Origin of the sequence: Bacillus sp. 03113 (assembly GCF_006546985.1) — a bacterium.
GTDB lineage: Bacteria > Bacillota > Bacilli > Bacillales > Cytobacillaceae > VATK01.
This window is the reverse complement of sequence record NZ_VATK01000024.1, coordinates 1-57,671: the sequence shown is the minus strand read 5'-3', so window position 1 is coordinate 57,671 and position 57,671 is coordinate 1. Positions and strand designations below refer to the sequence as shown.

57 protein-coding genes, 1 tRNA gene and 1 rRNA gene are annotated in these 57,671 nt (G+C 36.3%); 3 read left to right on the top strand and 56 right to left on the bottom strand.

Going from position 1 to position 57,671, the window contains the following annotated elements:
• Positions 1-279 precede the first annotated feature (279 nt).
• The 19 genes from lysS to spoIIE form a co-directional block, all read right to left on the bottom strand.
• Complete coding sequence (gene lysS / locus FDO66_RS18845) at positions 280-1,773, bottom strand: lysine--tRNA ligase (RefSeq protein ID WP_181444653.1); 1,494 nt, start codon at positions 1,771-1,773, stop codon at positions 280-282.
• 342 nt (positions 1,774-2,115) lie between these two features.
• Positions 2,116-3,117, bottom strand: coding sequence for a tRNA dihydrouridine synthase DusB (dusB, locus tag FDO66_RS18840; RefSeq protein WP_141434207.1), 1,002 nt, complete (start codon positions 3,115-3,117; stop codon positions 2,116-2,118).
• A gap of 69 nt (positions 3,118-3,186) precedes the next feature.
• A complete protein-coding gene (locus tag FDO66_RS18835) occupies positions 3,187-3,405 on the bottom strand; it encodes a helix-turn-helix domain-containing protein (protein ID WP_141434206.1) in 219 nt (72 codons plus the stop codon).
• Positions 3,357-3,884, bottom strand: coding sequence for a 2-amino-4-hydroxy-6-hydroxymethyldihydropteridine diphosphokinase (gene folK / locus FDO66_RS18830; protein WP_141434205.1), 528 nt, complete (start codon positions 3,882-3,884; stop codon positions 3,357-3,359). The genes FDO66_RS18835 and folK overlap by 49 nt, the downstream gene beginning before the upstream one ends.
• A complete protein-coding gene (gene folB / locus FDO66_RS18825) occupies positions 3,874-4,245 on the bottom strand; it encodes a dihydroneopterin aldolase (protein WP_141434204.1) in 372 nt (123 codons plus the stop codon). Before folB ends, folK begins: the two co-directional genes overlap by 11 nt.
• Positions 4,238-5,059, bottom strand: a complete 822-nt coding sequence (gene folP, locus FDO66_RS18820) for a dihydropteroate synthase (protein ID WP_141434203.1) — start codon at positions 5,057-5,059, stop codon at positions 4,238-4,240. The genes folB and folP overlap by 8 nt, the downstream gene beginning before the upstream one ends.
• A gap of 17 nt (positions 5,060-5,076) precedes the next feature.
• Positions 5,077-5,934: an aminodeoxychorismate lyase gene (gene pabC / locus FDO66_RS18815; protein ID WP_141434202.1), complete on the bottom strand. Its 858-nt coding sequence runs from the start codon at positions 5,932-5,934 to the stop codon at positions 5,077-5,079.
• Positions 5,935-5,947: 13 nt separating this feature from the next.
• Positions 5,948-6,529 carry an aminodeoxychorismate/anthranilate synthase component II gene (gene pabA / locus FDO66_RS18810; RefSeq protein WP_141434201.1) on the bottom strand — a complete coding sequence of 194 codons (582 nt, stop codon included), beginning with the start codon at positions 6,527-6,529 and terminating at the stop codon, positions 5,948-5,950.
• Complete coding sequence (locus FDO66_RS18805; protein ID WP_141434200.1) at positions 6,526-7,938, bottom strand: anthranilate synthase component I family protein; 1,413 nt, start codon at positions 7,936-7,938, stop codon at positions 6,526-6,528. The genes pabA and FDO66_RS18805 overlap by 4 nt, the downstream gene beginning before the upstream one ends.
• Positions 7,939-8,125: 187 nt before the next feature.
• On the bottom strand, positions 8,126-9,052 hold the full coding sequence (gene cysK / locus FDO66_RS18800; RefSeq protein ID WP_141434199.1) for a cysteine synthase A: 927 nt from the start codon (positions 9,050-9,052) through the stop codon (positions 8,126-8,128).
• A gap of 182 nt (positions 9,053-9,234) precedes the next feature.
• Positions 9,235-10,131 carry a peptidyl-prolyl cis-trans isomerase gene (locus tag FDO66_RS18795; protein WP_258535790.1) on the bottom strand — a complete coding sequence of 299 codons (897 nt, stop codon included), beginning with the start codon at positions 10,129-10,131 and terminating at the stop codon, positions 9,235-9,237.
• 1 nt (position 10,132) lies between these two features.
• Entirely contained in the window at positions 10,133-11,014 is an 882-nt protein-coding gene (gene hslO / locus FDO66_RS18790; RefSeq protein WP_141434198.1) for an Hsp33 family molecular chaperone HslO, read from the bottom strand.
• 19 nt (positions 11,015-11,033) lie between these two features.
• Positions 11,034-11,816, bottom strand: coding sequence for a type III pantothenate kinase (locus tag FDO66_RS18785; protein ID WP_141434197.1), 783 nt, complete (start codon positions 11,814-11,816; stop codon positions 11,034-11,036).
• A 132-nt stretch (positions 11,817-11,948) separates the two neighbouring features.
• Entirely contained in the window at positions 11,949-13,901 is a 1,953-nt protein-coding gene (gene ftsH, locus FDO66_RS18780; protein ID WP_141434196.1) for an ATP-dependent zinc metalloprotease FtsH, read from the bottom strand.
• A gap of 135 nt (positions 13,902-14,036) precedes the next feature.
• Entirely contained in the window at positions 14,037-14,576 is a 540-nt protein-coding gene (gene hpt / locus FDO66_RS18775; protein WP_141434195.1) for a hypoxanthine phosphoribosyltransferase, read from the bottom strand.
• A gap of 22 nt (positions 14,577-14,598) precedes the next feature.
• Positions 14,599-15,987: a tRNA lysidine(34) synthetase TilS gene (gene tilS, locus FDO66_RS18770; protein WP_141434194.1), complete on the bottom strand. Its 1,389-nt coding sequence runs from the start codon at positions 15,985-15,987 to the stop codon at positions 14,599-14,601.
• 204 nt (positions 15,988-16,191) lie between these two features.
• On the bottom strand, positions 16,192-17,169 hold the full coding sequence (locus FDO66_RS18765; RefSeq protein WP_141434193.1) for a serine/threonine protein kinase: 978 nt from the start codon (positions 17,167-17,169) through the stop codon (positions 16,192-16,194).
• The gene (locus FDO66_RS18760; RefSeq protein ID WP_141434192.1) at positions 17,138-17,875 is read right to left on the bottom strand and encodes a VWA domain-containing protein; all 738 of its coding nucleotides are present in this window, start codon (positions 17,873-17,875) and stop codon (positions 17,138-17,140) included. Before FDO66_RS18760 ends, FDO66_RS18765 begins: the two co-directional genes overlap by 32 nt.
• Positions 17,876-18,354: 479 nt before the next feature.
• Complete coding sequence (spoIIE, locus tag FDO66_RS18755) at positions 18,355-20,838, bottom strand: stage II sporulation protein E (protein WP_141434211.1); 2,484 nt, start codon at positions 20,836-20,838, stop codon at positions 18,355-18,357.
• Between the two features lie 254 nt (positions 20,839-21,092).
• Here spoIIE and FDO66_RS18750 point away from each other — a divergent pair.
• Positions 21,093-21,166, top strand: a tRNA-Met gene (locus tag FDO66_RS18750).
• Positions 21,167-21,596: 430 nt separating this feature from the next.
• Here FDO66_RS18750 and FDO66_RS18745 read toward each other — a convergent pair.
• From FDO66_RS18745 to metG, 26 genes are all read right to left on the bottom strand, one after another.
• Complete coding sequence (locus FDO66_RS18745; protein ID WP_141434191.1) at positions 21,597-22,037, bottom strand: S1 domain-containing RNA-binding protein; 441 nt, start codon at positions 22,035-22,037, stop codon at positions 21,597-21,599.
• Between the two features lie 317 nt (positions 22,038-22,354).
• Positions 22,355-22,741: an FtsB family cell division protein gene (locus FDO66_RS18740; protein ID WP_141434190.1), complete on the bottom strand. Its 387-nt coding sequence runs from the start codon at positions 22,739-22,741 to the stop codon at positions 22,355-22,357.
• Positions 22,742-22,765: 24 nt separating this feature from the next.
• Entirely contained in the window at positions 22,766-23,392 is a 627-nt protein-coding gene (gene yabQ, locus FDO66_RS18735) for a spore cortex biosynthesis protein YabQ (RefSeq protein ID WP_141434189.1), read from the bottom strand.
• On the bottom strand, positions 23,389-23,688 hold the full coding sequence (gene yabP, locus FDO66_RS18730) for a sporulation protein YabP (protein WP_141434210.1): 300 nt from the start codon (positions 23,686-23,688) through the stop codon (positions 23,389-23,391). Before yabP ends, yabQ begins: the two co-directional genes overlap by 4 nt.
• A 99-nt stretch (positions 23,689-23,787) precedes the next feature.
• Positions 23,788-24,048 (bottom strand): RNA-binding S4 domain-containing protein, encoded by a 261-nt coding sequence (locus tag FDO66_RS18725; RefSeq protein WP_141434188.1) that lies wholly within the window; start codon positions 24,046-24,048, stop codon positions 23,788-23,790.
• 19 nt (positions 24,049-24,067) lie between these two features.
• On the bottom strand, positions 24,068-25,525 hold the full coding sequence (yabN, locus tag FDO66_RS18720; RefSeq protein ID WP_395939818.1) for a bifunctional methyltransferase/pyrophosphohydrolase YabN: 1,458 nt from the start codon (positions 25,523-25,525) through the stop codon (positions 24,068-24,070).
• A gap of 5 nt (positions 25,526-25,530) precedes the next feature.
• The gene (locus FDO66_RS18715; RefSeq protein WP_141434186.1) at positions 25,531-27,144 is read right to left on the bottom strand and encodes a putative polysaccharide biosynthesis protein; all 1,614 of its coding nucleotides are present in this window, start codon (positions 27,142-27,144) and stop codon (positions 25,531-25,533) included.
• Between the two features lie 126 nt (positions 27,145-27,270).
• Positions 27,271-27,807, bottom strand: a complete 537-nt coding sequence (spoVT, locus tag FDO66_RS18710) for a stage V sporulation protein T (RefSeq protein WP_141434185.1) — start codon at positions 27,805-27,807, stop codon at positions 27,271-27,273.
• A 260-nt stretch (positions 27,808-28,067) separates the two neighbouring features.
• On the bottom strand, positions 28,068-31,598 hold the full coding sequence (gene mfd / locus FDO66_RS18705) for a transcription-repair coupling factor (RefSeq protein ID WP_141434184.1): 3,531 nt from the start codon (positions 31,596-31,598) through the stop codon (positions 28,068-28,070).
• Positions 31,599-31,879: 281 nt separating this feature from the next.
• A complete protein-coding gene (fin, locus tag FDO66_RS18700) occupies positions 31,880-32,110 on the bottom strand; it encodes an anti-sigma-F factor Fin (protein ID WP_141434183.1) in 231 nt (76 codons plus the stop codon).
• 179 nt (positions 32,111-32,289) lie between these two features.
• Entirely contained in the window at positions 32,290-32,850 is a 561-nt protein-coding gene (gene pth / locus FDO66_RS18695; RefSeq protein WP_141434182.1) for an aminoacyl-tRNA hydrolase, read from the bottom strand.
• A gap of 354 nt (positions 32,851-33,204) precedes the next feature.
• Entirely contained in the window at positions 33,205-33,837 is a 633-nt protein-coding gene (locus FDO66_RS18690) for a 50S ribosomal protein L25/general stress protein Ctc (protein WP_141434181.1), read from the bottom strand.
• Between the two features lie 215 nt (positions 33,838-34,052).
• Entirely contained in the window at positions 34,053-35,009 is a 957-nt protein-coding gene (locus tag FDO66_RS18685) for a ribose-phosphate diphosphokinase (protein WP_141434180.1), read from the bottom strand.
• 117 nt (positions 35,010-35,126) lie between these two features.
• Positions 35,127-36,500, bottom strand: a complete 1,374-nt coding sequence (gene glmU, locus FDO66_RS18680) for a bifunctional UDP-N-acetylglucosamine diphosphorylase/glucosamine-1-phosphate N-acetyltransferase GlmU (protein WP_141434179.1) — start codon at positions 36,498-36,500, stop codon at positions 35,127-35,129.
• Positions 36,501-36,816: 316 nt separating this feature from the next.
• Positions 36,817-37,107, bottom strand: coding sequence for a septation regulator SpoVG (gene spoVG, locus FDO66_RS18675; protein WP_141434178.1), 291 nt, complete (start codon positions 37,105-37,107; stop codon positions 36,817-36,819).
• A 281-nt stretch (positions 37,108-37,388) separates the two neighbouring features.
• Positions 37,389-37,763 carry a RidA family protein gene (locus FDO66_RS18670; protein WP_141434177.1) on the bottom strand — a complete coding sequence of 125 codons (375 nt, stop codon included), beginning with the start codon at positions 37,761-37,763 and terminating at the stop codon, positions 37,389-37,391.
• Between the two features lie 14 nt (positions 37,764-37,777).
• Entirely contained in the window at positions 37,778-38,605 is an 828-nt protein-coding gene (gene purR, locus FDO66_RS18665; protein ID WP_141434176.1) for a pur operon repressor, read from the bottom strand.
• Between the two features lie 58 nt (positions 38,606-38,663).
• On the bottom strand, positions 38,664-39,533 hold the full coding sequence (gene ispE, locus FDO66_RS18660) for a 4-(cytidine 5'-diphospho)-2-C-methyl-D-erythritol kinase (RefSeq protein WP_141434175.1): 870 nt from the start codon (positions 39,531-39,533) through the stop codon (positions 38,664-38,666).
• 289 nt (positions 39,534-39,822) lie between these two features.
• Positions 39,823-39,999 carry a small, acid-soluble spore protein, alpha/beta type gene (locus FDO66_RS18655; RefSeq protein ID WP_141434174.1) on the bottom strand — a complete coding sequence of 59 codons (177 nt, stop codon included), beginning with the start codon at positions 39,997-39,999 and terminating at the stop codon, positions 39,823-39,825.
• 181 nt (positions 40,000-40,180) lie between these two features.
• Positions 40,181-40,444, bottom strand: a complete 264-nt coding sequence (gene veg, locus FDO66_RS18650) for a biofilm formation stimulator Veg (RefSeq protein ID WP_141434173.1) — start codon at positions 40,442-40,444, stop codon at positions 40,181-40,183.
• Positions 40,445-40,742: 298 nt separating this feature from the next.
• Positions 40,743-41,633 (bottom strand): sporulation peptidase YabG, encoded by an 891-nt coding sequence (gene yabG / locus FDO66_RS18645; RefSeq protein WP_395939817.1) that lies wholly within the window; start codon positions 41,631-41,633, stop codon positions 40,743-40,745.
• Between the two features lie 297 nt (positions 41,634-41,930).
• Positions 41,931-42,809, bottom strand: coding sequence for a 16S rRNA (adenine(1518)-N(6)/adenine(1519)-N(6))-dimethyltransferase RsmA (rsmA, locus tag FDO66_RS18640; protein ID WP_141434171.1), 879 nt, complete (start codon positions 42,807-42,809; stop codon positions 41,931-41,933).
• The gene (rnmV, locus tag FDO66_RS18635) at positions 42,802-43,365 is read right to left on the bottom strand and encodes a ribonuclease M5 (protein ID WP_141434170.1); all 564 of its coding nucleotides are present in this window, start codon (positions 43,363-43,365) and stop codon (positions 42,802-42,804) included. Before rnmV ends, rsmA begins: the two co-directional genes overlap by 8 nt.
• Positions 43,366-43,535: 170 nt before the next feature.
• Positions 43,536-44,720 (bottom strand): resuscitation-promoting factor, encoded by a 1,185-nt coding sequence (locus FDO66_RS18630; protein ID WP_141434209.1) that lies wholly within the window; start codon positions 44,718-44,720, stop codon positions 43,536-43,538.
• A gap of 237 nt (positions 44,721-44,957) precedes the next feature.
• A complete protein-coding gene (locus FDO66_RS18625; RefSeq protein WP_141434169.1) occupies positions 44,958-45,725 on the bottom strand; it encodes a TatD family hydrolase in 768 nt (255 codons plus the stop codon).
• A gap of 310 nt (positions 45,726-46,035) precedes the next feature.
• On the bottom strand, positions 46,036-48,006 hold the full coding sequence (gene metG / locus FDO66_RS18620; RefSeq protein ID WP_141434168.1) for a methionine--tRNA ligase: 1,971 nt from the start codon (positions 48,004-48,006) through the stop codon (positions 46,036-46,038).
• A gap of 836 nt (positions 48,007-48,842) precedes the next feature.
• Between metG and FDO66_RS18615 the strand changes: the two genes are divergently transcribed.
• Complete coding sequence (locus FDO66_RS18615; RefSeq protein ID WP_181444654.1) at positions 48,843-49,133, top strand: transition state genes transcriptional regulator AbrB; 291 nt, start codon at positions 48,843-48,845, stop codon at positions 49,131-49,133.
• Positions 49,134-49,271: 138 nt separating this feature from the next.
• Here FDO66_RS18615 and rsmI read toward each other — a convergent pair whose 3' ends face one another.
• The 10 genes from rsmI to FDO66_RS18565 form a co-directional block, all read right to left on the bottom strand.
• Complete coding sequence (gene rsmI / locus FDO66_RS18610) at positions 49,272-50,153, bottom strand: 16S rRNA (cytidine(1402)-2'-O)-methyltransferase (protein WP_141434166.1); 882 nt, start codon at positions 50,151-50,153, stop codon at positions 49,272-49,274.
• On the bottom strand, positions 50,128-50,421 hold the full coding sequence (locus FDO66_RS18605) for a GIY-YIG nuclease family protein (RefSeq protein ID WP_141434165.1): 294 nt from the start codon (positions 50,419-50,421) through the stop codon (positions 50,128-50,130). Before FDO66_RS18605 ends, rsmI begins: the two co-directional genes overlap by 26 nt.
• Positions 50,408-51,151 (bottom strand): tRNA1(Val) (adenine(37)-N6)-methyltransferase, encoded by a 744-nt coding sequence (locus FDO66_RS18600; RefSeq protein ID WP_141434164.1) that lies wholly within the window; start codon positions 51,149-51,151, stop codon positions 50,408-50,410. The genes FDO66_RS18605 and FDO66_RS18600 overlap by 14 nt, the downstream gene beginning before the upstream one ends.
• 236 nt (positions 51,152-51,387) lie before the next feature.
• Positions 51,388-51,759 carry a DNA replication initiation control protein YabA gene (yabA, locus tag FDO66_RS18595; protein WP_141434163.1) on the bottom strand — a complete coding sequence of 124 codons (372 nt, stop codon included), beginning with the start codon at positions 51,757-51,759 and terminating at the stop codon, positions 51,388-51,390.
• A 12-nt stretch (positions 51,760-51,771) separates the two neighbouring features.
• Entirely contained in the window at positions 51,772-52,599 is an 828-nt protein-coding gene (locus tag FDO66_RS18590; protein WP_141434162.1) for a PSP1 domain-containing protein, read from the bottom strand.
• Positions 52,592-53,599, bottom strand: coding sequence for a DNA polymerase III subunit delta' (holB, locus tag FDO66_RS18585; protein ID WP_141434161.1), 1,008 nt, complete (start codon positions 53,597-53,599; stop codon positions 52,592-52,594). Before holB ends, FDO66_RS18590 begins: the two co-directional genes overlap by 8 nt.
• 13 nt (positions 53,600-53,612) lie before the next feature.
• On the bottom strand, positions 53,613-54,053 hold the full coding sequence (locus FDO66_RS18580; RefSeq protein WP_141434160.1) for a YaaR family protein: 441 nt from the start codon (positions 54,051-54,053) through the stop codon (positions 53,613-53,615).
• 29 nt (positions 54,054-54,082) lie between these two features.
• Positions 54,083-54,412 (bottom strand): cyclic-di-AMP receptor, encoded by a 330-nt coding sequence (locus tag FDO66_RS18575; RefSeq protein ID WP_141434159.1) that lies wholly within the window; start codon positions 54,410-54,412, stop codon positions 54,083-54,085.
• A 497-nt stretch (positions 54,413-54,909) separates the two neighbouring features.
• Positions 54,910-55,575 (bottom strand): dTMP kinase, encoded by a 666-nt coding sequence (gene tmk, locus FDO66_RS18570; protein WP_141434158.1) that lies wholly within the window; start codon positions 55,573-55,575, stop codon positions 54,910-54,912.
• A 34-nt stretch (positions 55,576-55,609) separates the two neighbouring features.
• Positions 55,610-57,052, bottom strand: a complete 1,443-nt coding sequence (locus tag FDO66_RS18565; RefSeq protein ID WP_141434157.1) for an aminotransferase class I/II-fold pyridoxal phosphate-dependent enzyme — start codon at positions 57,050-57,052, stop codon at positions 55,610-55,612.
• 247 nt (positions 57,053-57,299) lie between these two features.
• Between FDO66_RS18565 and FDO66_RS18560 the strand changes: the two genes are divergently transcribed.
• Positions 57,300-57,512 carry a sigma factor G inhibitor Gin gene (locus FDO66_RS18560; RefSeq protein ID WP_395939814.1) on the top strand — a complete coding sequence of 71 codons (213 nt, stop codon included), beginning with the start codon at positions 57,300-57,302 and terminating at the stop codon, positions 57,510-57,512.
• 83 nt (positions 57,513-57,595) lie between these two features.
• Here FDO66_RS18560 and rrf read toward each other — a convergent pair.
• A 5S ribosomal RNA gene (gene rrf, locus FDO66_RS21590) occupies positions 57,596-57,671 on the bottom strand; the annotation flags it as partial.

Genomic DNA, 57,671 nt, shown 5'->3' with positions numbered 1-57,671 from the left:
GCCACATCTTATGGCAACGCCGGCACTAGTACGTCCTGTACGTCGCAGCTAGACAGTAATCTAACTTCAGATACAATTTCTGATATTATTAAAAAAGAAACAAATTTATCCCCTCCATACAAGCTATTACAGTTTGAAGAAGAAATCTTCTCGGCTAAAATAAGAGAAATAAGAAATAACAAAAGAGGTCACCAAATTATTACACTTGGTAACCTCTCTAGTTATTTCTTATAAAATCCTTGTAGGATCCTTTAAATGCTTTAGGGTTTATAACCTCTATTATTTATTCTTCATAAGCGGGAACAATAATACATCTCTGATCGATGGAGAGTTCGTTAACAACATGACCAATCTGTCGATACCAATTCCCAGACCGCCAGTAGGGGGCATTCCGTATTCTAACGCTTCGACAAAGTCATCATCCATCATGTGCGCTTCATCGTTCCCTTGTTCTCTCTCTTTAATTTGCGCTTCAAAGCGCTGACGTTGATCAATAGGGTCATTTAATTCTGTAAAGGCGTTAGCATGCTCACGCGCAACAATAAATAACTCAAAACGATCTGTGAAACGTGGATCATCATCATTTTTCTTCGCAAGTGGAGAAATTTCAACAGGATGTCCATAAATAAAAGTAGGTTGAATCAAATGCTCCTCTACTTTTTGCTCAAAAAATTCATTCACAATATGACCGTAGAGCATATTATTGTTGATTTCAACATTATGTTCAGCAGCAAGCGCTCTTGCTTCTTCTATGCTTGTTTCCTTCCAGAAGTCTGCACCAGTATATTCCTTAATTGCATCGACCATATGGAGTCTTTTCCATTCAGGCTTTAAGTTAACTTCATACTCACCATATTGAACAGTTGTTGTACCAAGTACTTCTTGTGCAATATGTGCAATCAAATTTTCAGTTAAGTTCATAATATCCTGGTAATCTGCATAAGCTTCATACAACTCAATCATTGTAAATTCAGGATTATGTCTAGTAGAGACACCCTCATTTCGGAAGACTCGACCGATTTCATATACTTTTTCTAAGCCGCCCACAATTAATCGTTTCAAGTGAAGCTCAATAGCGATTCGCATGAATAGTGGAATATCCAAAGCATTATGATGGGTAATAAACGGACGAGCAGAAGCTCCTCCAGCAATAGAGTGCATCATAGGTGTTTCAACTTCCAAATAACCATGATCATCTAAGTAACGGCGCATTGATTGAATGATTCGACTACGAGCAATAAAGGTTTGTTTACTTTCATCACTCATTATTAAATCTAAATAACGCTGGCGATATCGTTGCTCAACATCTTTTAAACCATGAAATTTATCCGGTAGAGGACGAAGGGCTTTTGTTAAAAGCTCAAAATTTTGAACTTTAATTGAAAGCTCTCCAACCTTCGTTTTAAATAACGTACCGCTGATCCCAATAAGATCCCCTAAGTCTGCTGTATTAAATAATTCATACTGTACATCACCAACTGCATCTTTACGAACGTATATTTGAATTTGGCCAGTTAAATCCTGTACATGAGCAAAGCCTGCTTTACCTTTTCCACGTTTTGTCATAATACGACCAGCAATTGTAACAGAAACTGCTTTTTCCTCAATTTCTTCTTTTTCAAACTGACCAAACTCTTCTATTAAATTCGCCGCATGATGAGAGCGACTAAAACGTTTTCCAAATGGATCTAAACCCATTTCTCTTATTTGATTCATTTTTTCTCGTCTTACAAGTAATTGGTCATTTAATTCTTCCTGACTCACTGCAATCATCTCCAATATTTAAATCTTTATATATGACATTCAATAATAGAATCGTTTACTTCCTTGCATCCCTTTTTATTTTACACAAATAAGGAATAACACACATCAACTTTTTGAAATACTCTATTAGTTGTTTCCATAAAGTGACCTTCCGTTATGGTGATATTCTTTCATCCTTACTATAGTTTTGGAAAACAAATGACTTTTACGTCCTTTATATCCCCCACCCATCACTTCTTCCATTCTCTAAATCTTATAGGGGGAAAAATATGATAAAAACTGCCAGTTTGAAAAACTGGCAGTTTTTTGTACCAAAAGTATTATAGATAAAGAATATAATGATGTCAAACCTTACCCGACTTGAATTTGTTCCTTTTCTTTTTCTTCGGCTTCTAATACAAGTCCAGTCAATAGATTGACTAGATCAGCTCTTGTCACACATTCATTAATCGCATTTCTAGCCTTTCCATTTCCTCTAATCCCTTTTAAGTACCAAGCTGCATGCTTTCTCATTTCTCGAATAGCAATACTCTCATTTTTCAATTCGATAAGACGATCTAAATGAAGGATACATACATCTATTTTTTCTCTTACTGATGGCTCACCTATAAGCTCGCCTGTTTCGAGGTATTTTACGGTCCGATAGATCATCCAAGGGTTTCCAAGTGCTGCACGGCCAATCATGACCCCGTCACAGCCAGTTTCTTCTAACATTCTTTTCGCATCTTGAGGTGTTCCTACATCTCCGTTGCCGATGATCGGAATATTGACAGACTGTTTTACTTCTTTAATAATGCCCCAGTTCGCATGTCCTTCGTACATCTGCACTCTTGTTCTTCCGTGCAAAGAAACAGCCTGTCCACCTGCACGTTCAACTGCTCGTGCATTTTCTACCGCAAAAATATGGTCCTCATCCCATCCCATTCTCATTTTTACTGTAACAGGCTTTTGAACAGCATCAACAGTAGCTGCTACCATTTCATAAATTTTATTTGGATCAAGCAGCCACTTTGCTCCTGCATCACATTTTGTAATTTTAGGAACAGGGCAGCCCATATTAATGTCAATAATGTCAGCATTTGTGTTTTGATCAACAAATTTCGCTGCTTCGATAAGCGTTTCTTTTTCTCCTCCAAAAATTTGCAGGCTTAATGGCTTTTCACGTTCATCAATATAAAGCATATTCATTGTTTTTTCGTTTTTAAAGACGATCCCTTTGTCACTTACCATTTCTGCACAAACTAAACCAGCACCAAATTCTTTAACTGTTAAGCGAAATGCTGAATTGCATACACCTGCCATTGGTGCTAATACAACTCGATTTTTCATGACAATATCTCCAATTTGCAGCATTTAGATCCCTCCTATTTTCAAATTTTTATAGATAATCCGAGAACATTCATGACATAAGTTGTGAGAGGTTCAAGATTCGTTTTTATCCAATGGCGATAATTCTTCAATCGATATATTTAACTTTTCCGTAATTTGTTGAATAATTTCTTTCGAGGGGACTCGATTCCCTCTTTCAATTTCACCTATAATAGCAATCGATACTCCGAGTGCGTTAGCAAAGCTTTGCTGTGTATAACCTTTTAATTTTCGAAAAGCTCGAATACGTCTTCCCCATTTTTCTGCTTCCATATCCGTACTCCCTCTCTGTCAGGCAATTCTTCTAACAAAGTTTTTAAAGGGATATCCATCATTGGCAGCGTACTATCTAAATAGATTTCATACAGAGGAACGATAACAAAAGCTCTTTCACACATCCGAGGATGAGGAATAGTAAGCTCTTCTGATTTTATATTTTCTTGATTATACAAGAGAATGTCAAGATCAACTGTACGAGGACCCCAATGAATCTCCCTTTTTCTCCCAAGTGACTTTTCAATACTTTGGCAAGCATCTAATAATTCATAAGGAGATAAAGCTGTTGAAACGTGGATTACCATATTCAAAAACAAATCCTGATCTTCATATCCAACAGGATCGGTTTCATAAATAGATGAAACATTTACCAGTGTAATTTTGTCATTTTTATGAAGCTCAACAATTGCATCCGTTAACATTTGTTCACGATTCCCCATATTGGAACCTAAAGAAAGGTAAACATTATTCTCCATCTTTTCGACCTCTAGTTATTTCTACAGCCACTGATTGATAATGACCTGGAATGGGTGGGTCAGGCTTAATCACTTTTACTGTTGTACTTCTTACAGCTGTATACTGTTGTAGGATTGTTGCTGAAATCTTTTCCGCAACTGCTTCAATTAAATTAAGAGGCTTTCCCTCAACAATTTCCTTACAAACCTGAAAAAGCTCCCCGTAATTAATCGACTCTTCTAGGTTATCTTCTTTTCCCGCTTTTTGCAAATCAGCTTCTACCACTAAATCGATGATAAAACGCTGCCCAAGTCGGTTTTCCTCTGGAAAAACACCATGATACCCGTAAAACTCCATTTTATTTAATAGAATTCTATCCATTTAGAACTCCCTTCCCTATTAGTACATCCATCATTTTAGCCATTCGGCTCATCTCTTTTACATCATGGATACGGACCATCTGACACCCCTTCTGAATACCATAACAAACCGTAGCTCCCGTTCCCTCCATACGTTCACTTACAGGGAGATCAAGAGCCTGTCCGATCATAGATTTCCTTGAAGTACCAAGTAAGACAGGATAGCCAAGCTGAACAATGCTTTCTAATTCTCTCATCATCTCAATATTTTGTTGGAAATCCTTTGCAAATCCGATGCCAGGATCGAGGATAATCTGGTCATCCTCCACCCCTGCTTTTTTCACGTGAAATATACTTTCATATAAATCAGAGATCGCATCTCTTAAAAATGAGGAGTAGTTTCGATCTTGTCGATTATGCATTAAAATAATCGGAACCTTGTACTCAGCAGCAACATCGGCCATTTTTGGATCTGCTTTCGCTCCCCAGACATCATTAATGATATGCGCTCCTGCTTCTATTGCTTGTTTTGCTACTTCCGCCTTATAAGTATCAATAGAAATGGGCACATTTACTTCTCTTGAGATTGCTTTAACCACAGGAATGACTCTTTGTAATTCCTCGTCTAGGGAAACGGACAATGAACCTGGTCGTGTTGATTCCCCACCGATATCAATCACATCAGCCCCTTGCTCTACCATTTCAAGCGCATGCTGAACGGCCCTGTCCAAGTGATGAAATTTTCCTCCATCCGAAAAAGAATCAGGTGTCGCATTTAAAATCCCCATAATAACGGTTTTCTTTTCAAAATCTAACGTATATCTTCCACACTTCATGATCTGTCCGCGCACCTCTATATATCATTTCTCGTCCATAAAACTGAACGGTGTTTTCGAAACTCTTTATGCAAAGCTTGAACAACTTTCCCTTCTTTCCCAGGAAATTGATGCATGTCAACTTCCTTAAAAGGTACAATTTCTTGAATGGAATTTGTCACAAAAACTTCTTCTGCCTCATATAAAGGTTCCTTTTGATAAAAGCCTTCTGCCACTTCAAAGCCAACTTTCTTGGCCATTTTCAGAATGAATTGTCTCGTAATACCATTTAATATCCCCGTCTCAATCGCAGGAGTATAAAGAGTACCCTCTTTCACCCAAAAAAGATTCGATGTAATGCCTTCTGCCAAAAACCCTTCTTTTGTTAAAAATAGCCCTTCGTAATTAGGAGAAGGTCCTAATTCTTTTTTTGCTAATATATTGTTTAAAAAATGATGCGATTTTAGTCTTTCATTGCCTTCAGGTGTATTTCTAGTAATTTTTAATAACTTGGCCATTTTCTCTTGCATTTCACCCGCCTGCGGCAAAGACTTCGAAAAAATGATTAAAAAAGGATATTCATATCCAGTCGCTTGCAGCCCAACCTCTCCCGCTCCTGCTGAAACATTTAATCGAATATAGGCATTTAGTAATTGGTTCTTTTTCAAAAGTTCTTGTAGCAGGGAAAAAATTTGCAGCCTTTCATATGCTGCTTCGAATTGAAGAGCTTTCAAACCATGATTCAGCCTCTTAAGATGATCATCTAATAAAAAGGGATGTCCTTCATATATTCTAAATGTTTCAAACAACCCCAATCCGTATAAGAAGCCATGATCAAATGGGGATATAAGCGCTTTTTCTTGTTCTACAAACTCTCCATTAAGATAAATATACATCTTTTCATCCTTATCATTCATTCTTATCATGATAATAAGTTAGAAAATTTTTCAATAAGTCCTTACCGACTGTTGTCATAATGGATTCAGGATGAAACTGAACACCTTCAATCGGAAGCTCTTTATGACGAATCGCCATAATTTCTCCTTCTTCTGTCCATGCAGATACTTCTAAGCAATCAGGCAAGGTTTCTTTTTTAACAATAAGCGAATGGTATCTCGTTGCAGGAAAAGGATTGGGCAAGTTTTTAAAAATCGTTTTCTGATCGTGAAAAATGGATGAAGTTTTGCCATGCATGAGCCGTTCAGCTTGTACAACATCACCGCCAAAAACTTGTGCAATCGATTGATGGCCAAGACAAACACCAAAGATCGGTGTCGTTTTTGAAAAAGCATCAATCGCTCGCAAACTAATACCCGCCTCATTTGGACTACACGGTCCAGGTGAAATCATAAGCATTTTCGGATTTGCTGCAGAAATTTCTTCGATAGACGTTTCATTATTTCTTTTTATGACTAATTCCTCACCTAATTCTCCTAAATACTGAACAAGGTTGTAAGTAAACGAATCAAAATTATCGATCATATAAATCATGCGTTAGCTCCTTTGACTGTCTCAGCCATTTCTTTTGCTCGCCATAATGCGATCGCCTTTTTTATGGATTCTTTATATTCGTGCTTTGGATTTGAGTCAATGACAACACCGGCTCCTGACTGCACATATGCTTTACCTTCCTTCACAAGCATCGTACGAATAATAATATTAAGCTCAACGTCAAATGAAAAATCAATCCACCCTAAAGAACCTGTGTAGATGCCTCTTTTTACAGGCTCAAGTTCTTCAATAATTTCCATCGTTCTCACTTTAGGAGCACCTGTGATGGTACCTCCAGGAAAAGCAGCATCAATTAAATCAAAAGCATCTTTATTTTCTGCTATTTTTCCTCTTACATTTGATACAATATGCATAACATGTGAATATTTTTCAATAACCATGAATTCATTTACTTCAACCGTGCCATATTGACAAACTCTTCCTAAATCATTACGTTCCAAATCAACAAGCATTACATGCTCAGCTCGCTCTTTTTCATTTTCAATCAGTTCATTTGCTAACTGTAAGTCTTCTTCATCATTCTTTCCTCGTGATCTAGTACCTGCAATAGGTCGTGTACTTACTTCTGAGCCTTTCTTTTTCACAAGAAGCTCTGGTGAACCACAAACAAGCTGGAATTCTTTTGTATGGAAAAAACTCATATAAGGCGAAGGATTTAATCGTCGCAGCTGATCATATACATCTATTGCCGGGATATGGATAGGTCTTGATTGTCTAACTGATAAATTAATTTGAAATACGTCCCCTTGAGAGATATAATGCTGAATTTTTCTAACAGCTTCCTGGAATTCTTGGTCATTCATTGAATACTCAAGTTTATCGCTGCTTGATTTGATTCCGACTGTACCAACTTGATCCGGCTTTTCTTTCCAGTTACTTTCCCATTCTGACGCTCTGTCTTTCACTTTCTCTTTCTCGCTATCCTCATAAAGGAATAGAAGCCACAATTGGTCTTTTTCATGATCATAGATGAACCACTCTTTAAAGATGAAAAAATAAGCATCCGGTGTTTGTAAATCATCTTCCGCAAGCTGGGGCAATTTTTCAATGTATTGATTATAATCATAGCTTAGAAAACCAATCGCTCCTCCTTGAAAATCAGGAAGATCATCACGCTTTTCTATTTGATAGCTTTGCATCCACTTTTTTAAAAGATGGAGCGGATTTCCTTCAAGATATTGACTCTTTTCTTCTTCTACAATTTCAAGGCGATGATTTTTCCCAATAAACTTTGCGATGGGATCAAAAGCAGCAATGCTATATCTTCCTCCTCGCCCACTTTCCAATAAAACATGATCTTCCTTGTCTTTGGAAAGATGTCGATACTGTCTATAAAACTCCTCATATGTATAAGGAATATGGATATCATGTATTTTAAGCTTGTTCAAACAAACTTCACTCCTAAACGATTTTCTCTCCTATTTTTCCTTTATCAAAAACGAAGAGCTACTAAATATTAAAATAGTTGAAAAAGAAGAAAAGCGCAAGCGCCGCTTCTATCTTAGAAAAAAATAAAAGAGCAACAGTCACAAGACCATTGCCCTTATTAAGGGTATATCCCCTATTAATTATTAATTAATCTTCAAATTGGTATAATGGAGTACTTAAATAGCGTTCTCCGTTATCAGGAAGGATTGCTAAAACTTTCTTTCCCTTTCCTAACTCTTTTGCAACTTTAAAGGCAGCAAAAATGGCAGCACCTGCAGAAATTCCTCCAAGTACACCTTCTTCTCTTGCAGCACGTCTTGCATATTCGAAAGCCTCATCAGTTGAAACTTTAACAACATCATCGTAAACCTCTGTATTCAATACAGATGGAACAAATCCAGCACCAATTCCTTGAATTTTATGAGGGCCTGGTTTTCCGCCTGATAATACAGGTGAATCTGCAGGTTCTACTGCATATACTTTAATGTTTTCAAATGTTTCTTTCAGCACTTCGCCAACACCAGTAATTGTACCACCAGTACCAATTCCTGCGACAAAAGCATCTAACTGATCTCCAACTTGTTGGATAATTTCTTTTGCAGTAGTTCTTCTATGAACCTCAGGATTTGCTAAATTTTTAAATTGCTGAGGGATAAAATATCCGTGTTCTTTAGCAAGAGCTTCTGCTTTACGGATCGCCCCACCCATGCCTTCAGGACCTGGAGTTAATACTAATTCAGCTCCATAGGCACGAAGCAAATTACGACGCTCTAAGCTCATTGTTTCAGGCATTGTAAGAATAGCTCTATATCCTTTAGCAGCGGCAATCATTGCAAGTCCGATACCTGTATTACCACTAGTAGGCTCAACTAATGTATCACCAGGTTTTAATTGACCAGATTCCTCTGCTGCTTCGATCATAGCAAGTGCAATTCGGTCTTTTACACTACTACCTGGATTTGTATATTCTAATTTCACATACACATCTGCGCTATTTTCATCACCTAAACGACTAAGTTTTACAATCGGAGTACTACCTACTAATTCTGTAATTGAATTTGCTACACGTACCATTTCTCTTCCACCCCTAATTCCCGAGTAATTATATTGGTTTTATTCAAATTTATCAATGATCGTGCCTCTTGTCAATGAATTAGTGATCAAATTGACATAAAAAATTTTCAATCTTAATGCTTTTTTCGCAGGTTAAAATACCTAGTCTAAAAAATTCATGAAGCCCCATACGATTATCTACTCTATTTATCTTTACCATAAAACCACTCCACATCAGATTCTTTCCAAAGAGATTCTGCGGAAGCGGGTGCATCCATTTGTTCGAGAGCCATTTGTCTGCGAATTTGTTTCTTTACTTCTTTATAGGAATAGTTCTTACCTTTAATCTTATCATGTAGCAAAACAATCACGAAATCTGTATCTTTTTGTATTGGTTCACTCCATGTTCCTGGCTTTAATTTTTTTACTTGTTCGATGAAAGATGGAGAAAAACGTCCGTCCTCTGTATTGATATAGCCAACATCCCCACCTTGCTCGGCAGAAAATTTGTCGATCGATCGCTCCATTGCTAACACTGAAAAATTTGATCCATTTTTCAATTCCTTTAGCGTTTGATCGGCCTCTTCCTTCGTTTTAGAAACAATTTGTGATACATGGTAGGAATCAGGGATATGGTATAGACGAATATTTTCATCGTAATATTTTTTCATTTCACGTTCATCAAAATGAACATCTCTTGTAAGCAATTCCTCAAGCATTAAATTATACTTGATTTGCCTCTTCCAATTTACTTCACCGGAAAAAGCGTCCACTCCATCCGATCCATACATGGTTTTTACCATCAGGAGTTCTCGAGTAATTTCTTGATCGGATATTTTTACTTTATATTTATCAGCCATCTCATCAATCACTTTTTCATTCACTAGCTGCTTTAATGTTTCCTTCCCGTACTTCCCTTCCATTTCTTCCAACCAATCCTGCCTCGTTACTGTTTTTTTCCCGACAGTAGCGACAGTTTCATTATTGCCTTCATTTAAGCTTGGCCAAGTAAGAAAAAGGATAATCGTCAAAACATTTAAAAGAACCAAACCAGCTATGATCATGAGTAAATGATTTTTCTTCAGCATTTCAACCCGCATTTTACGCACTTGCTTCTTGCTTAAAGCTTTCTAGCTCTTCTTTTGAATAATGATACTTTTCATGACAAAAATGACATTGAGCCTCCGCTTCTCCATCCTGCTCGATCATATCCTTGATTTCTTGTTTCCCTAAACTAATGATGGCATTGGCAAAACGTTCTTTGGAGCACGTACATGTAAAGGAAACTGGAAGTTTTTCTAGAAACTGAACCTCATCTTTTCCGAATATTTCTTCTAAAAGCTCTTCAGGAGAAAGCCCTTTTTGGATAAGTTTCGATACAGGAGGAATTTCTGATAACCTTTTTTCAAGCATCGAAATAACCTCTTCATCGGCACCTGGAAGAAGCTGCAAAATAAAGCCGCCAGCCGCTAGAATGGAATTGTCAGGATTTACAAGAACACCTACTCCTACAGAAGAAGGAACTTGTTCAGAGGTAACTAAATAGTAAGTGAAATCTTCTCCTAGCTCGCCAGACACGATCGGTACCTGACCTGTAAAATAGTCCTTCATACCAATATCTTTTACAACGGTAATCATCCCAGTGGTTCCAACAGCTTTTCTCACATCTAGCTTTCCTTGCTCATTTAAATCAAAATGAGTTTGTGGATTTGTTACATATCCACGAACTTCACCTTTCGCATTGCTATCAACTAAGATAGGACCAATGGGGCCGCCTCCTTCAACCTTAATAGTTAAATTTTGCTCACCCTTCATCATAGCTCCCATCATGACTCCAGCTGTCATAGTTCTACCTAACGCAGCAGAAGCAGTCGGCCATGTGTAATGTCTTCTCTGCGCTTCTCCTACCGTATCAGTACTACGAACCGCGTAAGCCCGAACCTTTCCGTCACATGCTAAAGCCTTGACTAAATAATCACTCATGTTAAAGTACCCCTTTCCATTACGCCTTTTTAATCGTCTCCATATTTCTTTTATAAATGAGCTTTAAGCCCTTTAATGTCAGAAAAGGATCAACGATCTCAATCATAGAAGTTTCTTCAGCAATTAGATTCGCTAAGCCACCTGTTGCGATTACTCTTGGTTCCTTTTTACTTTGTTCCTTTATTCTCGTCACGATACCTTCCACTTGACCTACATATCCATATAATATCCCTGCTTGCATAGCAGCAACCGTATTTTTCCCTACCACACCATCTGGCCGTGCAATTTCAATTCTTGGTAATTTTGCTGCTCTTGAATACAGCGCTTCTGTAGATATTCCTATACCAGGCGCAATGGCCCCACCCATGTATTGCTTATGTTCATCTACATAGCAATATGTGGTGGCCGTTCCAAAATCAACAATAATCAGCGGACTCCCATACTCATGAATGGCTGCCACTGCATTTACAATTCGATCTGCCCCAACCTCTCTTGGGTTTTCATATTTAATATTTAATCCTGTTTTTACCCCTGGTCCTACAATAAGAGGTTTGATGTGAAAATACTTATGGCACATTCTCTCTAAGGAAAACATAATAGGAGGGACAACAGAGGAAATAATAATTCCATCAATATGTGCAAAGCTTAATTGAACATTTTCGAACAATACTTTTATGATCATTCCATATTCATCTTCTGTTTTATGTCGATCTGTTTCAATTCTCCAATGATATTTCAATTCTTCACCATCATAAACACCTAAGACAATATTCGTATTTCCAACATCAAAGACAAAAATCATTGTTTTCACCACTTTATATAAAATTCAATAGGAAACATGTTAAACAACGCTGAAAACATCATATCATATATCTAGCCCAATAAGAAAAAAAGAGACACTCTGTAAAGAGTATCTCCATATTAAATACATACATTAATCAATTGTTTTTTTTGGAGTCAAATCTGATGGAGGCTCACTTACATCTTTTTTGGCTTCCACAGCTTCTTTTTCATCCTTTTTAATGTTGATATTCACTTTCACATCTTCAGATTTATCAGGTGCTGGTCGATCTGGAAGCTTGCCGTGATCGATCAAATGCTTAATTTGCTCTGCATCAAGTGTTTCCACTTCTAGCAATGTATTCGCAATTAAGTCAAGCTTATCACGATTCTCAGTTAAAAGTGTTTTTGCTTTTGCATAACACTCTTTAATGATTCTTTGAATTTCTAGATCAATTTCATAAGCAATTGCATCTGAATAGTTTTGATCGTTATTCAAGTCTCTTCCTAAGAACACTTGACCTTGTGTTTGACCAAATTGCAACGGACCAAGCTTATCGCTCATCCCAAATTCTGTTACCATTCTTCGGGCAATTCCAGTCGCTCTTTGGAAATCATTATGGGCTCCTGTACTAACTTCACCAAACACAATTTCTTCTGCTACACGTCCACCTAATAGTCCAACAATTTTATCAAGCAATTCTGGCTTAGTCATGAAGTAACGATCTTCTTTTGGAAGCATGACCGCATATCCACCAGCTTGGCCACGAGGTACGATGGTTACCTTGTGAACCATTTCTGCCTCTTCAAGAACAACACCAATGACCGTATGTCCAGCTTCATGGAATGCAACAATCTTTCTTTCCTTTTGTGAAATAACTCGACTTTTCTTAGCTGGACCCGCAATCACTCGATCTGTGGCTTCGTCAATATCTGTCATATCGACTTTCTTTTTATTTTGACGAGCTGCAACAAGTGCTGCTTCATTCAAAAGATTTTCTAAATCAGCGCCCGAGAAGCCTGGCGTACGCATGGCAATGCTTTTTAAATTGACAGATTCAGCTAAAGGTTTATTACGCGCATGAACCTTTAGAACTGCTTCCCTTCCTTTTACATCCGGTCGATCTACGGTAATTTGTCTGTCAAAACGGCCAGGACGTAAAAGAGCAGGATCTAAAATGTCAGGTCGGTTGGTTGCTGCAATAATGATAATTCCTTCATTTGCACCAAAGCCATCCATTTCAACGAGTAATTGGTTTAATGTTTGCTCGCGCTCATCATGTCCTCCACCTAAACCAGCACCACGCTGGCGACCAACTGCGTCAATCTCATCAATAAAGATGATACAAGGTGAATTTTTCTTCGCTGTTTCAAAGAGGTCACGAACACGTGATGCACCGACACCGACAAACATTTCTACGAAATCAGATCCACTTATGGAGAAGAACGGAACTCCAGCTTCCCCTGCAACCGCTCTTGCAAGCAAGGTTTTCCCTGTTCCAGGTGGTCCAACAAGCAAGACACCTTTTGGAATTCTCGCTCCAAGCTCAGAGAATTTTCTAGGGTCCTTTAAGAACTCAACTACTTCTACAAGCTCTTGCTTCTCCTCATCAGCACCAGCAACATCTTTAAATCGAACTTTTTTCTTATCTTCATTGTAAAGCTTTGCTTTGCTTTTCCCAAAGTTCATGACTCTGCTACCGCCGCCTTGAGCTTGGTTTAGCAAGAAGAAGAACAAGATAAAAATAATAACGAATGGGATAATGGAAGTGAAGAAGGTTACCCAGCCGCTTGTTTCTTTTTCAGGTAATATTTCAACCTTTGCATCTTGAGCAGCTTGTTCAATACGATCAACAGAATTACCAAAAACGTAGGTTAAAAAGTACTTATTCTCATCGTACCCTTTCAGTTGACCTCTTACCTCAACTACACCACGTTCTGGCTTCAAAGAGATGGATTTTACATCCCCTTGTTCCAAACTGTCAACAAACTGACTGTAAGATATATGATCTGTAGGCTCATTGTTGCCATTAAAGAAGCTAACAACGCCGATAATAACTAAAAAGATTAATAAATAAAAGATGGTATTACGGAAGATCCGATTCATCCCTTACCTCCTCCCACGATAAACAAACTATAACGTATAGTATCATAGAAAATTATGCAAATTCAAGGAATAAGGCTCTAAAATAACAAGCAATTCCTTAAGCATTCATGCCTATTTCATCATTAGATGCCATTCTTAATTTGAGTATACTTCAGGTTTCAAAATACCAATATAAGGTAAGTTTCGATATTTTTCAGCATAGTCTAACCCATATCCTACTACAAAAGCATCTGGAACAACAAATCCAACATAATCAGCTTGAATGTCAGCTTTTCGACCTGTAGGTTTGTCAAGCAGTGTCACAATCTTAATAGATTTTGCTTTACGGTAACGGAATAGATCCACTAAATAACTTAAGGTTAAACCGCTATCAATAATATCCTCTATTATAAGTATGTCCCTGCCTTCAACAGAAGTATTTAAATCTTTAATAATTTTCACTTCTCCAGAAGAAACAGTCGAGTTTCCATAGCTGGATACATCCATAAAATCCATTTCAAGGAAAGTATCTACTCGTTTTAATAGATCTGACATAAATGGCATTGCGCCTTTTAATATGCCGATGGCCAAAGGAAATCGATCTTGATATTCCTCTGTCAGATGAGACGCTATCTCATTAATTTTTCCTTGAATTTCTTCCTCCGATATCAATATCTTTTGAATATCTTGCTTCATGTACAGTGTGCCCCCTAGAAGATCATTGCCTTTTATATATTAATTGTATATAGCTTGTTTCCAAAGAAGAGGTTAATCCCTCATTCGACTTCTTAAGTTCTGGTACCCACAAAATCCGATCCTTGCAATCCGTTACAATCGGCCAGCTTTCCCTCTCCTGCAACGGTATTTTATGATCGATAAAAATATCCTTTATCTTTTTTGTTCCTGACATTCCCTTTAAACTCATCCTGTCGCCCGTTTTCCTTGATCGTACAATAATAGGAAAACAGATTTCATGACGATTTAACAAAAGACTCTCATTCGTTTGAACTCCTGTCTTATCTTGTACGTACTTAAATGTAATGCTTGCACCATTCGGCAGCAAGATTTCACCAGGTTCGTACAATTCAAAAGAGAACGGTTGTATTTCCCTCTGATAAAATCGAAAATGACACTCTCGATAGGAACGAATAAAGTTCAACCCATTTGGAAAATCCAGTAATCCCGAAGGACGAGAGCTGTTTATCATTTTGAAAATACTATCAATATGTAAAGCAGATAAAGAAACGTGAGCATCCTTATAAAGATAGTTTAATATTAGTTGAATCCCTCTTCTTTGTAAAGGCATTGGCATTACCTGAAAAGCATCTAGGTCAATCGTTATTTCTGAATCCTCTTTCTGTTTCATTACTTTATTCATTTCTTGAGCAGCTAATTCCATTAAATAAGCTTCATCCTGCTCAATTTCTTCACTAAATCGCTGAAAATGCTCATGAATTTGGTTATTTTCTTTTTTTAAAAACGGAATGACATACTTACGAAAGCGATTTCGACTATAGGCATCCTTCTCATTACTCGGATCTCTTCTCGGGTCTAAATGATGGTCTGCACAGTATTTTTCAATTTCATCTTTTGTCAAACATAAAAAAGGACGAATAAGCTTTCCTTGGCTAAATGGTCTGATAAATGGAATTCCAGCTCTAGCTTTCCCTGTACTGCCTCTTGTTAATCTCATTAAGATGGTTTCTACTTGATCATCTCCGTGATGACCCAAAACAAGAAAATCAAGCCTACGTGTTTCAAGAACTTCCTTAAAAAATTGATATCTACATACCCGAGCTGCTACTTGTGAGTTCTCTCCTGATTGTTTTATGTATTCGGGAACGTTGATTTGTTTAAAAGCAAAGGATATGTTTCTATTTTCACAAAACTGCTGAACAAATCTTGCTTCATTCAAAGACTCCTCCCCTCTAAACATATGATCGACATGTGCAGCTACAATCTGCAAATTCCATTTTTCCTTCTTAGTCCAAAGAAAATGAAGAAGAGCAAGCGAATCAGGTCCTCCAGAAACTCCAATCAAAAGACGGCTGTTCTGAAGTGTGTAGCCACTCTTTTTTAAAAAAGCTTCTACTTTACTTTCCAACATACTGATCTTCCTAACTAATCTGAATATAGCACTATAAAAACATAGGCTATTATGATAAGAATATCATTGTTGCATATATAATCCAAAGTACAAGCCAACGAAAATTGTTTTCGTTAAATGGCAAATTATCTTAGTATATACGATTGACCCTTCAAAAAGTTTCAAATTTTCTTGATAGATAGAAAAAATTTTAGGATCCATTTGTCATTGTAACAACAGATAAAGCACATAAAACATAAACACAATGAAACAAATAAAAAGGGTTTCTATTACCCCTCCTTTTTTTTTCATTTTTCTACGATTTTGCCGGCTTAATGATGGATGATTCTGCTTAGGGCTTTGCTTAGAAGATTGGTTTCGAGATTGTCTGTTTGCACTATCTTGACCCATAAGTTCTAACAGTTCACTCCTCATTTCCTTTGCAGTCCCATATCTTCCTTGCAGCGCTGATAGTAAGACTTTTTCATACTGCTGTAATTCGTTTATTTGGCGAATCATCTTGGTTAATTGAATGATTCCACCTTCTTTTTTTTCAAAACGATTAGGATATGCTAAGTTAATCAAGATCATCGCGACAGCAAATAAATCATAGCCTGGATCCGCTCTTCTCATCCCAAGCCCCCAGTATCCTCTGTCAAAAAATTCAGTGAATTCCTTTATGGTTCTCCCTTTCATGGTTGTACCCCCTACATCAATGCAGCGAATCCTAGTAGGTTGGCTTGTAATGATAAGATTGTCGGGCTTTAAGTCTCCAAACACCCAGCCATTTTGGTGTAAGATATCCAAATCCTTTAGCAACTGGATAATAAGCACCCCAGTCCAAGAGTGGCCTTTTTGCTTAATAAAAGATAGCAAGTCCATTCCCTTAATATATTCCATAACATAAAACGAAATAATCCCCGATCTCGTTATCCAATCATCTACATCGATAAGAGAAGGCCCGAGGGCATACCCGTGGACCTTCTCAAATGATTTTAATACATTTACTTCCGAAGTGATGGATATTCCATTATGACTCATTTTAAGCGCAACTTGCTTATTTAAATATTGTGCTAAATAAACCGTACCATTCGCCCCATACCCCAACTCTTTAATGATGGTATATTTTTGTTTATGCCATTTGCCCTCTATAACAGTTCCTGCGTTTACTCTACATCGATTCTTCAATGTATGGTTGATCATCTTGAGTAAAAAATCTCCTTAATGAACGTTTTTTATTGAAGGTTACGAATGCTTCACGAATAGCCGGACCTGTAGGGGTAGTGCCGCCTGTTGTTAATTTTGAAAAAATACTTGTTAACGATTCAAGCTTAGGTGTCCAATCTAGCAACCTTTCGACATCATTCTTTTTCCCGGGAAATACAAACAATGAAAATTTGTTTTCACCAGAGCGAGAGTTTAAACTTAAAGATAAATCTAACAGGGCTTCTTTTACCGTTGGGAGCTTATGCTTCATACTTGCACTTGTATCAACAAGAATTAAGACCTCCAGCTCCACCCTTTCTCCTAGTTCATCTACAACCTCCATTACTTCTCCTCTTTTTTCTGGGGAAAGATCTTCAATCGTACTAGCTCCACCCAATATTTGTTGCAGCTCTTTATTTACGACACCTTGAAGGGTCTGAGTCATCGCTTTTCTCGTAACCATTTGCACGGTTTGAGACAGCTGTTTGGCATACACCACCTGGCTGACCCCTCCACCCGACATTGCAATGGCTTCAATTTCTTTTATTCCATTTTCATCTATCACATCATGATCCATAACTCCTATAACATTTACAGTAATCCCTTGCTCACGAGCAAGAGCGGCCATCGCAACAGGATCATCTCCTTGATTTGAGCATCCATCCGTTATCAGTAAAATTTGCTTTAATCTTCCTGTACTCATATATACCCTCCTCAAACGAATTAATACCATTCTCGACCTCAAGGAAAGGATTTATACATAGAAAAGCGGCCGATTAAGAACGCCACGTCCTGTGGCAACATCGGCACTAGTACATCCTGTACGTCGGAAGCGCCTTGCTCATGTTAAAGGTAATTATAAAATAGTTGGTTGTTGATAATTATGAACATTATGAATCGACGTCCAGCTCCAGCGCCTATCGACTATCAAACTTCAGGCCTCCTCCCTACGATAAGTCAACATCGATTCGCTGTCGCTCATCGTGTATCCTTTATCACGTTTTAACGGGCAGTAAGATATGACCTAAAAAAATGTACAGTGTATAAAAAACTGCCCGTAAAAACCTGATCGGCTCAAGCTAACCATCAGGGAAAGAACACCCTTATGGAAGGTTCGCCTTATCTCAGTCGAAGTCCCTCCAGTTTGTACGTCGATGATCAAGGCGCTTGCACTTTTGTTTCTTAATTTGCGAGTTTGCGATATTTATTGATCGGGATCGATGCCCATTTCGGTGTGTTATGTTGAATTTTTGCTACTACTACCGTCATATCATCCTCAATACTTCCAGATCTTGATCGAATCACTTCTTCCATTAATAAATCAGCTATTTCCTGCGGATGATCTGTTTTTAGCTCTTGGATTTTTCTTTTCATCCATAAATCATAGTTTTCTACATGCTTCGGTCCTTCAAACACTCCATCACTCATCATAATGAGCAAATCACCTGCTTTTAGCTGCTTACTGACAACATCTACTTCAAACTCTGTTACAATCCCAATTGGTAAATTACTTGCTTGTATCTTCATTATTTTATCTCCCCTCTTAATAAAGCTTGGTGAGGAGCCAATTTTCAAAAACTTTGATGAAGCATTTTGGAGATCGATCATAGCTAAATCTAATGTCGAAAATATCTCATCATTCGTTCTTAAAGATAAAACAGAGTTTACCGACTTTATAGCTACCTTTTCTTCTATCCCAGATTGCAGAATTTTTTTCAATAATTGAAGAGTTTCCATGCTTTCAATATGAGCCCTTTCACCATTTCCCATTCCATCACTGATTGCAATTGCATATTTCCCGCACCCAACATCAATAGTTGAGTAGCTGTCTCCAGAAATAAGCCCTCCATTTTTAGCGGCATGAGCAACCCCTGTATCCACAACAAAGGCTTTAGCAGATCGAAATGTTACATGACAAAATCCATTTGGATACGTTGCACATTCCTCCGAGCTAACTAGAATGGTCTCACCCAATATATCTGAAAGGACAGGAGCAATTAATTTTTCACATTCACCATGCCCTTGGCAATTAGGGATCGTAATATCTAAATCAATATTCCCCTGATCTAGGCTATATATTTCAACGTGTTCGATATGAACACCAAATTCTTGTAATGCCTCTAAAATTAATTCTTCCTGTTTATGGTGATTCTCTCTTTCTCTTTGTATTTCCTTTGCAAAGTCTTCCATTACTTCAGAAACTCCTAGCAATTGATCTGCAACTAGTTTTCTGCTTTCTTTAACTTGCTTTTTTAACTTTTGATTAGCATGATAATGAGTAAGTTCTTGGTAAATAATATCCATTACTTTTTTTGGCTTTACACAATGTTGTTCCCATTCTCTTGATAGCTTTTGCGGCACTTCCCCTTCATTTCTCTCTAATTCGTGCATAATTTCTTTCATATAATCATAGGTTGTATTAAAGTTTCTTGCCCAACAATAATCCTTCTTAAAGCAGTTTTGACAAGTTTTTTCTGTTACATTGCTTAAAAAATAATCCAGTTCTTGCTCCTCTTCATCCGTTTCTATCGAGTGGTCATCAATAGAGGAAAAGCTTTTTGAAAGCGCTTCGAAAACATTTGAAAATTGAGAAACACGCTGTGCCGTCACATCGCGTATTTTTCTCATATACTGCTGTTGTTCAGCTGAATGCTCTGGTGTTCCAGGAATATATTTGGATAATTTCGAGGTGAGCTCCTTTGGAGTAAGAAGAAATAACAGGATGGCAGCCGTCGTCTCTAAAACAGTTAAAGTTAGAATGTCTCCACCTCCCTGATCGTACATCCCAATAAGTAATGTCGCAATAAGTAAACCGATAGAGACGCCTATTTTTCTTCCTTCCTTTAACAAACCTCCAAGCAGTCCTGAAAAGGCTAGTAAACTCATATGATAGAAGCTAGAAACATTTGCGAGGCTAAAAATTAAGCCAGTAACCACTCCAACTGTCGATCCAACGGCTGCTCCAGCAACAAATGCAAAAAGGAGTACTAAATATCTAGACATAATATGTTCAATCGATAAATCGTAGAGCGACCATCCGATCGTACCAGTCATAACAGATGCTAACATTATAATTAAACAAACAATTTCTTCCGTTTTTAAGGATTGTCTTCTTTTATTTAAAGATAAAAGTGGGAGGCTTTGTATAAAGATGAGAGTCAAAATAAATCCTAAACTTGCCTCTACCCCTGCCATCATGGCATCATAAAGCGATATACTTTGCCTTATTAGAAAGCTTTCTGCTAAGCTACTTGCTAGAACAGTAAAACACACATAGTAAGGGAGGGCTCTCATTTCATTACGTAACCATTTCTTTGTCGTTCGCAGGGAAAATAAAAAAATAGCCGAGAGTGCAAATACAGATATCGCCTCTTTCATCGAGAGAGACGCTGCTCCAACAATAATGCCTATTAACGCTATAGGAGCTTTATCTTTTCTAAGTAGATACACTGCAGCAAAAAATGGAAGACTAAATGGAGTAAACTTTGCCAAAATTAAAGCTCTACCTAATAAAAAACCAATTAACAATAAAAGATAGCCTTTTTTGAGAAAGAAGATTTCCATCTTCAATTGAATTTTGTTTAGTCCATTCGCTAGGTTAAGCTTCGGTCTATTAAAATTGATTTCTCTCATAGGTTCGATAAGATTCTTTTCTACCTTTTCCATTAAATCTACACTCCCCATCTTGTTATTGTTGTTGATCATTATAAAAGCCTCCTTTCCAAAAGTTTGTCAAATTAGCAAACAAGCTCTTAATTTTTTCTCGACTCTTTTCTAGTCAATCTTTTATATAGATACAAAATGATGGAAGAATTAATAGTTGTATGTCAGTTAGTAAATATTTTATTTATCTATCAAAAATGTGTTGACAATTCCATTAATTCCTTTGTATTATATTATTTGTTGCTTTAATGAATTTTGGCGGCGTAGCTCAGCTGGCTAGAGCGTACGGTTCATACCCGTGAGGTCGTGGGTTCGATCCCCTCCGCCGCTATACCGAAAAGAAGCGCCTTGATCAGCCCTGAAGAAAAATGTTCTCTTGGCTCAAAAAGCGCTTTTTTGCTTTTAGAGACAAGAGGTTATTTTTCACAAGGGCTAGGCACTGGAACTAGACATCTTGAAATGCCTGTTTATCGGCGACAAGCATAAGCCAAAATGGAAAGACCATAGAGTCGATGACACCTGGAGCTAGACATACAGAAATACGGCCGATTAAAGGCGCCACGGCCTTATGTCTTCATCGGCACTAGTACATCCTGTACGTCGGAAGCGCCCTGTTTAGAGTAAAAAACATCTGTTTTTTACTCTAAACAGGGCGCTTTTTTTATACAAAAAAGACAAGTCATTTGGACTTGTCTTATGAAAAGGGAATTTATCAGCGATAAACCCTGCTATTTATTATCAGTAATCAGCAGCAAGTTCAATTAACCTCGTCTAGCGCCTCTTCCCCCACGTTTGGACTCAGTATTTCGTTTTAAAGATGACAAACGATCTTCGCTATCTTTCAAGAAACGTGCCATTTTGGACTCAAAATTCTCCTTGTTAGAAGAGCGATTGTCATTCGTTCTGCCGTGACGTGGACGTTGAGAATGGGATTGAGAGCTTCCTCTTGACTCGTTTCTTTCCGTTCTCTCTTTTGCTTTCTTAATTGATAGCCCGATCTTCCCGTCTTTTTCAACATTAATGACTTTTACTTCAACCTGATCGCCAACTTTCAAATGCTCATTAATATCCTTGACATAATTGTCTGCGACCTCACTAATGTGTACAAGACCAGTCGAACCCTCCGGCAGCTCCACAAACGCCCCGAAATTAGTTATTCCTGTTACCTTACCTTGTAACTTGCTGCCTACTTCAATTGACATAAAAAGATTTTGCCTCCTTAAAGATATAAAAAATCATACTTACAGTATATTATACCGAATTGGAAAAAAGAGTGTCAATAATACACGATTCCTAACTTGTTCCTTTATTAAAAAAAAAAGAAAGTTTTCGGAACTCCGACTAGTGTCTAGCTCCGACGTACAGGACGTACTAGTGCCGAAGAAGACATGCGGCCGTGGCGTACTTAATCGGCCAGCGCCGCCGCTCGGATCATAAGCCACAATACGCAAGTCAATCAGGATTTCCTGCGTATAGTGGCTTATGATCCGAGCGGCTGACCAAGGCGATTGCGCTTTTCTTATTTATTTTCAGCTTTTTTTTCGGGAATACTAAAAATAATTTCACCTTTCTCAGACAAGAAATAGTCCTTTCTTGCTAGCTTCGCTAAATAGTCATCATCATGGAGTTTCACAACTTCCTCTTTTAGCATTTCTTCTTGTTTTTTTAATCCTGATAATTCGTGACTAAGCTTTTCTTTTTCATTTATCTTTTTTTCAAGTGTAGATGATTGCGAAAGGAGTGTTGAGATCATCATAAATGAAAGGACCGATGCAGCAATAAAAAAAACTGTTAATCTTCTAAACAATAGCTTTTTTCTTCTAGCTGTACTAAGTTGGGCTACCTCCTGCTGCAAAGCATAATTTGTTTCTAATTTCGTTATGATACGTTTCCTAGCTACACTCACAGTTCGCAGTCCTCCTAACCTGGGTTATTTTTTCCTTTTCAATATCCATCTTAATGCAAATTTCTTGATTGAACGTAAATGTCCTGCTATTTTATTATAAAACTTCTCGACGATTTTTTTAATACTTTTTGGAAGAGCATTATAAAAAAAGGAAAGTATCCATTTTAACGGCAATAATAGTATAGTTCTAAATAACACATATACAGCCTTCAAAACAAGGAAAATTAATTTCAATATCCCTATACTTACCTTGTATATAATAAAAATAATTGTCGATATGATCCAGAAAATCGGTCGATAAATGAGTAGAATAATGACTTTTTTTATAAAAAGATAAATCGAGATGCAAATCGAAATAAAACATTCTAATAACCAAAGATAGGCTCGTTTGAACAAGCCCTGATAAGCAGCAAATCCACATAAGATTGCTAAAAATAAATAAAATCTAAGTTCACCGCGATTTACAATAAACAAGACATAAAAAACCAATAACCCATGTAACGCCCAAAATAAAAGATCATTGATAAATACAAGCCAGCTCTTTCTCTTCGCCCTTTTTAAAAAACGTTGGTACGTATCTAACGATGCTCCGTAAAATGTGCCCATGCCCACCATGGCAAGCATAGTCATAAACTGAGTAGAAAGAGTCATCGGAATAACTTGCTAAAGAATCCTTTAGCTTTCTCCCCATGTTGGTCATCAAGATAGACTAGGTCGAAAACTTTTCCCTTAATCGAAACAATCCCTTTATCGACGTCTAAGTTTTTCATCTGTAGATTTTGTCCTCTAACCGCTAAAAAACCCATTACTGTCTCTAATAAAAACTCTTCATTATCAAAGCTTTCAACTTGTTTCACACCTGTAATATCAAGTAACTTTCTTCCTCGCATAATGACATCATGTTCTTGTACTTGACTTTTTTGAGTATTGTCATAGTATTGATTCACCTTGTCATCCCTCACAATCACAATGTACAACCTTTTTGTACATGTGTATGAGATAGAAAAATAAAATAGAACTTGTGAAGTTTTACCTTATCTTTTTCGCTATTCGCCTACTTTTTCTTCTTTTAGGACGGTGTACATATTAGCTGCTTCTTCTTTTTTAGCATTTTCTTGAAGGCTTTCTATTTTGACCGTGACCACCTTTTGACCAAAACGAATCGCTAATTCGTCACCTGCTTTTACTGTTGAGCTTGCCTTTCCTTGCAATCCGTTTATAAGAATTCTTCCTTGATCAGCAACCTCTTTTGCTAATGTTCTACGTTTTATTAATCTTGAAACCTTTAAAAACTTATCTAATCGCATAAAAAATCACTCCCTAGCATTATAAGCCTTTTTCTTTTGCTTCGTCCCAATAACGATCTAATTCCTTTAATGTAAAGTCATGAAATTCTTTTCCACTTTCCTTAACCCGACCTTCAATGTATGAAAAACGATTCTTAAATTTTTCATTCGTCTCGAAAAGGGCAAGCTCTGGATTGATTTTATAAAATCTAGCTACATTCACAAGGGCAAATAGAATGTCTCCAAATTCCTTTACAGCTTCCTCACTTTTTGCATCCTTCTTCACTTCTTCTTGAAATTCTATACATTCTTCTTTTACTTTTTCCCAAGCCTGTTCGACTTCTGGCCAATCAAATCCTACCTCTGCACATTTTTTCTGGATGTCATATGCTCTCATCAAGTTAGGATACTCTTTTCCTATCCCATCAAGTAAAGAAAAGGATTTCTCCCCTTTTTCTTCCTTCTTAATTTCCTGCCATTTTTTCATCACATCTTCTTCATTTTTAGCAATTGAATTGCCGAAGACATGCGGGTGGCGACGAATCATTTTTGAGGATATCCCTTGAATGACATCTTCAATAGAAAAGAATCCATCATCCTCTCCTATTTGCGCATGAAGCAAAACTTGAAGCAGTACATCTCCGAGCTCCTCAATCATATGATCAATATCCTCTTCATTAATCGCTTCAATGTACTCATACGCTTCCTCTATTAAATATTTTTTTAAGGATTGATGTGTTTGCTTAAGATCCCACGGGCATCCATTCGGCCCTCTTAATTCAGCAATAATCTGACGAAGCTTTGTAAATTCCTTGTATAATATTTCTTCCTCTTGAACAGGTGGAATATAAATCGTTGTTAAATTGTTTAATTCTACTTCTCGATCTAATTCCACTAGAGGAACTTTTTTGATCTGCTCTTCTGCACTCCCTGCAGCAATTACAATGAATATTTGATAATCATAAGGAAGCTTTTCCATTAATGTCAGCTTTACATCCGATGCAACGTAGGAATCATACACCTGACCAATAATGACATGCTGGCGAAGCTGAATCTCTTCTCTTCTAAGTGCTGTGCCATCCAAAAGCTGAAACCCGTCGATCGGATCAATTTTTAAAGCCTGAAAAAGGCTATCTAAGAAGCTTTGTCCACCTTTCACTTCTATCTCAATCCCATTTTCAGGTCCTGCTTCAAGTAAGAGCTGTACCGTTTTTTCAGCGACGAGCGGATGCCCTGGTACAGCATAGATAATATTTTCTTGTCCTGCATTCTTTAATAATGACTCAGTGATTGTTTTATACACATCTTCAAATTGATCAAACTGTTCATAGACGGAATCAAAGGATTGAAAAGAAAGTCCTTCTTGTTCAAGCTGACGGACAACAGGATGCTCCTTTGTTCGTAAATAAATATTTGATCCATTTACAAGTGCCTTGTAGACACCTAAAGGTAATTGGTTAAGGTCTCCTGCACCAAGACCTAAAATAGTAATTTTCACATTTCTCATCTCCTGCTTTTTTTAGGGATCAACAAAAGTATTTTTTTCCCAAACGGTAATAAAGAAAGCTCTTCTTCCTTAAAAAGGGCCACCTTAATAACAAAAAATAAAAAAGTATACCCCCCGATAAAAATCGAGCTTAAAGCCTGGAAGCAGGCAAATCGTCGACTCGTTTCTTTTGCTCCATACAAAAGATTGGTTAAAGATAAATACCCTTTTAACACAAGCATCATCATTATTCCTGCAAAACCAATCAGGAAAATAGATCGGAGCGTAAAAATGGATTCTTTTAATTCAATACGAAGCTTTATGAATAATAAGAGCAATATGAAGAGGAGAGAAGCATTAGACGCAATCGCTGCCCCCATAATTCCCCACAGTGGAATAAAGACAATATTGACAGCATACTTCACACAAAAGCCACACAAGATAACAAAAGCAGGATATAACGTAAAACCGAGTCCTTGTAAAATAGCTGTACACGTCATAATTAAAGAGCTAGAAACAATCATCAAACTTAGAACAGATAACACATGGGTGCCACTCCCATTTTCAAACAGCATCTTATTTGTCGGCTCCATAATGGACCATAATCCAATTGAAGCACCTACTCCAATGAACAAACCTATTTGTAAGGCAAAACGTATTTTTCCAATCAGTTGATTCGTTTGCTTTCTTAGCTTAGCGCTTGAGATAAGCGGAACAAGCGATAAAGAAAGAGAGGTCGTAATAACCGTTCCGATTTGGATTAATGGCTGCCCTCGATCATAAATTCCTTTTAGTTCTTTAGCCGCTTCTCCATTGATTCCTGCTGATAAAAGAAGGGAATACAGATTTAGCGAATCAGCTAATTGAATAAAAATAAGAATCATACTGCTAATGGAGATTGCAAAGCCTTGAATGATTAGTGCTTTCGCAATTTTTCTACTTCCTTTCAGATCCTTCCATGTATATACAAGTCGATTCACCTTATCTCTTCTAAAACGAATAAAAGCAAGTAAGATAAGCAAAGAAATCATTCCGCCTGTTATAGATCCAAACATTGCTCCACTCCCAACGACATAAAGAGATTGGCCATGCTTTGTTAGAAAAAAAGCAGCCATTAAGATAGTCATAACTCTAAAAAGCTGTTCGCCTACTTGAGAAACGGCTGTCGGAAACATTTCACCCTTACCTTGAAAGTTGCCGCGTAATAAAGACAACATAGGAAATAATAAAAATACGAATGAAATCGTTTTGAACAAAATTGCCAGCTGAGGATCCTTCATATAAGCAGATAGTGCATTTGCCCCGAAGAAAAGAGTAAAAAACGCAGTAATTCCTAGTAAAGATAAAACGAGAACTGCTAGGAAATATAGTTTTTTTATCCCTTCCGTATCCTGCCGGACTGCACGTTCAACATAAAGCTTTGAAATGACCACTGGGAAACCGTATGTAGATAATACTAGAACAACCCCATAAAAAGGGTAAACTTGCTGATAAATATAAAAACCAACATCGCCCACTATATTTTGAAATGGAACTCGATAAATGGCACTTAATATTTTCGTAAGTAAAGCCGCAACCGTTAGGATAAAGGCTCCTTTATATATTTCTGCCGATGGGTGTTCGGGCTTCATTTTTTGCCCCCTTCCAAATCTCAGTTCGAAAGTATTATAGCATAATGAGCCTGTACAACAAACGAAAGGCAGCCAAAGGCTGCCTTTAAATGTTAGAAAAAGTATAAAGCGCTTTTCTAAATTCTGCTATGATTCCATTTGTCTTGCTAAAAAACCAGCAGCTGTTTCTACTGCTTTTTGTTCTACTTCACCTAATGAGTGTTCTTTTGAATAAATAATGACTGCTCCGATCGGGTCGCCGTTGGCAATGATTGGACCAATTGTATAAGCAGAGACCGTTTCAGGATGCCCTTCTACTAAGGAAATCTCGCTTTCTTGGTTTGAAAGGATGGCATTGCGATCTTCCATTGCTTTTTCTACTTCTTCACTGATGCTTTTATTTAAGTATTCTTTCTTAGAGCCTCCTGCAACTGTGATAAAAGTATCTCTGTCACATATTAATACAGGATTTCCCAAGCTGTCATATAATGCTTCTGCATATTCTTTTGCAAAGTCACTTAATTCACTAATCGGAGAATATTTCTTTAAAATCACTTCTCCATCACGGTCAACAAAGATCTCCAATGGGTCACCTTCACGAATGCGTAAAGTTCTCCGTATTTCCTTTGGGATAACTACGCGACCCAAATCATCGATTCGACGAACTATTCCAGTTGCTTTCATTCAACGTTGCCTCACTTTCATCTGATGATTTTTAATTTGGCAAAGTTTTCTATACCTTTTTGTGAATCCTTCACCATATTTGAACTTAGTATCTTTCATATGGAAAGTTCTATACATATCCAAATATTTTTTCTCCTAAAAGATATCAATTCCATATACGGATAAACTTTCCATTTCGCGTCTATACCCTAGGAAATACCCTAGTCTTATCTTTTTAAACCTATTTTGCATGATCTTTAGACATTATTTTTCTTGTTTTTTTATACAGCGGTGTTCTCCGGTTCCTTTTTTGACTGTAGTAAGGCTTGAATCATTTCAAAAGCAACTTGCAGCCATTTTTCTGTAGCAATTCCTTTTACATAAAGAACGATCTTTAATTTTTTCCCTTCCATTCCTAACCCAACCATTCTACCGTATGGAGCGCTTAGCTTAAATACTTTCGAACCTTCAATCCGCTCACTGCCTTGCTCAGAAGTAAGAATTAAGATTTCATTCTTTGTTTGCTTGATCTGCTCAATACCTGCTTTTAAAGCATAAACCTTCATCTCTGTTAACTTAAATAAATTAGTAACCTCGTCAGGATAATCTCCAAAACGATCAATCATTTCTTCCTGCAGCTCATCTATATCTTCAAGCGTTGATATTCCTCTAAAACGTTTATACATTTCAATTTTTTGCTGGCCATCCGAAATATATAAATCAGGAATATAAGCATCCACTTCAAGATCCAACTCAATGGATTGCTTTTTCTCTATATCAAATACTCCTTTTCTTTGTTCAATTGCTTCTTTTAGCATTTGAGAATATAAATCGAATCCAACTGAATCGATAAAGCCGTGTTGCTCTGCACCAAGAAGGTTACCTGCCCCTCTAATTGTTAAATCTCGCATAGCGATTTTAAAGCCTGAACCTAACTCGGTAAACTCTTTAATGGCTTGAAGTCGCTTTTCAGCTACCTCAGTGAGCACCTTATCCTTTCGATAAGTAAAATAGGAATAGGCTACCCGGTTTGAACGACCTACCCTTCCTCGTAGCTGATACAGCTGTGAAAGTCCCATTTTATCTGCATCATATACGATTAACGTATTAACGTTAGGAATATCTACCCCTGTTTCGATAATGGTTGTACTGACTAAAACATCACTTTCACCTTCAAGAAAATTAAGCATCACTGTTTCAAGCTCATTCTCTGTCATTCGACCATGAGCATAAGAAACTCTAGCATCTGGTACGAGCATAGAGATCTCCTCTGCTTTTCTCTCGATATCTTCTACACGGTTATATAAGAAATAAATTTGTCCCTCACGTGCTAACTCTCTCTCAATCGCTTCTCTGACGATCCCTTCACTATACTCCATCACGTAGGTCTGTACAGGGAATCGATTTTCTGGAGGTGTTTCAATAACAGACAAATCTCTAACTCCTAGCATAGACATGTGTAACGTTCTTGGAATCGGTGTTGCCGTTAAAGTTAACACATCAACATTTGTTTTTAACTGCTTAATTTTTTCTTTATGTGTAACTCCAAATCGCTGTTCCTCGTCAATAATTAACAATCCTAAATCCTTATAAGTAATATCCTTTGAGAGGATTCTATGGGTGCCAATTACGACATCGATCATTCCGGCTTTTATGTCTTTAATCGTTTGTGTCTGTTCTTTCCTTGTTCTAAACCTGCTTAATAAACCTAGCTTGATCGGATAGTCTTGAAAGCGTTCTCTCATTGTTTCATAATGCTGCTGCGCTAAAATTGTCGTTGGAACTAAAAACGCAACCTGCTTTCCATCTGCAATCGCTTTAAAAGCAGCTCTTAAAGCTACTTCTGTTTTTCCATATCCGACATCTCCACAAAGAAGTCGATCCATAGGCCTTTCTTTTTCCATATCCTTTTTTATTTCATGTATAGAACGAAGCTGATCTTCCGTTTCTTCATAAGGAAAAGCGGTTTCAAATTCTCTTTGCATGTCGCCATCTGGAGAAAAAGAATGACCCTTAGAGGCTTCTCTCTCTGCATAAAGCTTAATTAAATCTTCTGCAATATCTTGGACAGACGATTCTACCTTCTTCTTTACTCTCTTCCAATCATTCCCACCTAACTTGTAAACCTTAGGTTCCTTGCTTTCCGATCCTACATATTTTTGAATTAGGTCAATCTGATCGACTGGAACGTATAGCTTATCACTACCTTGATAGCGAATATGCAAATAATCCTTATGGACGCCATTAATTTCAAGTGTTTCAAGTCCTAAATACTTTCCTATTCCATGGTTAACATGAACAACATAATCGCCGATCCTTAATTCTGAATAGCTTTTAATTCTTTCAGCATTTGAAAGCTTTTGCCTTCTTGAAGACTTTTTGGTTCGTTTATTGAAAAGCTCTCCTTCTGTAATGATCGCTACTTTTTGTATCGGCAATTCAAATCCTGTGAGTAAGCTCCCTTGTAAAATCTGGATTTTGCCTTTTTGGATTTTTTGATCATAGCTTATCGATACATCAATATCATAATCAGCAAGAACGCTTTCTAGTTTTTTTACTCTCTCTTCATCCGTTGCAAGAAATACAACAGAGAAACGACTTTTTTTCCAGCGCTCAATTTCACTCTTTAATACATTTATTTGGCCATGAAAGCTCTGCATTTGTTTGCAAGAAACATTTACGATATTTTGTGGATTTGTATTTGGTACATGTCTTAAAAATAAGGACATATAAAGAAGCGGACGATTCGATCCATGCATCAGCTCGTGTATATCATGAGAGACTTTTACATTATGAATAATTTCTCCCTCGGCTAATAGGCCTGTATACCACTCTAGCTCTTCTTTTTCGAGCGAATCATTCATTTCAAAAATTCTGCTTATTTCATCCAGCACAATCAGGCCATTTTTCGGTAAATAATCTATTAAACTACTAGGATGCTTATATGAGATAGACAGATACTTGACCAGCTGCTCAGGCTTTTGGCCGTTTTTAAGCTGCTCTAATTCATAGCCTATATTTTGTGTTAATTGTGCTTTCGTTTTTTCATCCTTCAATTTTTTCAAGCTAGCAGAAAGTCCTGCTTCAAGATTGGCACTTAATTGTTCGAATTGCTCTTTTTCAAACGGCATTTCTGATGCCGGTCCAATGATGACGTCCTTTAATTTTGTTTTAGACCTTTGATCATCTAGAGAAAATGATCGAATGGAGTCTATTTCTGTGTCAAACAATTCAATTCGAATCGGATTTTCTTCTGTAAGGGTATAAATATCAATGATCCCGCCTCGAACACTAAACTCACCTGGAGAAGATACCATATCTGTACGGACATAGCCCATTCGTATTAATTTTTCTAAGGTCTCTTCAACCTGAATATCAGCACCCTCTTGAATAACCAGTTGATTTTGCTTCCATAGCTCTACAGGCGGTAATATCTTTCTAAGCCCAGCCATTGGAACAATCGTAATTCCATTCTTCTTTTGTATCCAATGATTTAACACTTCTATTCTTTGTGCTTTTAATTCTGGGCTAGCAACACTAACTTCTGCTGCAATTAATTCGTTTGCAGGATACAAATAAACATCCTCATTTAACATATTAGAAAAATCTTCATACAGCTTTTGTGCTTGAAGAAGATTATGTGTAATCACTATCATTGGTTTTTTCGTTTTTTCATAAATCGAAGCCAAAAATATCGTTCTAGCTGATCCAGATAGACCAGCAACTAATTGTTCCTTTAAGCCCCCATCAATTCCTGAAATAACCGCACTCGTATCATCTTGCTCATAAAAAAGTTCGTTTAATCCTGACATTCGAACCCCTCCCTCCAAAAAAACATAATTGTCTTACGATCATTATAAGTAAAGCGCAGCGTGCCGTGATTAGCTTTAGACACGGAAGACACAATACGCAGGAAATCCTAATTTCTGATAAAAGTTTCTATATCAACCTATATTTATTCTTTATATGTTTAACATATGAACCTCTAACATGCTTTAGATCCAACACTTTAATACTGTTTTACAAAGAGTATACTACAAAAAATAGATCGATATACAAATAGAAAAACGCTTTGGATAAGCTGTCCAAAGCTTTAGTGAATAAAATAATCATTTTGATAATATTCTGGATTTTTTTGTAAAGATTCTTGACAATTTTCACAAATTGATTTGATGTAAATATTTCCGCTTCCATCATATGATATCATATCTTTACGTTCTTCATCACTTAGTTTATGAAATCCAAGTCGTTCAATTTCAACATACGATGAATCAATCATCCCAATTTTCACACCGCAATGCCGACAATGGTAATAAATTGCCATGCATAAACCTCCCTTAATACAATGAACTAGCAATAGTATTGGCGACTAAGGAAGAATTTATACATAAAAACCATGAGTAGTCTTAACAAACTTAACAGATAATAATCTGGTTTTGTTAGAACATCTGATCTTATCTTTTATCGACGGGCTGTTTGCCCAGTAAAGATTCTTATATCGATTTATTGATTATATTTATTCATAACCTGTAAGAACGGTTCATCCAGCCATTGGTTACAAGCTTCTGTACTTTTTATTACAGCATTAGCCATAACATTCTGCTCTTCCTTGGTAAAACGGCCTAATACATAATCTGGTACTTTTATGCCCGTCAAAGGTCGATCAATGCCAATTCGAATTCTATTAAACTGTTGACTTCCTAAGTGAGCAATGGTTGATTTAATCCCGTTATGTCCACCAGCACTTCCTTTTTGACGAAGCCTGATCTTTCCTACTGGTAAATCAAGATCATCATAAATCACCAGAAGATCTTCTTGCTCTAAATCGTAATAGTCTATAACCGCCCGAATAGACTCACCAGAAAGATTCATATAGGTAAGTGGTTTTAGCAAAATGACCTTCTCCCCGTTTACTAAACCCATCCCGATAATTCCTTTAAATTTCCCCTGGTTAAGAGGAATTCTCCAATTTTCAGAAAGAGCATCAACCACTTCAAAACCAATATTATGTCTTGTTTTTTCGTATTGCTTTCCTGGATTTCCTAAACCAACAATTAATTTCATTGTTCTCACCCTAACTTGTTTCTCTTATGTAAGAAAAGTGCAAGCGCCTTGTTCAGCATGTAAAAAAATGCTGTTTTATTTATCTATAGGCTTTGTTAAACGATAATGTTGATTTTGGAAGGAAATTTGCGAGACTCCTGCGGAAAAACGGGCTGGAAAGACCCCGCAGTGAGGTACGAGCGAGGAGGCTTGCCAGTTCGTCCGCGGAAAGCGAGTAAATTTCCTGACGATTATAAATCAACACTGAAATTTAACAGAGCCTATCTATAAAAAAAGAGTTTGACCAAATAAGATCCTACCTGAGTCAAACCCTTATTATTTATGTTAGCAACCCTTTTATCTTTTCATTCGTGCTTACTCAGTCACTTCTGTTTCTCTTCCTTCTAAATTGTCAGGTGCAGCTTCTTCTTGTTTTTCACCTGTACTAATTTCTTCTTCCTGTCTTGGTGGGAGAATGGAAGCAATAACCTCTTCCTCTTCATGGTTTAAATGAACATTGCCATCTATCTTAACAGAAGCAATCGTTAAGGTTTCCCCAACCTGTAGATTTGTTATATCCACGTCAATAGAAGAAGGAATATCATTTGGTCTTGCTGTAACTGATACTTCATGTAATGATTGCTGCAAGACACCGCCATCCTTCACACCGCTCGCTTCCCCAACTAATACAACTTTTACATCTGCTGTAATGTCTTTGTTCATATCCACCGCTAGAAAATCAACATGAATAATTTTGTGGCTTAACGGGTCAGATTGATATTCACTTAATATGACCGACTGTTGTTTTCCTTCTACGTCTAATGAAATAACTCCATTTCTTCCAACAGATTTCATTGTTTTCAATAATTCAGGTCCGTTTAAATAGATTGGCTTACTATCAAGCTTACTTCCGTAGACAACAGCTGGGATATTTCCTCCCTCACGGAGTTTTGTTAAATTAGAATGCTGAAATTTCCTACGTACTTTTGCTTGCAGCAACGTGCTCATAGCAATCCCCTTCCATTTTATAAAATAAGGCTCTTTATAAAAATGCCCTAAAACGAATGGGGATAAACATTTAAATTGATATTCACAAAAAATAACAATAAGAAAATCGGCACTAGTACGTCCTGTACGTCGGAGCTAGACACCCATCGGACTTGAGAAAATTTAAACTTACATTCTAAAAAAGCACAAGCTTATGCTTAATCTACTATTTTGGATTAATCAAACAAAGTACTTACAGATAGATCCTCATGGACACGAACAATCGCCTCACCAATTAGCTCTGCAACAGACAACTGAATAATTTTTTTGCTCATTTTCTTCTCGCCAAGAGCAATCGAGTTCGTAACGACGAGCTCTTTTATCTGTGAGTTTTCAATTCTTTCCATTGCTGGCCCAGATAACACAGGGTGTGTACAGCATGCATATACTTCTGCAGCACCATTTTCCGCTAACGCATTTGCTCCAAGTGTAATCGTACCAGCTGTATCAATAATATCATCAATTAAAATGGCAATCTTTCCTTCAACATTACCGACAATATTCATAACTTCCGCAACATTAGGTTTTGGTCTACGTTTATCAATAATAGCAATAGGAGCTTTTAAACGTTCTGCCAGCTTTCTAGCACGTGTCACTCCGCCATGATCTGGAGACACAATCACAATTTCACCGTTAAAATTACAGTTTTGGAAATGTTCTGCTAATATTGGTACACCCATTAAATGGTCGATTGGAATATCAAAAAAGCCTTGAAGCTGTGGTGCATGGAGGTCTAAAGTAATTAGTCGGGTTGCACCTGCTGTTTCAAGCAGATTTGCAACTAATTTTGCTGTGATTGGTTCACGAGCACGAGCCTTACGATCTTGTCGAGCGTAACCATAATAAGGCATTACGATACTAATCGTTTTTGCTGATGCACGCTTTAAAGCATCAATTAAGATTAATAATTCCATTAGATGCTCATTTACTGGATTGCTTGTAGATTGTACGATAAAAACATCACAGCCACGAATACTTTCTTCGATATTAATTTGAATTTCTCCATCAGCAAATCGATGAACCGAACATTTACCAAGCTTTACGCCAATGGATTCCGATATTTCCTCTGCTAGCTCTGGATTCGAGCTTAATGTAAACAATTTCAAATTTGGATCTAAATACTGATTAGACATGTTGACCTCCGCTTTGGTTTATTATCAAGGGAATGGATATACCCCCAAGGTTAATCATTACTTAAGGTGAGATACTCATTAAGTAAAACTAAATTCCCTACTTTATATTTTACATCATTACTTTTTATAATTAAGCTTCTCTACGTAATTCTCTTTATTTACTTGGCGAGCTCTTGCGATCGATAATGCTTCACCTGGAACATCATCTGTAATGGTAGATCCTGCAGCAACATATGCATCCTTGCCAATTGTTACCGGTGCAATTAAATTTGAATTACATCCGATAAATACTCCATCTTCGATCGTAGTTAAGAATTTATTTTTCCCATCATAATTAACCGTGATCGATCCGCAGCCTATATTGACATCACTTCCTACGTTGGCGTCGCCTATGTAGCTTAAATGCGAGGCCTTACTTCCTGCTCCAAAAATAGCTTTTTTTATTTCGACAAAATTACCTATTTTTACATCATTATGGATACTTGATTGTGGACGTATATGAGCGAATGGTCCGATATGCACATCACTACCAATGCTGCTGTCGTGTGCAACAGACTGCTTTATAACTGTATGTTCTCCAATTTTACAGTCTTTTACCTCAGTATTTGGACCAATAGAACAATTTGAAGCAATAACTGTTTGTCCGGATAATGTTGTACCTGGATAGATTACAGTATCGAACCCAATTTCAACATCAGTGCCAATATACGTATGAACTGGGTCTATAATTGTCACACCATTCAGCATATGTCGTTCATTGATTCTCTTTTGTAAAATGCGCTCTGCCTGTGAAAGAGCAATTCGATCATTCACACCAATTGTTTCTTCGTAGTCATTTGTGTGAAAAGCTGATACGATTTCACCTTGTTGTTGTAATATTTCAACCACATCTGGCAAATAATATTCACCTTGAGCATTTTCATTTTTCACAGATTTCAAAGCTTTAAATAACAGCTTATTATCAAAACAATAGGTTCCTGTGTTAATTTCCTTGATTTGTATTTCCTCTTCTGTTGCATCTTTATGCTCTACAATTTTCTTCACAAGACCTTGTTCGTTTCGAATAATCCTTCCATAGCCTGTTGGATTATCAATAAAAGTCGTTAATATTGTAGCTTTAGCATTCATTTTTTCATGATGTTCAAATAAAGCTTCTATCGTTTCAGATGTGATTAGAGGTGTATCACCGCAAACAATAATCGTTGTACCTTCTTTATCATTAAGTAATTCTTCCGCCTGCATTACAGCATGAGCAGTTCCTAACTGCTTTTCTTGAAGCACAAAATCACTTTGAGTATCAAGCTGTGCTTTTACTTGCTCCGCACCATGTCCTACGATGGTTATGATACGGTCTATATCAAGTGTTGATATTTGATCAACGACGTGCTGTACCATTGGTTTTCCACATACAGGGTGAAGAACCTTGTATAGCTTTGATTTCATTCTTGTTCCTTGTCCCGCGGCTAATATTACTGCATAACGAGTAAGCATCAACAGGCCTCCAATATACCTTTTTATCCATTAAGAATATATCTTAATTACACGTTCATTTCAAGGAGAGAACACAAATTCTATTTCATTTCGTTTACGGGTGAAGTGATTTTGTTGATTATTGATAAAAAGAGTTATTTCAACCCTATAAAAATTAGAGAAGATGTACAAAGAAGAATATTTTTTGAGGTTTTTATCTCGGGGTTAACAACCATGACAAGATCGGAGGCAGACACCTATCTATATCAAAAAATTCACAAATTTACACAATAAAAAAGAGCCTTACTATGAAGTAGGCCCTAGTTGTTTAAAAACCTTAGGAAGCACCGGCTTCTTCAAATTCTACTTCTAATTCTCCTAAACGGTGGTACTCTGCCAAAACAGCTTCTTGAATCTTGCTTCTTGTTCCTGAGTTAATGGGATGAGCAATATCTCTAAATTCGCCATCTGGTGTTCGTTTACTTGGCATTGCTACAAATAAGCCGTTGTTCCCATCGATCACCCTAATGTCATGAACAACAAATTCATTATCCAATGTAATGGATGCGATTGCTCTCATCCGTCCATCTGTATTGACTCTACGTAACCTTACATCAGTTACTTCCATTCTGTTCACCACCTTTACTAGTTGATAACATCTAGATTAATAAATTCAACAGAATTTCTGTAACTCCTGCATAATTGGAAAAAATTTTCGAATCATTAAGGTAAAATTATACAACCAATACAGATAAAGATCAGAATTTTAACTTTGAAGGTAGACAGTAGTCTTGCTAAAGCGCCTAGCCCTTGTGAAAAATAACCCTTTGCCTCTAAAAGTAAAAAACACTTTTTTAGCCAAATGAACATTTTTCTTCAGGGCTGTTCGAGGCGCTTACGCTTTTCTTTTTAGTTTATTAGTGCAATGACCTCTATTTCAAGTTTTACATCTTTAGGAAGTCTTGCTACTTCTACACATGAGCGTGCTGGTTTATGAGCTTTGAAATATTCGCCATATACTTCGTTTATTGCACCAAAATCGTTCATATCTTTAATAAATACAGTTGCTTTTACAACCGATTCAAATGATGACCCTGCTTCTTCTAGAACCGCTTTTAAGTTTTGAAAAACTTGGTGAGCTTGATCTTTTACGTCACCTTCAATTAAATCGCCGTTTTTTGTTAAAGGAATTTGACCAGAGCTAAAAAATAAGTTGTTCACAACAATCCCTTGTGAGTATGGTCCTATTGCTGCTGGTGCTAAATCTGTTTGTATCGTTTTCATTTTCTGTGCTCCTCCTAGATATTTATGTATTTATTAAAATAATTTCCTTTAGTTACACTAATCTTTTTTTCCTTTACGTCTACTCCTGAAAGTCGGATAAGCGACACATATTCATCGACTAACCTTTCCGCTTTCTCAGCTTCAACAAGCACAGCAATACCTGCTACATATGCTTTAAACTCATCTACTAAACTAATCATACCATTAATAGTCCCTCCTGCCTTCATAAAATCATCAACGATTAACACTTTTGACCCTTCTGAAAGGCTTCGTTTGGAGAGAACCATCGTTTGTATTCTTTTGGATGAACCAGAAACATAATTAATGCTTACTGTTGACCCTTCTGTTACCTTGCTATCCCTTCTGACAATTACAACTGGAACATTCAAGTAGCTAGCAACAGCATATGCTAATGGAATTCCTTTTGTTGCAACAGTCATGACAACATCTATCTTTGTATCAGTAAATGCAGCAGCAAACAAACTGCCTACCTCTTTCACAATTGAAGGATTCCCAAGAATATCAGTCATGTAAAGATAACCGCCAGGCAGCAGCCTTTCTGGACTAGAAATCCACTTACATAATTTATCAATTAATCTTTTTGCTTCGTCATTTTTCACCTTTACTTGAAATTTAACTCCGCCAGACGCTCCTGGTATTGTATGTAAAGTACCGATCCCTCTTTGTTCAAATGTCTCTTTAATGATGGCTAAATCTTCACTGATAGACGATTTCGCTGAGCCGTATCTTTCTGAAAAAAAAGAAAGAGAAACTAATTGTCTTGGATGCTCGACTAAATAATTCGTCATGTCAATTAAACGCTCACTACGACGAAACTTCATTTCTGAACCTCCACAAAATCCGAATATTTTTAACATAATATAACACTAACATACGGATTTAATCAAGAGAATGTCTTTCTCCTAACACTCTTACAGCAAATACTTGATCGCAAAATCCACGTAAACCATTATAAATTCGGTGCATTCTCGAATCGTGATGGACAAGTCCAAAAACCGTTGGTCCACTCCCGCTCATTAATACTGCATCTGCACCAAACCTCTTCATCTGATCTTTAATTTGAGCTACTTCTGGATATAACTTTAATGTAACGTCTTCTAATACATTTCCTACATTTTTGCAAAGCTTTACATAATCCCCTTCTTGAATAGATTGAATCATGTTTAATGTATCAGGATGTTTAAGGTCTTTTGTATCTAGTCTGCGATAGACATCTGCCGTAGAAACACCTATAAATGGCTTAGCAAGTACAACCCAACAGGTAGGCGGTGCTTGAAGTCTTTCAATTTTTTCCCCTCTTCCGGTAGCTAATGCTGTTCCTCCATATACACAAAAAGAAACATCTGACCCGATTTCTGATCCGATTTCCGCTAGCTCATCTAGTGATAAGCCTAATTTCCAAAGCTTATTTAACCCTCTAAGTGTTGCAGCTGCGTCACTACTTCCACCAGCTAATCCTGCTGCGACTGGAATATTTTTCTCTATTTTTATTAATACACCTTTTTTCACCTGAAATTTTCGCTTTAACAAAAGGGCTGCTTGATAAGCTAAATTTCTTTGATCATCCGGTACAAATCGGTTTAGAGAAAGAATTTTTATTTCATCCTTTTCTAACAGCTCTAGCTCAATCCGATCAGCTAAATCAATGGTTGTCATAATCATCTCAACTTCATGAAATCCATCTTGCCTTTTATGTAAAACATCTAATGATAAATTTATTTTAGCTGGTGCCTTAACTAGAAGCTTCAAAAATACCCACCTACTTTTTGACATTTTTCATCGTCGCATTATTTGTCCTATTTTACCACAAAAATAAATAAAAAAAGATAGATGGTTTTGGATATTTCTTATCACTTCTTAGCAGTTAGTATAGAAGTACAATCAATGGATATGATTAAAGCACTATGATTTCTTTGTAAATGAATATTAAGCCGAAGCAATAAGCTTCGGCTTACCGTAATGAATGATTTTGATCTAATTTCATGTATATAACTAAAGGATATGGCAGTTGCATTTTCAATGAATTTGTTTCAGAAGCTTATTGTTTATTGGCTAAACTTTGCTCAGCAATTTCTATAGCTCGTTTCACCATATTACCTGCATCTCTCGCTTTTATACCGCCCCAGCCTTCTTTTTGAACAACGTCATAAAAGCCTAGCTCCTTTGCAAGCTCTACCTTTAAACCTTCTGACATAACTCCTTTACGTCTGCTCAGCCTTAATCCTCTCCTTTCACATTACGGTACCTATATTATGGATCTTCTGGGCTGCTTTCATGTAATCCGGATATATCCATTTCTATCAAAATGATCCCCAGTTAACTATTTTATTATTTCCTTAAACGTAAAAAAGCAGTAAACATTGTTGTTCACTGCTTGTTTCAAATCATCTATTTCATTAGCTTAAAGCAACTTGTCCTGTCGTATCCTCATAGAAGGTTATTTGAACCGTTTCAGTTAAAACATCCGCATAGCTGTATGATACACGTTCAAACGCATTTTCTTCCTGATCTAACTGAATTACAAATACAGAAGGATAAGTTTCTGCAAGAACACCAGAACGTTCAATCGTTTTTCTGCGACCACCATTAGCCTTGAGTAAAAGTCTTTTCCCTAAATTTGAATCAAGAGCCTTTTTAATATCCGATAATGTTTTTGCCATTCGGTCCACCTCACTATGTAAAGAATATCACACTGACACGATTTTGTCAAACAAAAATATAAATTATAACAGCCTTTTTAAATCATTGTCAATATATTTTTTTCCGCCTTTTTTTCTGTTTTTCAACATTACTAGCCTTCCCATCCGAAAGAATAATATGTAGTAAATATTTATCGTGTAGAATTCACAAGAATTCAGTCGTAAATTACTTTAAAGGAGGAAGAATTTTTTTACCAATATCTCCCATCCCTTTTGCATTTTTTTGTTTTGATAATAAAATACTTGATATTTTTATCCTTTAATTTTCTTTCTGTTCCATGTTAAAAGGCATTCCTGTACGTAAAACACCCTTTGTTTCAATGCCTCCTAAACCCTTTTCACCCGTTAATGTATTTCTTAAAACATCCCAGACATTCACTCTATCCATAAAAGGAGTAAAACTGATTTTTGCTACAATATATACAGGATCAAGAGCGTGAATATTTACTCTAGAAGGAGAGCTTGCAAAATTTGCTCCTGCTTGAATAAGGGATTCAAAATGGGATTGACATGCACCTGCAAAAATAACAAGTTGATCTAAATGAGGTATTTTTTTCCTGGCCGCAATAACCGTTTGAACAAAATGCTTTGAATGTCGGTATGCATTAAGATCTGTCATTTTCCCTTTAGCTTTGGAGTATGCATCATGACCAGTTATGACTAAAATATTAGGTCTGTAGTAATCGATTAAATAGTCAATTTTATTAGGCATTTCTTTCTCATTGCAATGAATCCCTGTTACAGGAACTCCTATTCTTTTGTATAATTCTAAGCATTTTTTTAAGTATTCCGGATCTCCATCTAAATGAAGCACTCTGCCAGGAAGCTGAAAATAATTGAATGGATTGCTGTAGCCATCCGTTACAATATATTCTTGCTTTTGATTGATTAAATGTATATCTTGCCGAAATAATTTAAAGGATTGTTCTTCAAGTGTACGAAATTCCTTTGCAATCTTATTACGTTCCGAATGATTAAAAGGAATTAAGTCTTCATATGGTGCATCTGCTATTAAACGAAAATCCTCCCCATATAATATCGCCATTTTTTCCCCTTGCTGTTCCTTTATATCAATAACTCGAAACATAATATCACAATTATAAGAAATTCTACCTACGAATTCCTTCGGATTTATTCTCACCGCTGTCACTCCTATATGCCCTGCACAAGAGCCATTCTAGGCTGAAAACTTTTACCTTACATAAACTATGCAAGCGTCTAGAAACATGTGAAAAGAACAAAAGCGCAAGCGTCGATGTTGACTTATCGTAGACGAGGTGAGGGAGGCACCTCTAGTCGATAGGGCGCTGGCCGATTAAGTACACCACGGCCGCATGTCTTCATCGGCACTCGTACATCCTGTACATCGAAGCAGGACGTCAATACTCTAAACTAGAAATAAAGAGTGTCCCCAAAATGCAACACTACACATTTTAGAGACACTCTCTTAGTTAAAATACGAATATAATTCATCACTTAAACGAGCAAATTCTTCTATAGATAAAGATTCTCCTCTTCTTCTCGGTTCAATATCAGCTTCTTGTAAAGCTGATATAATTTGCTCCTTTTTCTCTTTTCCTTCTTGCAGCTGACTTGTTAAATTATTTAGGATCGTTTTTCTTCTTTGAGCAAAGCTTGCCTTTACTATTTTGAAAAAGAAGTCTTCATTTCTAACTTCAACCAGTGGGCCTGGGCGTTTCGTTAATCGGATGACTGCGGAATCAACATTCGGTTGCGGAACAAATACTGTCTTTGGAACAATTATTACAATTTCTGCCTTCATATAATATTGAATAGCAATCGAAAGAGACCCATACTCCTTTGTCCCTGGCTTTGCTGAAATCCGATCAGCGACCTCTTTTTGAAGCATGACAACCATTCCACGTATTGGGAGCTTCTCTTCTAATAGCTTCATGATAATAGGAGTCGTCACATAATAAGGTAAGTTTGCTACGACCATAATATCCTTAATATCTTGAAATTCCTTTTCGATCACTTCTTTGACATTTGCTTTTAATACATCCTGATGAACAATTTGAATGTTAGGGTAAGGAGATAATGTCTCTTTTAATATCGGGAGCAAGCGTTGATCGATCTCAAATGATACAACTTTACGACTTTTCTTTGCTAATTGTTCAGTAAGAGCACCAATACCCGGACCAATTTCAATCGCTCCAGATTCATTTGAAAGTTCAGCTTTCTCTACGATATTTCTTAATATATTTGTATCGATTAAAAAATTCTGACCTAAACTCTTTTTAAATGAAAATCCATATTTTTCGAGAATGGATTGAGTTCTAGCTGGTGTTGCAATATCCTTATGCATTTTCTTCCTCCTGACATATCTTTACTAATGCATCTCTAAATGTTTTTTGACTAATCGTAAACATCATAAGTCTTTTGTGCAGTTGTTTCCCATTTGTATAACCAATTTTCAAAAGCTTCCCTAGCTTTTCTCTTTTTTCTCTTGATCCCTTACCTCCTACTAAACCTGCATCAACTAAATCCTCATATGTAATTTCTTCTTGTATTGGTTCTAATAGCATGGTTCTTGCATCCTGAAGAGCTTTTATTATCGCATCCCGGGAAGCGTTCTCTACTCCAACAGATTTCCCTAATTTATCTAATGCCTCTTCTTTCGAAATAAAAGCATGCTTACAACCAGGCACATGCTCTGATATAATACTGCGAATTTTTTGCCCAGGGTAGTCGGGATCTGTAAAAATAATAACCCCTCTAGTTTGTTGAGCTAGCTTTATTTTTTCAATGGTCTCTTTATTAATAGCTGAACCATTTGTTTCGATCGTATCAGCATTGACTGATCTTTGTATTGCTGTAGTGTCATCTCGGCCTTCTACCACAATAATTTCTTTGATTTTCATGACTCCTCCAAAAATAAATAAAATATTTGAAAAAAAAATGAAACATTTTTGTAATATATATCGTCTAATTAATTGAAAAGCATTATAATAGAAATAGATGATTTTTATTATAGCTTACTTATACGAAAAACAAAAAAACAGAAGATATCCATCCTCTGTTTCAAGTATGATTAGCTTAGTATTTTGATTTTTACTTTCTTTCTTCCCCAGCGATAAGCATCCGCTTTAGAAGCAAAGAAAACATCGATCTTGTGGCCATCTATAGCACCACCAGTATCAGCTGCAATAGCATAGCCATATCCTTCTACGTATACTTTAGTCCCTAAAGGAATGACTTTGGGATCTACAGCAATGACTTTTGCATTCGGATTTGATTTTAAATTAATTCCAGTAGCAGTGGTACCTGAACAACCATTACAGCTTGCCGTATATGCTGTTGAACTAACATATAGTTCTTTTCCTGCAGGTTCTTGTCCACGGGAGACAACAGGCTGAGCAATGGGTTGTGTGCCTACAGATACAACTTGATCTTGTTTTTCAACTTTTGTCGTTTCGTTTATGAGTGTTCTAGCTACTTCAACACCATTTTCTAATAAAACTTCAAATTCTTTGGACAGAATACCTTCTTTACCTTCGGTTAATATTTTTTCTGTCCCACTTGCTAATTGATCATCTTTTTTTGTTACAACAGCAAAACGAATCGGTTCTTCCACTACATCGGTGACTTTTTCTACTCTAATGACTTTAACGACGGCATCCTTTTGAACCTGATTCTCTAAGCTAGGTTCTACTCTGTCCAATTCTGATAAGGAGATGCCCTGATGTGATAAAAAGTCAGCGACCGTAGTCGAAGTTGACCACACTTCTTGTTTATTGATTCCATTTTCTAATATTAATGGGAAAGCTCTGTGAATCATAATGTTTAATTCACTTTTAATCTTCGTTTCTTTTTTTGGTTGAATCTCATCATGGTCAGTTAATAATATTTGATTCTCTTCCAATAACTCTTCAACCGTTTTAGCTGTTGTCCAAACTGTTTTTTTCTTTTCGTCTTCCAAAATTTGAACCTTTTTCGCCGGCTTCCACTCAACTTTTAATTGGTCTTTTATCTCTGTATTGACTGATGGGGATACATAATCTTCTGAACGAATGTTTATATTGAGTTCTTTAAATAGATCTTGAATAGTTGATGAATGTGTTGTGACGACTTTCTTTTGACCGTCAAGTGTTAAAGCGACTGTTTTCTTTGACGCCTCATAAAAAATAAACCCAAATGACGCCGCGAAAACAATAAAACTAGCCAACATAACAGTCAGCTTTTTATTGCTCAAAGTCTTGGAAAACAGATTTTTCATAGTTTGTATGACGATGAAAAACGCCTCCTTTTCTCTCGGAGTGATTATATAGACTATCTTGATCGTTGTCAACCCCTCCATTCCTGGAGCATCTTTTATTATTATGCAAAATATTCCTATATTTAGAAAGAGTGTTTTGTCGACATAATCATCCTAAGAGAAAAGAAAGTCATGTAGAATTGTTTAGAATACGTGAAGATTTGGACAAATCATTCTGATTATCGACACGATTAGTTATCAGATGATGTCGAATAATTTCTTTGCATTTTTAGTCGTCATTCGAGCTACTTCTTCAAAAGATACGCCTTTAATTTCTGCAATTTTTTCTGCCACGAGCTTTACATAGCTAGGTTCATTTCTTTTTCCTCTAAAAGGATGAGGAGTTAAATACGGACAATCCGTCTCCACCAATAGCTTTTCTAGTGGAATGGCTTCTGCTACTTCCTTTGGTTTTTTTGCATTTTTAAACGTAACAGGACCTCCAAGAGATATATAAAAGTTCATATTAACGCATTCTTTGGCAGTTTCGACACTTCCGCTAAAACAATGCATAATTCCCCCTACCGTTTTTGCTTCTTCCTCTTTTAATATATGAATAATATCTTCAGTAGCATCTCGATTATGGATTACAATTGGCAAATTGACCTTTTTTGCTAAACGTATTTGCTTTCGAAATACTTCCTGTTGAATCTCTCTAGGTGATTTATCCCAATGATAATCCAATCCCATTTCACCTAATGCCACCACTTTTGGATGCTTCGAAAGCTCTTCAATCCAATCTAAATCCTCGTCTGTCATATCAATAGCATCTACAGGATGCCATCCGATGCTAGCATATAAAAACTCATATTCCTCTATTAATTCCATTGCTCTATTAATTGTCGGACGATCAAATCCTACAACCACCATGTTTTCAATCCCTGTTGCTTTTGCTCTTTCAATGACATCCTTTAAGTCTTCTTCAAATTGTTCAGCATTTAAATGAACATGAGTATCAAAAAGCACGAAGATCTCTCCTTTTTCACTATATATTACACTTTGTTTACATTTTAATAAGAAAAGCGGAAGCGCCTTGATCAGCCGCGACAGACATAAGAAGCGATACATAGAAAATCCTGATTTTTGGAGTATCGTGGCTTATGATCCGAGCGGCTAGGCGCTGGAGCTAGACACCAGTTGGAGTTTCAAAAACTTATACTTATTCTTAAATGAAACGTATCCTTTAACTACTGTCAAAAAAACTCAGCTTATAAAGAAAAACATAGAAATATATCACGAATTGTTACACGTGAAACATTTCTATGTCTATAAAAACTTATTTCACTCTTGCCCCTAAAGGAAGAGATTCATCTACAGTTGCTAAAGACAATACATCATCCTTTTTACCGGCTAAAATCATCCCCTGTGAGAGCTCCCCTCTTAGCTTCACTGGCTTAAGATTCGTTACGCATATTACCCTTTTTCCAACTAGCTCTTCAGGTTTGTAGTATTGAGCGATACCTGAAACAACTTGGCGTTTTTCATAGCCTAAATCTAGTTGAAGCTTTAATAATTTATCCGCTTTTTTTACTGGCTCAGCTTCTACTACCTGTGCTACTCGTAAATCAATTTGCATAAAGTCATCAATGGTAATCTCTTCACTCAAAGCATCTTCTTTTGCTTTTGGTTCTTCTTTTTGTGGAGCAGCAGGTTTGAGAGATTCTCCTTGCATCTTTGTTTTGATAAATTCAACCTCTTCTTCGATATCTAATCGTGGAAAAATAGGTTCACCCTTTTTAACCTGGGTCCCTTCTGAAATAAGACCAAAATCTTTTAAGCTATCCCATGAAGTAAGCTCTTCCTCTTGAATATTTAGCTGCGCTAAAATTTCTTTAGGAGTAATCGTTAAAAACGGCTGCAATAAAACCGCAATTCTTCTTAATGATTCAGCTAAATGACACATTACATCTGCTAGCTTTTGCTTATTACTTTCATCCTTGGCCAATACCCAAGGCTGAGTCTCATCAATATACTTATTTGTTCGACTAATTAATTGCCAAAGAGCTGTCAGCGCAATAGAGAACTCCATTTTTTCCATTGCTTCCTCGTATTTGACTACCGTTTCTTGATGTGCTGTTAATAACAGTTGTTCAAACTCTCCCTCTGATCCTTGATAGGAAGGAATCACACCATTAAAATATTTATTAATCATCGCAATCGTACGATTTAATAAATTTCCTAGATCATTGGCCAAATCAAAATTAATTCTTTCTACGAAGCCTTCTGGTGTAAATACGCCATCTGCTCCAAACGGAACTTCTCTAAGTAAGTAATATCTTAGTGAATCTAAACTATATCGATCAATCAATGTGACAGGGTCAACAACGTTCCCCTTAGATTTCGACATTTTTCCATCCTTCATTAACAGCCAGCCATGAGCAAATACCTTTTTAGGCAGCGGTAAACCTAAAGCCATTAACATAATTGGCCAATAGATGGTATGGAATCGTACAATTTCTTTTCCCACAATATGAACATCAGCTGGCCAATAATTTAAGTATTTAGAATCATCGTCAGTACCATAACCTAAAGCAGTAATATAATTGGTCAAAGCATCGATCCACACATATACAACGTGCTTTGGATTTTCAGGTACTTCAATTCCCCAATTAAAGGTTGTTCTTGATACAGCTAAATCCTCTAAACCAGGCTTAATAAAATTATTGATCATCTCATTTTTTCTTGATTCAGGCTGAATGAAATGCGGGTTTTCTTCATAATATTTCAGCAATCGATCAGCATATTTACTCACTTTAAAAAAGTATGATTCTTCTTTCACTTTTTCTACAGGTCTACCACAATCAGGACATTTACCATCTACTAATTGACGTTCTGTGAAATAGGATTCACAAGGAGTACAATACCATCCTTCATATTCTCCTAAATAAATATCGCCTTGCTTTAACAGCTGTGAAAATATTTTTTTAACTACTTTTTTATGACGTTCCTGTGTTGTTCGGATAAAATCGTCATAGGAGATATCGAGCTTTTTCCATAATTTTTGTATCCCATCTACAATTTCATCTACATATGCTTGTGGAGTCACACCTTTTTCATTTGCTTTTTCTTGAATTTTTTGGCCATGCTCGTCTGTTCCTGTTAAATACATAACATCAAATCCTCGCAAACGTTTATAGCGTGCCATTGCATCACCTGCAACAGTCGTATACGCATGTCCTATATGAAGGTTTCCACTAGGGTAATAAATAGGCGTTGAAAGATAAAAGGTTTTTAATTTCTCTTCCATTTGAGATTTCCTCCTTTTCAATAATACAATACGTTAAAAGATTGATTACACGCCGAGCTTTCTTATAATCACTTGGTTTTTCTTGACAAAATACAGGAAGTATGTAGAATATTTGTTAATAATAAGATTGATCAAAATTATGAAATCACTTAGTTCCCACAGATCCCTTCATCGAAGTAAATGCGAATGTTTGATAAAGAGACTAGCACTTTCTGATCAATGCATTTATAAACGAACCTACATTCAAACTCTTTTTCATCAAAAGATCCAAACTCTATTTACTTTAGAGTATTCGGTATACTATTTTTTCACTGACAAAAAATCCCGCTCAACATCGAACGAGAACTGAAAATGATCGTATTCCTACATGAAGAAATAAGCGTTTGTTTTAAGTATTTACTCGTCATCATAACCTCTACTATCAACAAAATATACCTAAAAATGTGAATTTGTGCAACCAATTATAGCTCTACTCATAATATATCATAGAATGGTTTCTATTTTCTGAAAATGATTGGAAAATTTTCTACCTTACCCACACAAAACCAACCTCTTTACCGAATATTATTTGGAATATATATTCTTGTAGAATTTTGTCGAAATTTAGTTCAATTATTTTTTTGAAATAATATTAAAGGTGTTTATTATTGGAAATATCAATACCAATTCCTTATGAATTTGTTGTTATAACAGCGTTTAGATAATATTCTAAAAAATAAAATAAAATAATTGACGTTTATGGGAATGGCTGGTATTATTAATAAGAACAAAGAAATTTGTCGAAATATAGAGAAATAGATAGATAAAAAATAAATAAATGGAGATTGAGAGGAGATATACAAATGAAATCTACTGGTATTGTTCGTAAAGTTGATGAGTTAGGTCGTGTCGTAATTCCAATCGAATTAAGACGTACATTAGGAATTGCTGAAAAGGATGCTCTTGAAATTTATGTGGATGATGAGCGCATCATTTTAAAGAAATACAAACCAAATATGACTTGCCAAGTAACAGGTGAGGTTTCTGATGACAACCTTACTTTAGCAGGCGGAAAATTAATTTTAAGCCGTGAAGGTGCAGAAATCCTATTAAAAGAAATCAAAGATTCCTTCGAGGTTTCTAAATAAGAAATTTTAAAAAAAGTGGAAGCGTCTTGATTAGACCTAAAACTAGACAAGCGTCTACTTTCAAAACTTATAGTTATAAAAAACAAAGCCCTCCAAGAGTGAAGGGCTTTGTCTTTTTGAAAATCTATCTTTTTAATCCTATTCTTCAATATGATAGGCATGATAAACGTCTCTTTTACTCATGTCTCGGTCCATTGCCGTTTTCTTTATTGCTTCTTTAACTGCCATTTCTTTTATCTTTACATAATGATCGACATGTTCACTTATACTTAGCTGCTCCCACCACGAAATAACTTGAGAGTCTTCATTTTCATTCAAACTCTCCTCAATGATTAAACAAAATTCCCCTCTTACTTCTTCACGATTAGCCCACTCGCGAACCTCTGAGACCGTACCTCTAATAAATTCCTCATACTTTTTAGTCAATTCTCGACAAATAGCGATTTTACGATTTCCAAATGATTCTTCAATCAAAAGCAATGTTTCTTTTAAACGATGCGGTGCTTCATATAATATGATCGTTGCAGATATTTTCTTTAATTCCTCTAATTCTTTTCTTTTTTCTTTTTTCTGTCTGCTTAAAAATCCATAAAAATAAAATGGATGCGTTTGTATACCAGAAGCAATCAATGCTGTGAGAGCCGCATTTGCCCCAGGTAATGGAACAACCGCTAATTGCTCTTCTATGGCTTTTGCTACAAGCTCTACACCAGGATCTGAAATCGTTGGCATTCCTGCATCACTCACGAGAGCAATTTTTGATCCATTTTTTAATTTTTGGATCATTTTCTCTCCACTCGTCTCTTTATTGTGCTCATGATAACTTATCATGGGGGTTTCTATTTCAAAATAATGACATAGCTTTTTTGTATTACGAGTATCCTCTGCAGCGATAAAGTCACTTTCTCTTAGGATTCTTATCGCCCTATAGCTCATATCTTCTAAATTTCCTATGGGAGTTGGAACAAGGTATAAGATACCTTTCTTTTCTTCATCAGCGAAGCTTTTTTGTTGCCACATAGTAACCACCTGATTCCTTTACTAAATACTCTTCTTTCTTTTTCCTAGACCATTGTTTAAACTGATATTCAGCCTTCAAAGCATCACTTTTTTGGGCAAAGCTCTTTGTATAGATTACTTCTACAGGTCCTCTTCCTCTTGTATATTTAGCTCCTTTTCCTTCATTATGCCGCTTTATTCGATTAGGTAAATTGTTCGTATACCCAGCATACAAACTTCCATCATTGCATAATAAGACATAAAAAATATGTTTATTATGATTCTCCATATAACATCTCTCTTATTTCTGACGTATACTCATTATGCTCATTATAAATGAAAAGAGGAGGCAGAATTCTTAAATCTGGATTTCCATCCTTAATTGCCTCTACTAAAAGTATATTTGATTCTTTTCCCTTATTCGGATAAACCAATTGAATCCTTTTCGGTTCCAAACGATATTTCCTCATTAACATAATGATATCAAGCATCCTACCAGGACGATGCACAAAAGCAACCTTTCCTCCTTGTTTAACAAGCTGACTTGAAGCCTTGATCGCATCCTCTAACGTACATAATATTTCATGACGTGCATAAGTCAAATGTTCATTTTGATTCAACTGATCTGAAGCTGGAGTTTGAAAATATGGAGGATTACAAGTGACAACATCAAACTTCCCATAACCTATTTGGTTTGCGATCCCTTTTAAATCAGCATGAATCATATGTAAACGGTCTTCTAAACCATTATATTTTATGCTACGAACAGCCATATCATAAAGGCGTTCTTGAATTTCAACTCCCATTATGAAACCCTTTGTCCGAGCACTTAAGAATAAAGGGACGACTCCATTCCCGCTGCATAGGTCTATAATGGTTCCTTTTTGAATGGGAACATAGACAAAACGTGATAATAATACCGCATCAAGGGAAAATGAAAAAACAGAAGGACTTTGTATGATCCTTAATTTTTCTGCAAGTAAATAATCTAGCCGTTCATCTCCAATTAATCGAACCATCTGTAAATCCTCCATCGCTTCTTTAAGTAAAAATGTCGAATAATTTACTGCTCAAACTCCTTGATTAGCTTCTTAATAAAAAGAGAAGATGTGACTTTATATTGTTCATAATAAAAGGTGCCCCTCAAAATACACAGCTTTCCTCTAAGATAGCAAGTATAATCATAAACTCTGTTATGAGAAACTATATATCTGTAGAGGAGCCTCGCATTTTGTTTTAGGACACCCTTAAACACTTACTTCTTATTTAAAAAGGACAGACAAAACAAACAATCTCCTTCTTTTCGAGGACTTCCAAAGTGAAGATTACAAATGTGAAAACCTTCATGATAAAGGCGAGCTAAATTATCATATCCTTCACCAATATCGATTAATTTATCCTCATTTGAAACAGGTTGATTTTGTTTTTTTTGATCTTTATCTTTTAATCCTAGCTTAGAAGTTGATTTTTCAAGACGTCGTCTTAAATGATCATTTTCTATTTTCAAAGAATTATTCTCTTCAAGAATTTCGCCTACATGCTGCTTTAACTCACCAAGCTGTTTATATAAATGCCCAATTTGAGTTTCTAAATTAATCACTGAGTCAAAAATCTCTTTTTTATCCACGCTTCCACCTCATTAATCTGTGGATTGTACCGAAACAGCACCTTCTTTTAATATTTCTTCTAACGTATACTCGAGTACACGATCATGATCGGCTAATTCAACTTGTAGTACTCGCTCTAAAATATTTAATCCAACTACTTTCCCTACGCCTTGAGGTGTTGTGATTCTCTCTCCTAAGTCAGGAAGCTGTTCTTTCGCTGTCTCATAAATATCATTTTCATATTTTAAACAACACATGAGTCGCCCACATAATCCCGAGATTTTAGTTGGATTTAATGAAAGATTTTGATCTTTTGCCATTTTGATCGATACAGGCTCAAAATCACCTAAAAACGTAGAACAGCAAAGCATTCGCCCACAAGGTCCAATCCCGCCTAGCATTTTTGCTTCATCCCGAACACCAATTTGGCGTAATTCGATTCTCGTACGAAAGATCGCTGCTAAATCTTTTACTAATTCACGAAAATCTACTCTTCCATCAGAAGTAAAATAAAAAATAACTTTATTCCGATCGTAGGTGTATTCTACATCTACTAGCTTCATATCTAATCGATGAATGGCTATTTTTTCACTACAAACATCATATGCTTCTTTTGCAGCCATTTTATTTTCATCAACAATCATTTGATCCTTCTGATCAGCAATTCTAAGAACTTTTTTCAAAGGTAGAACGACATCGTGTTCATCAACTTTTTTCGGGCCAATAACTGCTTTTCCGTATTCTATGCCGCGAACTGTTTCAACTATCACAAAGTCATCCTTTTCAATAGAGAGATCACTGGGGTCAAAGTAATATATTTTGCCAGCTTTTTTAAATCGTATTCCTACTACATCATACAAATGAAGATCCCTCCTGCAAATTCAACACCAGCTGTTCCATTAACAGCTGTGGGTTCATATTTCCTTGCAGCTTTCGTTTTGCCTCGAAAATCGCCGTCATTTGTTCGGTAAGACGCGTTCCAGTTGTTTGCAACGCATATTGCTCTAAACGATTTTTTTCATTTAGATAAACAACTTCATTCTCTTTGCCAAGCTGTATATATAATAAATCCCTAAAAATTAGAAGTATTAAATCTAAACCACGATCTATTTGGGCCTTTTCTTTAAAGTGTAAAAACCATTCTTCTTGAAGCGCTACCAATGATTCAAGAGAATTTTTTTTTAACACTTCATATAATTTTACCACTATTTTTTGTGCTTGTACAAACCAATCATTTTGGCTTAACTCAATCGCTTCATTTATATTATTGGTTAAACTAGCTAATAATGGTGCTTGATTAGGCGTAATCCCGAGAGAAATCAACTGCTCGATCATGTTTGAAGGAGGTAACGGTCTAAAAGGGATCGTTTGACATCGCGAAAGAATAGTTGGTAATATTTGCTGTATTTGCTCTGTAATTAATATGGCAATCGATTGAGATTCAGGCTCCTCAAGAAATTTCAACAAACTATTTGCAGCATTTACGGTCATTCGGTCAGCATGATGGATCATATAAATCTTCTTTTTAGATTCAACTGCTTTTTTTGAAAACTCTTCCTGTAATGCTTGAATCTGATTCTTTTTAATAGAAAGTCCATCTGGTTCTACTATATGAACATCCGGATGATTTCCATTTTGAATTCTTTTACAATTCGTACACTCCTCACAAGGCATATACCCGTTCAGTAGAGTCTCACAAAATACACTTTTAGCCAAGATCAAACCAGCATCCATTTTTCCCGTTCCTCGCATACCTTCAAATATATAGGCGTGGGCGAGACGATTTTTTATCAAACTATTTTTAAGCATCTTTATCACAAGTGGTTGTTGAATCTCAATTTGTTCCCATGTTCCTGTCATTGCCTTCACTCACTTACGTATATAAATTAACTAATAGACCTTTTATTTCTCCCACTTGTTCAAGTAAATTCAAAGATTTTTTTTCTTTATTGATGATTTCTTCCGTTAACTCAATAAGCTTCTGATCAATAGTTTCTACCATTTTCAAGGTTCTTCCTTGACCTAGCTGGTTCCAGCTATTAGATTGCTTTAGATTCATTCCAAAATCAACGGTTTCTTTTATAAATCTCTGAACTAACGTTTTATATTTTGATAAGTCCTTAAAAGTACGTGAGCGACTCAGTCGTTCACCTGCATCATCTATGGCGTTAAGCAGCTGCTGAAGCTGTGTCATTTGAAGCTTTTGGTCTTGCTTTTGAACTAATTCCTGAAATTTCAGCCTATCGTGTACCACGTTTTTTGAATCATGTATCACTTTGTTCCTATTCAAACGGAGTTCTTGATTTATCTTCATGACATTTCCCCCGTCTACCTTTAATAATATTAATATTGCTGAAATTGCTCAACAGGTAATACAAATACAGTAGCTCCCCCTACCGCTACTTCAATTGGATAAGGGACATATGAATCTGCATTACCACCCATCGGGGAAACTGGGGCAACTAACTGGTCACGAGATTGGCAATTTTCCTTAATAATTTGTAAAGCTTTTTCTACTCGAATATCCTCTGTACCAATCATAAAGGTAGTATTTCCAGATTTCAGAAACCCTCCTGTCGTCGCTAGCTTCGTTGCACGAAAGTTATGCTCAACAAGAGCATTTAATAATCGATTGCTATCTTTATCTTGAATAACAGCTAGAATCAATTTCATTTTTTATCCCCCTTTACAATACTCCGTGTAAACTTATTTATATTATAACAATTATTTTCAATTCAGACATTCCTAATATTAGCAAAAGAGGATATAAGAAATGCGGAAACGCCTTGATCAGCCCTGAAGAAAAATGTTCCTTTGCCTCCTAAAAGCGCTTTTTTGCACTAGTGTGAAAATCGTGAATTCCACTTATGGTACCATATAATCTAAACTAAATATGTTTTTTCTTTTTAAAAGAATATGCCCTATAGCTTGTCTTTTATGGCATTTTTTTATTTTACAATTAGAATTTATAAGTTTCTGAAGTTCGACTGATGATGTCTAGCTCCGACGTACAGGACGTACTAGTGCCGATGTTGCAACAGGAAGTGGCGTACTTAATCGGCCAGCACCCTATCGACTAGAAGTGCTTCCCTCACCTCGTCTACGATAAGTCAACATCGACGCTTGCGCTCTTCGTGTTTCCTTTATCTCACTCGATTCAGTCCAGCACTTTACGTCGATGAGCAAGGGCGCTTGCGCTTTTCTTTATTATTCAATCGTTCGTATACCTTTGCTGATACTTCTTGTAATACTATTTCAATTGATTGTGCTGCATCCACCTTATAAATACGATTATGGTATTTTTCCAATAAAAGATAATAGCCTTCCCTAACCTTTTGATGAAATGATAAATTTTCAAGATCTAATCGATTCACTTCTCTACCGCTATGCTTCTGTATTCTTTTTAAACCTACTTCTGGATCAATGTCAAAATATAAAGTAAGATCTGGCATCGTACCTTCTATTGCAAAGTGGTTAATAGAATATACTTCATCTATCCCAAGCCCTCTTGCATATCCTTGATAGGCAAGTGAACTATCAATGAAGCGATCACATAAAATAATAAATCCTTTTTCTAATGCTGGGCGAACCTTTTCCACAAGATGCTGCCTTCTTGCTGCAGCGTATAAAAGTGCTTCTGTTCTTGCATCCATTGAAGTATGATTTGGATTAAGAATAATCTCTCTGATTTTTTCAGCTAGCTCAATTCCACCTGGCTCTCTAGTTTGTAAAACTTCATAACCTTTTGAACGAAGATCTTGAGCAAGTAAATCTATAATCGTTGTTTTTCCAGCGCCCTCTGGCCCTTCAGCTGTAATAAATATCCCTTTTGTCATCGTAAACCTCCATGCTGTTTAAATCTTGACCCTTCTAAGTAACATACACATTGATTGTTCCATCTTTCAGAAACGGTGTGCCTTGAAATTTAGCACCACTTGTTAGGAGTAGTTTTATATATTCAATATGAAAAGTAGTGATTTTTTCCCCAGGAAATAATATTGGAATTCCTGGGGGATATGGAATAACTACATCGGCACAAATCTGATTCATTGCTGAATCCAAAGGCACCAATTTCTTTTTTAATTTCTTTCTTTCTGTTTCATTCACTTCTATTGCAGCTACTTTTTGTTGATAAACAAAAGTATGCTTTTGAATCCCTTTATCTTCAACATCTATTAATGCTTGCTTCATTGCTTTAACAATTCTATCAAATGGATAGTCCATCTTATTCTTTAATAGTGGCAATACAAATAGGACATTATAAGGATCCGCAAGCTCTGTATAAATGCCCGATTTTTCTAATCGTGCTTGAATTTCAAACCCTGTTAGTTCTGAAGTGGTCTGAATTGTCATTTTTAATGGATCACATAATCCTTTTCTGTATGTTAATACTCTGATTCCTTTTATACATTCAATCTGCTTCTTAAATTCTTTTATTTTCCCTGTTAAATACGCAAAATCCAACTCAGAATATGTACTAACATAGCTTCTCGCGATGTCTAACGAGGCCATAATCAGATACGACGGACTGCTTGATTGTAAAATAGTTAGATAATACTCAACCTCTACATTTGATACTCGTTGATTATTAATATGAAGATAAGCACCCATTGTCATAGCTGGTAACGTTTTATGGGCAGATTGTACAACAAGATCTGCACCCAATTCAATAGCTGACTGGGGAAAATGCTTTGAACCTATAAAATGAGCTCCATGTGCTTCATCAACTAGTACCGTAATATTGTGATCATGTGCCAAACGAATTAATTTACCAAGATCATAGGTCATACCATAATAGTTAGGATAGGTTAAAATTAACGTCTTTGCGTTGGGATATAATTCTATCCCTTTTTTTAAAGTTTCATAAGAGACATCATTTGAAACAAGCCAGTCCTCATCATATTCAGGACTTAAGAAAATTGGTCTTCCCTTTGCTAATGAAATCCCATTTAATATCGATTTATGACAATTTCTTTGAACTAAAACATCATCATTTTCTTTGACCATGGATAGAATCATAGCTAAATTTCCAACTGTTGATCCGTTTACTAAAAAATAGCTCTTCTTTGCTCCATATGCCTCCGCTAATAATCTTTCAGATTCTAAAATTGGTCCTGAAGGAGAGTGTAAGTCATCTAATCCTATTAATTCAGTAGCATCAATGGTTAGTAATTCTTTAAAAATTTTATATCGTGCATCTAAATTTATCGAAAGTAAATGGCCATCTTTATGACCTGGTACATGCAAAGAAATGGGCTTTTTTTTAGTATGTAACAGAAGCTGATCAAACAATGGAGTGGAGAATTGATACATTCATTTCACCTTCATCATTGTAATTTTGAAGTCTACATTATTTTACTCAAAATATAGAAACAAATAAATAAGCATTTTTGTAAGAAATCTAACTTAGACAAACACACAAGAAACTTTTCATTCATACAATATCATGTAATCTCTAATAATCCTGCATGTGATCTAACTAAGGGAAATTCGCGAATATAATAAATTTTCTAAATATTGTATATATTAATCCTCTTAAGGAAAGAATACGTGTATGGAGGTGGGAGAATTGAGTTCGTTAGCAGCAAAAAAACAGACTGGTGAAAAATGTGTCATCTGCGAACAAACGAAATTACAAGGCATACATTTATTTACTACTTTTATCTGCATTGATTGTGAAAAAGACATCTTAAATACAGAAACAAGTAGTCCAAAATATAAATATTTTTTAAAGCAGCTTAAAAAAATATCCACTTCAGAAAATTTACATTGATACCATGTGAGCTCCTTGCGGGCTTTTTACTTTATATGATTTATAACAAAAAAGAGCACCTGATCCAGATGCTCTTTTTTGATGCCTAGCGACGTCCTACTCTCACAGGGGGAGAGCCCCCAACTACCATCGGCGCTGAAAAGCTTAACTTCCGTGTTC

What these genes read in the sequence shown, in the direction of transcription:
- folP (WP_141434203.1), bottom strand. Translation starts at nt 5,059, where the DNA reads ATGAAGTGTGGAAGATATACGTTAGATTTTGAAAAGAAAACCGTTATT.
- FDO66_RS18685 (WP_141434180.1), bottom strand. Translation starts at nt 35,009, where the DNA reads ATGTCTAATCAGTATTTAGATCCAAATTTGAAATTGTTTACATTAAGC.
- rnmV (WP_141434170.1), bottom strand. Translation starts at nt 43,365, where the DNA reads ATGAAAATCAAAGAAATTATTGTGGTAGAAGGCCGAGATGACACTACA.
- FDO66_RS18630 (WP_141434209.1), bottom strand. Translation starts at nt 44,720, where the DNA reads ATGAAAAATCTGTTTTCCAAGACTTTGAGCAATAAAAAGCTGACTGTT.
- pabA (WP_141434201.1), bottom strand. Translation starts at nt 6,529, where the DNA reads ATGATTTATATGATCGATAATTTTGATTCGTTTACTTACAACCTTGTT.
- lysS (WP_181444653.1), bottom strand. Translation starts at nt 1,773, where the DNA reads ATGATTGCAGTGAGTCAGGAAGAATTAAATGACCAATTACTTGTAAGA.
- tilS (WP_141434194.1), bottom strand. Translation starts at nt 15,987, where the DNA reads ATGTTGGAAAGTAAAGTAGAAGCTTTTTTAAAAAAGAGTGGCTACACA.
- holB (WP_141434161.1), bottom strand. Translation starts at nt 53,599, where the DNA reads ATGACAGGAACATGGGAACAAATTGAGATTCAACAACCACTTGTGATA.
- FDO66_RS18690 (WP_141434181.1), bottom strand. Translation starts at nt 33,837, where the DNA reads ATGAGCACGTTGCTGCAAGCAAAAGTACGTAGGAAATTTCAGCATTCT.
- spoVT (WP_141434185.1), bottom strand. Translation starts at nt 27,807, where the DNA reads ATGAAAGCAACTGGAATAGTTCGTCGAATCGATGATTTGGGTCGCGTA.
- spoIIE (WP_141434211.1), bottom strand. Translation starts at nt 20,838, where the DNA reads ATGGAAAAGGTAGAAAAGAATCTTATCGAACCTATGAGAGAAATCAAT.
- ftsH (WP_141434196.1), bottom strand. Translation starts at nt 13,901, where the DNA reads ATGAATCGGATCTTCCGTAATACCATCTTTTATTTATTAATCTTTTTA.
- FDO66_RS18575 (WP_141434159.1), bottom strand. Translation starts at nt 54,412, where the DNA reads ATGAAATTGATTCTAGCTGTTATTCAAGATAAAGATAGCAATCGATTA.
- FDO66_RS18600 (WP_141434164.1), bottom strand. Translation starts at nt 51,151, where the DNA reads ATGGTTCGATTAATTGGAGATGAACGGCTAGATTATTTACTTGCAGAA.
- FDO66_RS18785 (WP_141434197.1), bottom strand. Translation starts at nt 11,816, where the DNA reads ATGATTTTTGTCTTTGATGTTGGAAATACGAATATTGTCTTAGGTGTT.
- rsmI (WP_141434166.1), bottom strand. Translation starts at nt 50,153, where the DNA reads ATGTGGCAACAAAAAAGCTTCGCTGATGAAGAAAAGAAAGGTATCTTA.
- purR (WP_141434176.1), bottom strand. Translation starts at nt 38,605, where the DNA reads ATGAAGTTTCGTCGTAGTGAGCGTTTAATTGACATGACGAATTATTTA.
- FDO66_RS18725 (WP_141434188.1), bottom strand. Translation starts at nt 24,048, where the DNA reads ATGCGATTAGATAAGTTTTTAAAGGTTTCAAGATTAATAAAACGTAGA.
- hpt (WP_141434195.1), bottom strand. Translation starts at nt 14,576, where the DNA reads ATGAAGCAAGATATTCAAAAGATATTGATATCGGAGGAAGAAATTCAA.
- FDO66_RS18670 (WP_141434177.1), bottom strand. Translation starts at nt 37,763, where the DNA reads ATGAAAACGATACAAACAGATTTAGCACCAGCAGCAATAGGACCATAC.
- cysK (WP_141434199.1), bottom strand. Translation starts at nt 9,052, where the DNA reads ATGGTACGTGTAGCAAATTCAATTACAGAATTAGTAGGTAGTACTCCG.
- pabC (WP_141434202.1), bottom strand. Translation starts at nt 5,934, where the DNA reads ATGTATATTTATCTTAATGGAGAGTTTGTAGAACAAGAAAAAGCGCTT.
- FDO66_RS18795 (WP_258535790.1), bottom strand. Translation starts at nt 10,131, where the DNA reads ATGCGGGTTGAAATGCTGAAGAAAAATCATTTACTCATGATCATAGCT.
- FDO66_RS18835 (WP_141434206.1), bottom strand. Translation starts at nt 3,405, where the DNA reads ATGGAAGCAGAAAAATGGGGAAGACGTATTCGAGCTTTTCGAAAATTA.
- FDO66_RS18715 (WP_141434186.1), bottom strand. Translation starts at nt 27,144, where the DNA reads ATGAAGCCCGAACACCCATCGGCAGAAATATATAAAGGAGCCTTTATC.
- dusB (WP_141434207.1), bottom strand. Translation starts at nt 3,117, where the DNA reads ATGCTGCAAATTGGAGATATTGTCATGAAAAATCGAGTTGTATTAGCA.
- yabQ (WP_141434189.1), bottom strand. Translation starts at nt 23,392, where the DNA reads ATGACTCTTTCTACTCAGTTTATGACTATGCTTGCCATGGTGGGCATG.
- hslO (WP_141434198.1), bottom strand. Translation starts at nt 11,014, where the DNA reads ATGAGTGATTATTTAGTCAAGGCTTTAGCATGTGACGGAAAGGTTCGG.
- veg (WP_141434173.1), bottom strand. Translation starts at nt 40,444, where the DNA reads ATGGCAAAAACATTATCGGATATTAAAAAGGCTCTTGATTCAAATTTA.
- FDO66_RS18605 (WP_141434165.1), bottom strand. Translation starts at nt 50,421, where the DNA reads ATGGAGAATCATAATAAACATATTTTTTATGTCTTATTATGCAATGAT.
- FDO66_RS18565 (WP_141434157.1), bottom strand. Translation starts at nt 57,052, where the DNA reads ATGTATCAATTCTCCACTCCATTGTTTGATCAGCTTCTGTTACATACT.
- FDO66_RS18765 (WP_141434193.1), bottom strand. Translation starts at nt 17,169, where the DNA reads ATGATCAACCATACATTGAAGAATCGATGTAGAGTAAACGCAGGAACT.
- folB (WP_141434204.1), bottom strand. Translation starts at nt 4,245, where the DNA reads ATGGATAGAATTCTATTAAATAAAATGGAGTTTTACGGGTATCATGGT.
- tmk (WP_141434158.1), bottom strand. Translation starts at nt 55,575, where the DNA reads ATGACAAAAGGGATATTTATTACAGCTGAAGGGCCAGAGGGCGCTGGA.
- glmU (WP_141434179.1), bottom strand. Translation starts at nt 36,500, where the DNA reads ATGCTTACTCGTTATGCAGTAATATTAGCCGCGGGACAAGGAACAAGA.
- fin (WP_141434183.1), bottom strand. Translation starts at nt 32,110, where the DNA reads ATGGCAATTTATTACCATTGTCGGCATTGCGGTGTGAAAATTGGGATG.
- mfd (WP_141434184.1), bottom strand. Translation starts at nt 31,598, where the DNA reads ATGTCAGGATTAAACGAACTTTTTTATGAGCAAGATGATACGAGTGCG.
- FDO66_RS18745 (WP_141434191.1), bottom strand. Translation starts at nt 22,037, where the DNA reads ATGTCAATTGAAGTAGGCAGCAAGTTACAAGGTAAGGTAACAGGAATA.
- metG (WP_141434168.1), bottom strand. Translation starts at nt 48,006, where the DNA reads ATGGAAGAGAAATTAAAAACCTTTTATCTTTCAACGCCTATTTATTAC.
- rsmA (WP_141434171.1), bottom strand. Translation starts at nt 42,809, where the DNA reads ATGCATAAGGATATTGCAACACCAGCTAGAACTCAATCCATTCTCGAA.
- FDO66_RS18580 (WP_141434160.1), bottom strand. Translation starts at nt 54,053, where the DNA reads ATGAAGATAAATCAAGAACTCCGTTTGAATAGGAACAAAGTGATACAT.
- spoVG (WP_141434178.1), bottom strand. Translation starts at nt 37,107, where the DNA reads ATGGAAGTAACTGATGTAAGGTTACGTAGAGTCAATACAGATGGACGG.
- folK (WP_141434205.1), bottom strand. Translation starts at nt 3,884, where the DNA reads ATGGAGAATAATGTTTACCTTTCTTTAGGTTCCAATATGGGGAATCGT.
- FDO66_RS18760 (WP_141434192.1), bottom strand. Translation starts at nt 17,875, where the DNA reads ATGAGTACAGGAAGATTAAAGCAAATTTTACTGATAACGGATGGATGC.
- pth (WP_141434182.1), bottom strand. Translation starts at nt 32,850, where the DNA reads ATGAAATTAATTGTTGGTTTAGGAAATCCAGGAAAGCAATACGAAAAA.